This is a genomic window from uncultured Campylobacter sp., assembly GCF_937980635.1.
Taxonomy (GTDB): Bacteria; Campylobacterota; Campylobacteria; order Campylobacterales; family Campylobacteraceae; genus Campylobacter_B.
On record NZ_CALJPG010000034.1, the window covers coordinates 1 to 57,671 of the forward strand.

The following is a 57,671-nucleotide window of genomic DNA, read 5'->3' on the forward strand; positions in this document are numbered from 1 at the left end:
CAGATTTTTGAGTGCGGTGATCTGCAGGAGCTTACCCTGCACTTGCCTAGCAAGGAGCAGATCGCCGCGCTACGGAGACTTAGGCAGCTTAAGCGTCTGCGCATTACGAGAGTTCAAGTAAAAAATACCGACTTTCTTGCCGAGCTGCCGCTTTTGCAGGAGCTCGTTTTGGAATACGTCTCGGGATTTTGCGATCTTTCGCCTCTGCGCGAGCTGAGAAGCTTAAGATCGACGCATTTTGAAAATTTACGCAGAGTGATCGATTTTTCGGGACTTAGCGGCATAGCCTCGCTGCGATATCTGTGCATTAGCGGCACGCTGGATTGGGATCAGCCGATTGCAGATTTCGAGTTTCTCAAAGGCATAACGGGCCTTGAAGTGCTAAAACTAACCTGGGTGAAGTGCAAGGCCCCATATCCGGCGCTTTTGCCGCTCGCCGCTCTTAAAAATCTAAAAAAGATAAGTCTGTATCCGCACGCCTTTGCGCTGGAGGAGTACGCGCTTGCGCAGCTTATTTGCGAGGGGGTAGAGGGCGCGCAAATGCCGCTTGCGGTGGAGTTTAAAGATACCGGCTATGTATATTTTCTGGGGCGAGGTTCGGGATACACCAAAATGGGGGCGAAAAACGAGCTGCAAAGACGCGCGGAGTTTGAACAAAAATTTGAGGCGTGCAAACAAAAGGCGCGGGAAATTTTAAATTTATAGGTATCGCTAAAATTTCACTCTTTGCGGCGAGCTAAATTTGAAACCATAGATTTCTGCAAAAAACAAAAATATATCAAAATAGTAAAATTTAAGTCGTAAAATTTTACGCATTTTTATACTCTTTTTCAAATATGCGCTCACGCCGCGTACGTATCGCAACGAAAATCAGCTAAATTTTAAAAGCCCGATTTGCGCTTGCAGCGACGGGGCGTGTAAAATGCCGCAAATATCAGATAAAATATCCGTAAATTTAGCCAAAACGGAGTAAAATTTGAAGGACAAATTTAGCAAAAGGAGCGATCGTGGAAAATTTATTACTAGCGCAGCTGCGCGAGGCATTACCGCAGGGTATGCGCGTGCCAAGCGAGCTTGAGGCGCTTTATGCGTGGATCGAGGCAAACGGCTTTTATGACGACGCGGGCGGGCGCAGACGCGGCTATCTCTACCCGCAAGATCGGCTGCAGCAGAGCTGGAGCGACGATGAGCGCGAGGGCGGCACGGACATCGTATTTTTCACGGATGAGCCGAAAAATCGCGACAAGGAGCTAAGGTATTGGTTTTACGGCGAGGATCGAGAGCTTGCCGCGGAAATCAAGCAGCGGCTTTGCGTGTTCGCAGGCAGCGGCTCGGAGGGCTCGATGTGTGCGCTGTGGCTGGACGATGCGGGCGAGACTAGACCCCGCACATGGGCTCCGGCTCGAGTTCGACCATGACCTGCGTTTTGGCTCATAGCGGGCTAGATTTTTTGCGATTGCTCGCGATCGGATACGATGAAATCTGCTGGGATGAGGATTTTAGCGCGCCGCCAAACAGCGACGACTTTATCGTGCATTCAAACGTAAAATTTCAGCAGTGGCTCAAGGACGCGTTTAAAACGACGATCCCGCAAACCGCGCTTGAGCTCGTCACGCCCGCGCACTTGGACGACGAGAACCCGAGCGATGAGTTTTTGATCTGGGTAAATCGCGTCGCAGAGTGAAATTAAAAGCGGCTTTTGCGCCGTTTAATGAAGTATTGCGGGGTTTGCTTTTGCTGGAAACCTTGAAATTTAAGCTTTTGCTGGTTAATTTAAAGAGTACAAATTTAAGGGTGTCTTTTGGTTAAAATTTAATGGCAGCGGTATCCATTTGGAAAAGCATTAACCATCTATTACTATTTCCGCTGCTCTTAAAATTTTTTAATAAATCCGCTCGATAGAATTTAACTCTTTACAGTGTGGCGATAGAATTTTGCTGCTATTCGAAATAAGACGCGATAGAAAAGTTGGCACGTTTTTAAGAATCCAAATAAATTTAGCTAAATTCCGTGTGGATGGATTATATCAAAGCATGGAAGTTCTGTCGGTTTATTAGCAAAGAACTGATTGAGACTAAATTCTAAATCAGAAAAAACAAGGCTAAAAGCTTTTCGGTAGTTTTGGCGATAGGTTGTCTTTAAGTGTCGTATCAGAGAAAATTGCGATGGCAGCGTGTGCAGGGCAGCGCGTGTAGAGCAAAAATGGTGCGCATCAGTATCGGCGTAGCGCTTTTAGACTTCGTATGAAAGATCACATCCAAACGATCCTGCTGTCAAATATCCGCATAAATTACGACGGATTTTTATCTAGAGGTCATGAGGGCGAGCTACAAGGCATATCCAGCAAATACGTCTTTGCAGCTAGCTGCATGCAGGCATTTAAAAGACGGAAAGTAAAAGTGAACAAGTTAAAATCTGAAAGCATTAATAGCCGCGCAATAGGCAAATTGCGCTCAGTGGCGAAGTGAGCGCAAACTTTTGACAGCTTTGAACTATTTACACGCGCGCAGGGTGGCAGGCACTACTTTACTTTAAATCTCTTTTTGGATCTTGGGTTTGCACGCGCGGAGTAGCAAGCACTAAGCAGCTAGGCGCGGAGGTATCGTATTTTGCACCACTTTCGCAGTAGTTCTCTTTTATACCTGCCAGCTGACACGCTTTCTAGCAATATGATTAATGCTGTTTAGCATTGATGAGGATGAACTTGACGGGCTCATGACAGCATATACAGCTCAGTAGCGGTAAACGCGTAGTTCGCAGCGTTTTATGAATTTAGTAGAGGGTTTGAGTCGGGTGGGCATGCATAGATTTTTAGCGCTTTGTGGAAATTTAAGACGAGTGTTATTGCGAGCTGATGCAAATTTTTAGGTAAAATTTTATGCTCATCGATTTTTATATGGTTGTACTAAAGCATACTTCATACAGAAAAATTTCGTATAAATTTTTAACGTAAACTTTGCCCATTTAGGGGGAGAGGAGAAGGGAGTAAAATTTTACGATCAAAAGGACAGGGATTGTGCTCACGGGATCGCGTGTGTGACGCAAAAATAGCGATGTAGAAAACTCACCGAGCAGTACGGATGAAACGAGACTATTTTCATCTGTCACTTTTAAAATAAAATTTCACGACTAAAAAAGCGATTTTGCCTTTGTAAATTTTAAAATTTTGCTAAAAATTTTTCGTATTTTTCTGCACTTTTTGCGATATATTCGCTATCTGGATGAAATGAAAATCCATAGCCAAAGTGGCACGGCAGCAGCTTGGCGCCTGTAAAATTCATCGCGCATTTAAAAGGCGTGATAACTTCTTCTATGTCAAATCCGATCGTGCCGTCTTTTTTATAGTTGTTTCGCTCGTCGCCGATAGTGATCGCTAGGGCGAATTCTTTACCTTTTAGCTTGTCGCCGGTGCTGCCGTAAGCCCAGCCGTAGGCAAATACATCGTCGAACCATCGCTTTAAAAGCGGCGGATAGCTGTACCAATAAAGTGGAAACTGAATGATAATTTTATCGTGGCTTAAAAGTAACCCCTGCTCGCGCGCTACGTTTATTTTGCCGTTCGGATAAGCGGCGTAAATTTCGTGAATATCAAATTTATCCGCTTGCTTTTTGGCTACCTCGCGCCACGCCTTGTTTGCATGCGAGCTTGCCATATCGGGATGAGCGATGATGATTAGGTTTTTCATATTTTATCCTTGTTTTTAAATTTCTTACATTATATGCTTTTTGGCTGAAATTTAAATTTACTATTCAGATACTTATATTATAAAGGATCTAAAATTTATATACGAAATGCGATAAGTTTTGTAATAGTAAAATTTTATCAGAATTAAATTTTTTACATAAATTTTATCTGTGAGATTTCATTTAAATTTATAAGTAGATATTTTGACCTTAGCCATATTGGAGTGACAAGAGGGATAAAATTTGGTCTATGCGAGACTTTACTTATCAACAAAATTTAAGTTTAAGTAGATACTCTGGATGGGATATTTGCGTCATTGCTTTTAGGTAAATTTCAATATTAGTGTTTAAGTCTTAAGCGAATTAATAAAGCCGAGAGCGAGTCTCGGCTAAATTTTACAATAAGATCGGTGCTATTAGAAAGCCGAGCGCTACTGAAAACGCTATAGCTAAAACACCTGGTAGGAAAAAAGAGTGGTTGAATATATATTTACCTATCCTAGTAGTTCCGGTATCATCCATCTGAACAGCTCCAAGTAAGGTCGGATACGTAGGAAGCACGAATAGTGCGGAAACTGCAGCGAACGATGCGACTAAGATATATGCGTCTCCGTTATTTGTAGCAGTTAGTCCAAGTGCAGCAATAACCGTAGGTATAAGCGCTTTTGCAGTAGCGGCTTGAGAGTAAAGAAGCATACTCGCAAAAAATAACGCTATAGCTAGCATAAATGGATAGTCTTTGACAAAATCACCAGCAAAATTTTTGATAGCATCGGTATGATTTACTACAAAAGTATCACCTAGCCACGCTACGCCGAGTACGCATACGCACGCCGTCATACCACTTTTAAACGTGGCGGTATTAAATAGCTTATCGACTTTGACACCACAACTTACCGTTATTATAGTAGCGATGACTAACATGAAACTCATAATGGCGTTATCTCTAGTTAGCACTAATACTTTAGTAGGTTTATCGGTATTTTCTACGTATTTTACATTGGTAGTTGAGTCGGTTTTGACTTTTATATTTTTTGCGACTAGTTCGTTAAATTTATCAGGATCTTTGCTTTCATAGATTTTTTCGTAGCCTGTCACGTAACTTGGTTTTATCCAGCCTACATTTTTGCTAATAGCCGTAGCGTATAAAACGACGGCGATAACACCGATCAAAAATATCAATACCGATCTTTTGGCTCCTGCAGGAAGTTCTTTATTTTCTTCCGTTTTAACCTCTTTTATCAAGCCCTCTTTAAGCCTTCTTTGATATTCTGGGTCGCTACTTAGATCGAGATTATAAAATAAATTTATAACAAGAGCCGTAAGCATACAACCGATAAAGGTCGTAGGTATCCAAATAGCAAGCAATAATGGATAGCTAATGCCTAATCCGCCTAAAGCATGCTCGCCTGCCATAAATACAACCGCCGCTGAAACGGGGCTAGCAGTAATGGCTATCTGGCTAGCGACGACGGCTATACTAAGAGGTGCACTAGGCTTAATATTTTGAGTCTTTGCTACCTCTGCAATGACAGGTATCATAGAAAACGCCGTATGTCCCGTCCCTGCAAATACCGTAAGCAAATATGTAACTATCGGAGCTAAGAAATTTATATATTTTGGGTGTTTTCTTAGTATTCCTTCGGCTATTTGTACCAAATAATCGAGTCCTCCTGCTACTTGCATAGCCGTAATAGCGGCGATAACAGACATAATGATTAAAATGACGTCCCATGGTATACTGCCTGCTTTTAGACCAAGCCCCAACGTAAGAATGACGACGCCAAGACCGCCTGCATAGCCTATAGCCATACCACCTAGTCTAACACCCAAAAATATCGCACCGAAGAGTACGATCAATTGCAATATCAATGAAATGTCCATTGCAAAACTCCTTATAAAATAATTTTTTTAACGGCGCGCAGAATTCTAAAGATTTCAGCAGGTAAAATCCGAATTATCTTTATAATTCAGTGGTCGGAATTCTATGCGGAATTTTATCCTAAAATTTCGCAAGTGGAATTTTACTCCACGGAAGCTAAATCTAACTTGATGAAATTCTGCATCTACGGAATTCTGCACGATCAATCTTATCTATTTTGAATTCTACTTTGCGGAATTTCGCCTATTAAATTAACCGACGAAATTCCGCGCCGCACCTAGTTTGGAACTATTTTTTGCTCATATGTGGGTTGAGCATAGATTTAGGCTCTAGGATCTTATCGATCTCCTCTTTTTTCAAATATCCGCGCTCTAAGCAGATATCGCCGACGGCTTTGCCGGTTTGAAGTGCCTCTTTGGCGATACTTGCGGATTTTTCGTAGCCGATGTATGGATTGAATGCAGTAACGATACCAACGGAATTTAGCACCGATTTTAGGCAAGCTTCAGGGTTTGCTTTTAGATGTTTGATAGCTTTTTCAGCTAGTGTATTCATCGCATTTTCCAAAAGCACGATCGAGTTAAATAGCGCATATGCGATGCCCGGCTCAAACGCATTTAGCTCGAATTCTCCGCGCTCGGAGCAAAGCATAATCGTAACATCGTTGCCGATAACTTCATAGCATGCCTCGCCTACGACTTCCGGGATTACCGGATTTACCTTACCCGGCATGATGGAGCTGCCCGGTTGTAGCTTAGGAAGTTCGATTTCGCCTAGTCCGCATCTAGGACCGGAGTTCATAAGACGTAGGTCGTTTGCGATTTTACTTAGGCGGACGGCGGCAGTTTTTAGTGCTCCACTAACGTGAACGAAATCGGCAGTATCTTGTGTAGCGGCGATGAAGTCCTCTGCAGCTTTAAATTTAACGCCGGTGATCTCGCCTAGCTTTTTCTCGACTACGTTTTTGTAATCAGGGTGGCAGTTGATACCCGTGCCGATCGCCGTAGCGCCCATATTTAGGTAAGTCATCGACTCTCTAGCAGCTTTGATAAGCGCGATATCGGTTTTGATGTAGGTAGCAAAAGCATTGAAGGTGTTTCCAAGAGTAGTAGGAACGGCGTCCTCAAGCTCTGTCCTTCCCATTTTGATGACATCTTTGTATTCTTTGGCTTTAATTTCAAGCTCTTTTTTCAAATTTTCCATAGCTTTTAGTAGATCAGTTAGCTTGGCGTAGGCGGCTACTTTGATCGAGCTAGGATAGGTATCGTTGGTGCTTTGACCCAAATTTGTGTGGTCGTTTGGATGGAGGTATTGGTATTCACCCTTTTTATGTCCCATGCTCTCCAAAGCTATATTAGTAATGACCTCGTTGGTATTCATATTCGTCGAAGTTCCGGCGCCGCCTTGGATCATATCAACTACGAATTGATCTCTGAACTCTCCCGCGATGAGCCTGTCGCAAGCTTTTGCAATCGCATCGGCTTTTTGAGCGTCTAGGACGCCGACCTCTTTATTGGCTAGTGCAGCTGCTTTTTTGATTTGTGCAAATGCTTTGATAAAAAACGGATAGTCTTTGAGCGCTCGTCCGCTTAGATGGAAGTTCTCTAGTGCCCTAAATGTTTGCACACCGTAGTAAAAATCGTCGGAAATTTCTAATTCACCGATGAAATCGTGTTCTTTTCTGGTCTTTGCCATAATAAGTCCTTTCGTTGAAATTGTTAATGGAATTTTAAAGCTTTTAGTATTAAAAGCAGCTTAAAACGTAACGAAAAATTAAAATTTAGAAATTAGTATGATTGTTTAAGGCTTTAAATAGAATTTTACTTAAAAAATATTTTAGAATTCGCTACTAAGGCATAATTACACTTTAATATAAATATCGTATCGCACGTAGATTATGAAAGTGAAATTATAAAAATTCTTGTTTAGCTTAAATTATAATTTGAAAAATTTGAACTTAAAGGCGATAAAGGCGGAATTTTTTATTGCATTTATATTTACTAGAGCGGAGCTATTTTTTGCGTTTTATAAAATAAACATATAGGAGCGAGATTATAATGACGACGGTGAACAGAGCGATCGTAATTAGATGCAGATCTTGCTTGATTAGCTCCTCGTTTTCGCCGATGAAATATCCTAAGCTCATCAGTATTAATGTCCAAATCGCAGCTCCAAGCCCAGTAAATAGCACGAAGCGCGCGATATTCATCTTTGCAAGCCCCGCAGGAAGGCTGATGTATTGACGAATGCCGGGGATTAAGCGGCAGTTGAAGGTAGAAATTTCGCCATGGCGGTTAAAAAAAGCTTCGAATTTTGCAAATTTCTCCTCGGTAATGCCTACGTATTTGCCATATTTAGCGATAATCTTACGTCCAAAAAAGTAGCATAGATAGTAATTAAACAGCGCGCCGGTGATGCTGCCGCCAAGCCCACAAACAAATGCTAGAACAAAGCTCATCTGCGATTTTGAGGCCAGATAGCCCGCAGGGATCATCACGACTTCACTTGGGAAGGGAAAGAAGCTGCTTTCTAAAAACATCATCATAAAAATGCCAAGGTATCCCCAGCCCGCGACAAATTCTACGATAAAATTTACGATATTAGAAAGCATTTGAATTCCTTGATTTAATGTGTAAAAACCAGCTGAACTTAAAATTTCGCGAAATTTAGCATCGGCAAAGCGAATAAGTTTAGAATTTAACAATCCGGCGATACAAGAGCGAGCTTAATTTTACAAAATTTAGCTCATATAAAACAAAGGCGCGGGCCAAAATTTATCCCTGTAAGTTGCTACTGCAGCGAACTTGCATATAAATTTAACAGCCTCGCGCCTTAAAATTAAAACTATTTTGCGTATTCGATGTTTAGTTTGCCGAATAGCTCGTTAGCCTTATCATCGATTTTTTTGTTTACTTTGCTTGGAAGTAATTGGTTTTTAATGAGATCTTTTACCTTTTCAAACGGCATAGTCTCGGCCTTTTTGCTGCTTTCTTTGTAGATTATATGATATCCGAATTGCGTCTTTACCGGCGTTTTGCTCATCTCACCATCTTTTAGCGCAAACGCCGCTTTTTCAAACTCCGGCACCATCATCCCTTTGCCGAAAGAGCCCAAATCGCCACCGTTTTCTTTAGCACTTGGATCGATTGAAATTTCTTTGGCTAGCTTATTAAATTCCTCTTTTAAATTCTCTTTTTTGACTTTTGATAGCTTCGCAATCGCGTTTTTAGCAGCCTTTTCGTCTGCTACTAAGATATGACTTGCGGTAACGGAATCTGGTTGCATGAAATTCTGTTTATTTTCATCATAAATTTTTTTAGCTTCCTCGTCGCTGATGCTTACGTCTTTAGCCTGTTCGCGTTGCCATAGATTAAATGCGATGCCATCTTTAGCAAGCTCTAGCTGATGCTTATATTCGTCGCTGTTTTCAATGCCTGATTTTTTCGCCTCTGCGATTAGGAGTTTGTATTTGATTAGATCATCGATTAGTTTCTTCTTCTCATCGGCGGTCGGTTCCTGTCCGCCGTGCTGCATACCTTGAGCCAAAAACGGTGCAACATCCTCATCCGTAATAGTGATATTCGCGTCTTTTGCAGTAGCCAAAACGCCTGCATTAAGCGAAGATATAGCCATAGCGGCAACAAAGCTGAAAGATAAAATTCTTTTCATTATTTTTCCTTTACTCGGTAAATTTTGCGCAATTATAAAAAAAGATAGTAAATAAAATAGCGAATGCCAGCAAATTCGGCGCGAATCCTGCGCCGAATTTTAAAAAGAGAGGAGTTAAAACGACGGGATGATTGCGCCTTTATATTGCGTCTCGATAAATTTTTTCACTTTCTCGCTTTGAATCGCTTTATCTAGCGCCTTGATTTTAGGGCTGTTTTCGTTGCCTTCTTTAACACTGATGACATTTGTGTAAGGGTTGCCCTCAGCCTTTTCTAAAAATAGCGAATCCTTGATTGGGTTTAAATTTGCGTTAAAGGCAAAATTTGAGTTGATGACTGCAATATCGACATCACCCAGGGTTCGCGGAAGCGCGGCGCCTTCAAGCTCTAAAATTTCTAAATTTTTAGGGTTTTTCGTGACATCTAACGGCGTGCGAAGCTTGGTGTTTTGATCAACTTCGATGAGCCCCGCGGCTACGAGCAGATCGAGAGCGCGGCTTTCGTTAGTCGGATCGTTCGGCACGGCAACTTTGGCGCCGTTTTTAAGATCTTTTAAATTTTTAATCTTATGGCTGTAGATACCCATCGGCTCTAGGTGCACGCCCACGGTCGCTTTTAATTTCGTACCCTTGTTGGCGTTAAATTCCACCATATACGGCACATGTTGGAAAAATCCGGCATCTACGTCGCCGCTATCAGTAGCGAGATTCGGGGTTACGTAGTCGTTGAAAACCTTGACCTCAAGATCGTAGCCTTGGGCTTTTAGATCAGGCTTGATCTGCTCTAAAATTTCGGCATGCGGTATCGGAGTAGCGGCGACTACGATTTTTTCGGCAAGAGCGAAGCTGACGACGCTGGCGCTAAGAAGCGAAGCGAGAAGAAATTTCTTCATATTTAATCCTTTTGGTTAAAATTTAGCGGTATTATAGCAGGTAGAATTTTTAATGTCAAGTGTTTTTATATGATTTTTTAAAATTTTATCTAAAATATTCTAAAATTCGATATTTTTATATATATTTAAATACTACATTTTATTGTATAATGCAGAATTGGCACGCTTTAATGAGCGCTTTACATAAATTCCGCTAAAATCGCAAAATTTAAAATTTTAAAAAAGGGCTGAAAATGGCAGATTTTTACGATGCGAAAGCCGTAGAGGAGAGCTTTTATAAAATTTGGGAGCAGCGCGGTTATTTCGAGATCGACGGCAATAAAGATATCCAGCAAAAAGGCAAAAACTTTTGCATTATGATGCCCCCTCCCAACGTTACCGGAGTACTTCATATCGGGCACTCGCTCACTTTTACGTTGCAAGACATAATGACGCGATACAAGCGAATGGACGGCTACCGCACGCTATGGCAGCCGGGGCTTGATCATGCAGGCATTGCGACGCAAAACGTCGTCGAGCGCGAACTTTTGGCGCAAGGGATCAAAAAGGAAGCGATTGGGCGCGAAGAGTTTTTAAAGCACGTTTGGCACTGGAAGGAGCAAAGCGGCGGGCAGATCGTAAAACAGATGAAGCGCCTTGGCGTCACGCCTGCGTGGAGCAGACAGCGCTTTACGATGGATGAGGGGCTTAAAAACGCCGTGCGTAAAGCCTTCGTAAGCCTATACGACGCGGGGCTCATCGTGCGCGGAAACTACATGGTGAACTGGTGTACGCACGACGGCGCCCTAAGCGACGTGGAAGTCGAACACAAGGAGAACAAGGGCAAGCTTTATTATTTGCGTTACTACTTTGCGGACGGACAAAGTTCAAACTTTTGTAAAGATTCGAGCGAGACGAGCTGCAACTACATTGTTGTCGCGACTACGCGCCCAGAGACCTACTTCGGCGACACCGCCGTAATGGTAAATCCCGCGGACGAACGTTATAAAAATTTGATTGGCAAAAAAGTCGTGCTGCCGCTAATCGGCCGCGAGATAGAGATCATCGCCGACGAATACGTCGATATGAGCTTCGGAACGGGTGCCGTGAAGGTCACGCCAGCGCACGATACCAACGACTACGAGGTCGGCAAGCGCCACCAGCTAGAGTTTATCACGGTATTTGACGAAAAAGGAATTTTAAACGAGCAGTGCGGCAAATTTCAAGGCTTAGAGCGGCTTGTCGCGCGCGATCAGATCGTAGCGGAGCTCGAGCGGCTGGGCTTTATCGAAAAAATCGAGGATTACGAAAATCAAGTCGGCTACTGTTACCGCTGCAAAAACGTCGTCGAGCCGTACATCTCACAGCAGTGGTTCGTGCGCGCAGATATCGCAAAAGAAGCAATTGCCAAAGTAAATTCCGGCGAGGCGGAATTTTTCCCGAAGCACTGGATCAATAGCTTCAATGCCTGGATGCGCGAGCTAAAGGACTGGTGTATCAGCCGCCAGCTGTGGTGGGGGCATAGAATTCCCGTGTTTTACTGCGACTGCGGCCATCAGTGGGCGGATGAGCGCGAGAGCCCCGATGCCTGCCCGAAATGCGGCGGTAAAAATTTTACTCAAGACCCCGACGTGCTCGATACATGGTTTTCAAGCGGTCTTTGGCCGATCAGCACGCTTGGCTGGGGCAACGGCGAGGCGCTGAAAAACGAGAAGTGGTTTGAGGAGGATTTGAGCGAATTTTATCCGAATACTATGCTGATTACGGGCTTTGACATTTTGTTTTTCTGGGTCGCGCGCATGATGTTTCAGTGTCAAAACGCCATGGGCGAGCTGCCGTTTCGCGACATCTACCTGCACGCCTTAGTTAAGGACAAAGACGGCAAAAAGATGAGCAAATCGAGCAAAAATGTAGTCGATCCGCTGCTAAAAATCGATGAATTTAGCGCAGACATTTTGCGCTTTACGCTTACGATTTTGTGCGTGCAGGGGCGCGATCTGCGCCTTAGCGACGATAAGCTTTTGATATATCGAAATTTTACGAATAAGCTCTATAACGCAAGCAAATTTTTGCTTTTAAACGCTTCTAAATTCGATGATTTGGACGCGGCGCGGATCAAAACGAGCCTTGGCAAATATATGCTTTCGCGCTTTAACTGCTGCGTGAGCGCGGTGCGGGAAAATTTAGACGAATACCGCTTCAACGACGCTGCGACCGAGCTTTATAAGTTTTTTTGGGACGAGTTTTGCGACTGGGGCATCGAGCTTAGCAAAGCGGACAAGGCCGCGATCGGCGAGCTAGGGATGATTTTTAAAGAAGCGATGAAGCTACTAAGCCCATTTATGCCGTTTCTAAGCGAGTATCTGTATCAGGAGCTAAGCGGCACGAAGCTGCAAGACGCGCGCTCCATCATGGTGATGCGATACCCACAGCCTGGCGAGCGCGACGAGCGGATCGAGGAGCTATTTTCGCTCGTTATCGAAGCGATCGTTAGTATTCGCCGCGCAAAGGCGACGATCGAGCTCGGCAATGCGCGCGTAGCCAAGGCCTACGTCAAATCCGCAGTCGATCTAAGCGCCGCTGCGGACTACATCAAAACGCTAGCAAAGGTAGATGAAGTGGAATTTACGCAGCAAAATATCACAAATTCCGCCCGCGACGTAAGCGAGAGGCTAGAAACTTTCGTACCGCTTGAGGGGGTCGATCTTAGCGGCGTGATTTCTCGCCTTAACGCGCAAAAAGCGAAGCTGCAAAAAGAGATCGAAAAGCTCTCTGCAATGCTTGGCAATGAAAAATTTATCTCCTCCGCGCCCGCTGACGTCGTCGCCGCAAACCGCGAAGGGCTGCAAAGCGCGCAGGAAAAATTCGCCAAAGTATGCGACGAGCTAAAGGCGTTTGGCGAGTAGCCCGCTAGTTTGAGCTTAAATTTTAAATTAAGGAGAAAAATATGTCAAAAGGTAGTATCGGTGGATTTACGTTAGGCACGGTCATAGCCGTCGCACTATCATGGGGAGTCAATAAAAGCATAATGTGGGCGATAATCCACGGATTTTTAAGTTGGTTATACGTGATTTATTATTTCCTACTGAGGTAAAATTTCATCGGCGGCGCGCCGTTTTACGCGCTAAATTTTAAAATTTATCAAGGATAAAAAATGAGCGAAAAAATAAAAATAGCGGTTTTGGGATACGGAAATTTAGGTCGCGGCGTGGAGCTTGCCGCGCGAAATAGCAAGGATTTAGAGCTTTCGGCTGTTTTTAGCCGCAGAAATCCGAGCGAAGTAAAGACATGCGGCGCTCCGGTATTCAGCGCAGATGAGATTTTATCGCACAAGGGCAAATTTGACGTTTTGGTGCTTTGCGGCGGTAGCGCGACGGATCTGCCGACGCAGACGCCAGAATTTGCGCGGAGCTTTAACGTCGTAGATAGCTTCGATACGCACGCAAAAATCCCCGAGCACTTCGCCGCCGTGGACACCGCAGCCAAAGCGGGCGGAAACGTAGGCATCATAGCGGTGGGCTGGGATCCAGGTCTGTTTTCGCTAAATAGACTATTTGGCGAGAGCGTGCTAGAAAACGGCAGTAGCTACACATTTTGGGGTAAAGGCGTGAGCCAAGGCCACTCCGACGCTATCCGCAGGATTGATGGCGTCGTGGATGCGCGCCAATATACCGTGCCGATAGAAAGCGCCTTAAAGCGAGTCCGCGCGGGCGAAAATCCGAAACTTAGCACGCGCGAAAAACACCTGCGCGAGTGCTACGTCGTAGCCGAGGACGGCGCCGATAAAGCGCGCATAGAAAAAGAGATAAAAACGATGCCCAATTACTTCGCCGACTATGACACGAGCGTGCATTTCGTGGGTCTTGCGACGCTTAAAAAAGAGCACGGCGGCATCCCTCACGGAGGATTCGTCCTGCGAAGCGGAGTAACGGGCGAGCGCGGAGAAAATAAGCATCTGATCGAGTTTTCGCTAAAGCTTGACTCAAATCCCGAATTTACAGCTAGCGTGCTCGTAGCCTACGCCCGCGCGGCGTATCGTCTGGCGGAAAGAGGCGAGCGCGGCGCCTTTAGCGTGTTTGACATCGCTCCGGCGCTTCTTTCGCCAAAGAGCGCAGATGAGCTAAGGCGCGAAATTTTATAAATTTTTGGGGGACGTTTCAGCGGAATTATGAACGAGGAAATCTGAGTGATAAAGATAGAAAATTTAAAGAAATTTTACGGCAAAACCTGTGTGATCGACGATGTGAGCCTGGAGGTGAAACAGGGCGAAATTTTTGCTATCGTCGGTCGCAGCGGCGCGGGTAAAAGCACGCTGCTGCGCTGCATAAACGGCCTTGAGGATTATCAAGAAGGAAGCCTCAAAGTAGAGGGCAGGGAGGTGCGAGATCTAAGTGCCGCGCAGATCCGTGAGCTGCGCAAAAATATCGGTATGATTTTTCAGCACTTCGCGCTGATGAGCCGCCGCAGCGTCGCGCAAAACGTTGCCACGCCGTTAGCATTTTGGGGCCATCCCGAGGACCACACGAAGCGCCGCGTCGCCGAGCTTTTGGAGCTCGTAGGGCTTGCAGATAAAGCAAACGCCTATCCTAGCGAGCTTAGCGGCGGACAGAAGCAGCGCGTGGCGATTGCGCGTGCGCTTGCATTAAGCCCTAAAATTTTGCTTTCCGACGAGGCGACCTCGGCGCTTGATCCCAACACCACCGCTCAAATTTTATCACTTCTGCGCCGTATCAATCGCGAGCTAGGCATCACGATCGTGCTCGTTACGCACGAGATGGAGGTCGTAAAGGGCATCGCGCAACGAGCGATCCTGCTTAAGGGCGGGCGCGTGAGCAACTCGGGCGATATCGTATCGCTGTTTTTGCACCCGGATGAGAATATGAAGGAATTTTTGGGCGAGGAGGAGGTGCTGCCCGCAAGCGGCGTGAATATCAGGCTCTTTTTCCCGCCCGCGGTCGCGTTTGACAGCGTGATTACGCATATGGCGCGCACTTTGGAGATAAATTTTAACATCGTCTGGGGCAAGCTCGAGCGGCTTGATAAAAACGTCGTCGGAAGCCTCGTGATCAACGTAGAGCCCGCACACGTCGCGCGCGTGGAGGAGTTTATCAAAAACGCGGGCGTAATCTACGAGATCGTAAGCGAGGATGAGATCAAAAGCTGCGCCACGATCTAGGTGCGATTTCGCGTCCTGTGCGCTTGCGCCGGATAAAATTTATGACGGCGCCGAAGAGCGCGAGAGATGCGAGAATATGCGGGCGTCAAAATCCGCCGCGCTTGCATTAAATTTTACCGTGCGGACAGCGGCGGGAGTACAGATAGCGCGAAGCGGCGAGAGAAATTTTATCTAAGACGCCGGCGCGGCCGCCGTATCTTGGGGCGTGAAATTTTTTGGCTCAGAATTTTAAAGCGCGAAATTTTAAGATCTGAAATTCTGCAGCGTGCCGCTTAGAGGAAGATTGTGCGCGCAGTGGCCCGGATTATCTAACCTAAATTCTGTGGCATGCCGTTTTGGGGCGTAAAATTTATAGCGCAGGATTTTGCGGTACAGGTTTGCGGCGCAGAAATTCGAAGCGTGAAATTTCAAAGGCCACCTCGGGTTTGCGCTGAATGAAAACGACGACGTATAGAAGTCTGAAGCATAAAATCTCAAAGTGCTTTGATTTGTGGCGTGAAGCAGGAATGCGCGTAGGTAAATTCCAAGCATCAAATTTCAAAATGCGGCGCGAAATTTATTTTTTGACTCGGCGTAAGCGTAGCGCGAAATCTACTTTTGATTTAGCGCGAGTGCGGTGCTTCGGCGCGTAGAATTTTACTGTCTTGCGGGGCTTTAAAGCGTATAATTTTACCGCCGTACAGTCTTAAGGCGTGGAATTTTACTATCGCGTGAGGCTTTAAGGCGTGAAATTTTAATTTTATATCTCTGTGCGGCACGTTGAAGCATGAAATTTTAATTGCTTCGCCGTGCGCGGAATTTCAAAGCGCGAGATTTTGCTTTGGTGCGGTCGCGACTTTAAAATTTACGCTTTAAATTTCATCGACAGTAATGCCTGCGGCGAAGGGCGATTTAGAATTACTAACTGCCATGGTTAGTGGATTTAAAAATTTCACGCGCCGCACTAAATTTAAGGGCTTACGCGGCATGGCGAATTTAAAAGCTCGGGCGAGGTCGCGAACTCAAAGGCTGGCTAGGCGTTTTAAATTTAACGATCAAGCCGTGGCATTATAAAATTTAATCAGTTTCGCCGGCGGTTTAAATTTTTATCTCGCCGCGGTAAAATAAGCTCGGCGATGCGCTGTTGGTGCGCGCTCTGGCTAGCTTTGATTCGCGTTTAGAATTCGACTAGCCGTAGCGAGGCGATTTAAATTTCAGAGATCGCGACCGACCGAGCGCATTTAAGCCGCGCCGCGTTTGAAATTATAGGCGTTTAAATTTAAATTTGAATTTTTTTGGAATTTCACACATACTTCACTTTTACGGAAGTATAATTCCGCTAATTTTTTTAAGGAGTACGTAATGAAAAAACTTACTTTGTTTGCGCTTAGTGCGCTATTTGCTGGCACTTTTGCCGTAGCTGCCGATATGGGCATGAAAGATGAGATGAAGGACGCCAATACATCAATGCATAATGGTGCGAAAGAGGTGAAAGCTGAGATGAAACATATGAAGCACGAGACGCATGGTATGAAAAAAGATGCCGTCAAAAAGGGCTCTCATGCAAAAAAAGAGATGAAAAAAGAGATTAAAAAAGAGATGTAGTGAGTAAAATTTTACTCGTAGAGGACGATGAGACGCTTTGCGATCTCATCGGTGAATATCTAAAAGACGCGGGCTTTGACGTATGCGTTTGCAGCGACGCTCAAAGCGCCGCGGATCTTGCTTATGAGCAAAAATTCGATCTTTTTATCTTTGACGTAAAAATCCCCAAAGGTGACGGATTTTCACTTTTAAAAGAGCTGCGCAAGAGCGGAGATCGCACCCCCGCGATATTTGCTACGTCGCTAAATACACTTGATGATCTTGAGGTTGGTTTTAAAAGTGGCTGCGATGATTATCTCAAAAAACCTTATGAATTAAAAGAGCTGCTGCTGCGCGTTAATTCGCTCATAAAGCGAAACTTCAGCCACAATTTCGATGAATTCGTAACGATTGGCGACGAGTTTAAATTTTATTTTGCAAGCAAAGAGCTACGCAGATCGGGCGTGCCCGTCGCGCTTTCAAACAAAGAGCGCGAGCTGCTGGCGCTTTTTTTACAAAATAAAAACAGGCTTTTAAGCAAGGATGAAATTTTCTCTGCGATCTATGTTTTTAACGAAACGCCAAGCGAAGAGGCGCTACGAACTTATATCAAAAATCTACGTCGCGTCCTAGGCGAAGAGCATATCATAAACCGCCGCAACGCAGGGTATCTGTATGTCTGAAAAGACCGCTTTAACGCTTAAAATTTTATCTTTGTATCTCATTTCAAGCGCGTTGTTTTTAGGATATTTTTTCAAGATAAATTACAGGATGAACGAAGCCGCGCTGCTTTCACACAGGATAAAAGAGCTAAAAGAGATCAAAATGATGATCTATATGAAAGCGAGCATGGATGGGCTGGAATCGCTAGCGGACTTCGAGCGCGAAAAGGGCGTAAATGCGTGTATATTTAAGCCAAACTCTGATGAAATTTACGGCTGCGGCGGTGAGCTCGGAGCACTTGATAAAGCGAAGCTAAAGGCGGAATTTATAAGTGGCGGAAGGCTAGGAATTTATGAGAATCTGCAAAATATGGAGGAGCGAAACGCCTTTTCCAAGGCTAAAATCATCCTGCTTGGAAGTAGCGTGCAGGGCGAAATTTTAACGCTTCGTATCAAAACAGCAGCGATGATGATAGCGCTTTTGGGCGTGATATTAGCCGTGGCATTTTATCTGGTGCGGCTAGGCACAAAGCCGCTTTACGATAAGATCGACACGCTAAATCGCTTCATCAAGGATAGCACCCACGAGATCAACACTCCGCTTAGCATTATCTCCATGAGCGTTGAGACGATGCGGCACGCAGAGCTTGGAGAATACAACGCTAAGCGCGTCGCTAATATCGATCTTGCTGCCAAGACGCTTTCGCGCATCTACGAGGATCTCGTGTTTTTAACCTTCGGTATGAATAAGGAGGGCGAGATTAGCTCGATCGATCTAAAAAGCCTCGTCGCTTCGCGCTGCGAATACTTCGCGCCGTTTATTCAAAAGCGCAGACTAAGCCTTAAAACCGATCTTTCGGATGCGAGCATGAGCGCGAACGTCTATGAAATTTCGCGCCTGATCGACAATCTGCTAAGCAACGCCGTAAAATACGCCGATGCAGGCGGCTACGTGGATGTGCGGCTAAGGCGCGGCGAGCTGGCGATCTCAAACAGCGGCGAGGGGATCGACAGGAAAAAAGGCGACGAAATTTTCAGGCGCTTTGCGCGCTTTAACTCAAGCGAGGGCGGCTTTGGAATCGGGCTTAGCATCGTAAGCGAGGTCTGCAAAAAATACTCCTTTTCTATCTCCTACGACAGCGTGCCGGGCGAGATAACGACCTTTCGCCTTACATGGCGCGAATAAAATTTTAAAATTTAGTAAAATTTTAAAATTTGAAAACGGCCGCCTGCGGTTTAAATTTAATCGTCGTTTGGTCGCTTAAATTCCGCGCAAAAAAGTTCTAATTGCCGGAGCGTTTAATTCAATCGTCGCTTGTTTTTGTTCTAAAACGGAGCGCGGAATTTTATCGGTCGTCCGCTTTGCGCTCGTAAAATGACCCTGAAAGTTATTGGTGCGGAATTTTATTCGTCCGCGATTTTATAAAATTTAGCTTTTATTTCTCGATAGATATATCCAGTGGACTATATTACTGAATAAAATCGGAACAGACATACCAAAAAACATTGAGCCGCCTCCAAAAAACGATAGCCAACCAAACAGGCTCTCTCTGCTCGCAAAAGTCGGAAACGTCCGCCCGTTGCCTACTCTGTGTGGGATGCCGTTTATGGCAAAATCGGCGTAGAAATAATTATTTAGAAGCCAATAGATAAAAGGTATGCCGATAAGCATAATTAGCTGCGTCTTGACGGCGGGAAGCTCTTTTTCGTATAAGAATACGGCGATTGGATAATACACGCAGCTTAGCGCAAAAGCCGTTAAAATAGGTACCCACAATGCCGCGACGTAAAATTCCGCAAGCTGCGTGTGCGGGCTTATTTTGCCGATTGCGGCGATGTTTGGAAAAAACCGCTTCATAAATCCAACGAAGTCCGCGCATGCCGCACTTACGTCTAAAATATTTTCGGGTAGCACGAATACGCTAAGCGCCGTGATCGCAAACAGCACAAAAACCGCCGCGTAAAGTCGCCCGAAAAATTTAGTAAATTTCGTATCGGGATACGGCGCCTCTTGCTCTTGCGTGACTTGTGAATTCGGCAAATCGCTCATCGTTCGCTCCTTTAATAAAATTTGCACGTCAAAACCCGGCTTGCGCTAAATTTTAAAATTTTATGCCTTATTATCCGGTAAATTTCACAATAAGGACCTGTTTTGGAATTTTACGGTCTAATTTGAAGCCAAATTTATTAAATTTAACCGAGCAATGCTTTTTTGCAAACAAAGCGTCACTACCTCTAACGCGCAGTGATCTAGGCGGGGTTTGGGCGGCAGACCTGCTTGCGGTTGCTAGCCGAAGCAAATTAAAAGGGCGCTTCGCAAGTATAGCCCCTTCCGCGCTCCGCTCACTCCGAGAAAGAATTTAAGCTTTATCGGAAGCGACAAATAAAATTTAAACCTGCGCGTAGCGTAGCGACTTCTTGTATCGTCTTATCCAGAAAGCCTAAAATAAAGAAAGCCCTTTCATTTCACGCAAGCTCGCAGCCAAAACCTAAAATTTAATTGCTTAACGAAAAAGGCAAGTTGGCGTCGCTGCTCGCAAAATAACCGCGGAATCCCACTAGATTTAATTTAAAATTCCGAGTATTTCTGATAGTCGATCTGCGCGGAGTTTTTGTTGATCGTATCGACCGTGGCTTCGGCGATCGCAAGTTCCTCGTTGGTAGGGATTACGAGCGTTTTGATTTTGCTATCTACCGCGCTTAAATTTCTAATCGAGCCGGTATTTTTGGCGTTTTTTGTCGCATCGATTTCGATGCCGATATGAGCGAGCTTCTCGCAGACATTTTGTCTAAAATGCGGCGCATTTTCGCCGATACCGCCGGTAAAGATCAAAGCGTCCACTCGCCCGAGCACGGCATAATACGCCCCGATCATCTTAACGACGCTGTACACAAGCATCTCAAACGCGAGTTTCGCGCGCGGCTCGCCGCCTTCCATCTTTTCATATACCTTTCGCAGATCGCTTGCGCCGCAGATGCCCAAAAGTCCGCTTTTTTTGTTCATTATGACGTCCATATCCTGCGCGTTGTAGCCCGCGACGCGCTCGATGTATGGGATGATCGCAGGATCGATCGAGCCGCATCTGGTGCCCATGATGATCCCCTCAAGCGGCGTTAGCCCCATCGAGGTGTCGATACACTTGCCGTTTTCTATGGCGCTTACGCTTGAGCCGTTGCCAAGATGTAGCGTAATGGCATTGAAGTTTTCGTATTTTTTACGCAAAAATTTAGCCCCCATCGTCGAGACGAACCAATGCGATGTGCCGTGCGCGCCGTAGCGACGAACCTTATATTTTTCGTAGAATTCATACGGCAGCGCGTACATATACGCATAAGGCGGGATACTTTGATGAAAGATCGTATCGAAAACCGCCACGTTTGGAATTTTAGGGGCTATTTTGAGGCAGGATTTGATGCCCGCTAAATTTGCGGGATTGTGTAGCGGTGCAAGCGGCGCAAGCTCGGCGATTTTAGCCATTACGTCCTCATCTATGAGTGCAGGAGCGTCGAAATAATCCGCACCTTGGACTATTCTATGCCCGATGCCGCCTACTTGAGTTAGATCGTTGATTACTCCGCTTTGTTTTAAAAGATCAATCGCAATCGCAATCGCGGTTTCGTGATTTGGAATTTGCTCGTTTTCAACCTTTATGCCTCGTCCATTGGCGCAATTGATACTTCCGCTTGCGTGCGTCGAGCCGATCTCCTCGATGAGCCCACTTGCGATGCAGGCGTGATTTAGCATATCGTGGAATTTAAATTTAACCGAGCTCGAGCCGGAATTTATGACTAGGATATCCATTTAATTATCTCCTGCTTGAACGGCGCTGATAAGTATCGTATTTACGACGTCGTTTACGCTGCAGCCGCGACTTAGATCGTTTACCGGCTTTTTTAAGCCCTGTAAAATGGGCCCGATCGCCACGGCGCCTGCGGTGCGCTGAACGGCCTTATAACAGATATTTCCGCAGTTAAGATCAGGGAAGATAAATACGTTCGCACGCCCTGCGACCGAAGAGCCCGGCATTTTTTTCTTAGCAACCGCCGCATCGACTGCGGCGTCGAATTGCAGCGGTCCGTCTATTAAAAGCTCCGGCGCCTTTTCGCGCGCTTTTTGCGTTGCGGTTTTTATGAATTCTACGCTGTCGCCGCTGCCGCTATCGCCGCTGGAGTAGCTTAGCATCGCCACGCGCGGTTCAAGCCCAAACGCCTTTGCGGTCGCGGCGCTTGAGATCGCGATACCCGCCAGATACTCCGCGCTCGGGCTCGGCGCTACGGCGCAGTCGGCAAAAAGCAGAGCCTGCGTATCCAGGCACATTATAAATGCGCCGCTAACGCTCGCAATACCCGGCTTTGTCTTGATGATCTGAAGCGCGGGGCGGATCGTCTCCGCAGTAGTCGTGCTCGCGCCGCTTACCATCGCATCGGCTAGCCCTTCATACACGAGCATCGTGCCGAAGTAGGTGCGATCGCACACTAAATCGCGCGCCTGAGCCTCGCTCATACCCTTTGCCTTGCGAAGCTCATATAGATCGCGCGCAAATTTTTCTAAGCTCGCATCCGTCTGCGGATCTAAAATTTTAACGCCGCTTAGATCGAGACCTAGCTTGTTTGCGCTTTTTTGCACTTCATCCTCGCGCCCCAGAAGGATCAAATTTGCAGCGCCGCTTTGTTTTATAATCGCAGCTGCGCGCAGAATTCTCTCGTCATCACTTTCTGGAAGCACGACGGTTTTAACGTTCGCGCGAGCCTTTGCGTAGAGCTTGCTTTCAAATTTCAACGGAGTTAGAATTTCACAGCGCGTGGAGTTTGCAGCGTCCGTGAAGTAGCTTTTGTCGGCAACGACTTTATCAAGCTCTATCGCGCCGCTTTGGCAAGCGGAATTTTCGTCGTCAAATTTTGCGCCCTTTTCGCAGGCGGAATTTTTGCCGCAAAGCTCCGATTTTTTAGAATTTGCACCCTCTTGTGCAGGTCTTAGCGCGGAAAATGAAATTTTATCCTCATATATGCTGGCAAAGCTTATCGCTTTTGCTGCGGTGATCAAGCGCGTGCCGATGCGTGCGGCAATTTCGTTAGGATAAAATCCGCAAACAGGGATATTTAGATCCTTTGCGATTTGTAAATTTAGCTCGCGCAGATCGGCTCCCGCTACGCCGTGAACCAGCACAAAATTACACTGCTCTAAAATCTGTGCAAATCGCTCTATCGCCGCCTTTCGCACGCGCTCATCCTGCCCGTCCGCGAGCGCTCCTTCAAGCTCACTCCTGCTAAAAAGGGCATTGTCGCCAGCGATGCAAAGTTGCAAAACGTTGTGAAAGCTCATGGATAAAATTTTATCTAGTTTTTTTAGCTCGGATTGGTAGGCGGCGGGTTCGTCGCATAGGAGCAAAATTCCGTTCATCGGTTGATCCTTTTGAAATAAGATAGGCAATTGTAGCAAAATTTTGCTTGCGTGTTAATCAAAGATTTATCGTGAGGGTTTAGAATTTGGTAACTTTCAACAAAGGAGCGCACATGAAAAATTTAGTGATTTTGGCTCTTTTAGTGAGCCTCGCCGCGGCGAAAATCAACATAAACGAAGCTAGTCGCTACGAGCTGATGACGATCGGCGGACTTGATGCGGGTAGGGCGGATATGCTTATGCAATACCGTCAAAAGCGCGAAATTTCAAGTGCAGATGAGCTAAAGGGTATCAACGGCTTTGCAAGTTACGATACCGCCAAACTGCAGAAGAGCTTTGAAATATCGCCTCGAGCTAACGTGCAGCAGCCGGTGCAGCCTGAGCGCGATATAGTCGTGGTCGAAAAGACCCGCACCCGCACGGTTTACGGAGGCTCTACTTACAAACGCGTTGAAAATTACGGCAATGGCATCACGATCACAGAGACCGGCACTTTACCGCCACCTCCTCCGCGAGGATATGGTAGGCACGGCGACATGATGCCGCCTCCTCCTCCGCCTCCTGGCGGTATGCCACCACCTCCGCACGGAGGTATAAAACCGCCACCTCCACCGCCACCTCCGCGCGATGATTATTCTCGCAGGAGAAGTTCTGGCAGTATGAGCGATAGCGAAATCGGCGGAAGCTCGCGCCGTAACATGCCGGTGCCTATGCATATGGGAACAATCCGCTCAAAAAGATCCAGTAGCGTCACAAGCTTCGGCGACTGCGATCCGCAAAGCGGCAACTGCGCTAGTGTGGGCGTAGGCGTGCAGGTAGATAGAGGGTTTTAAAATTTAATTTTACGTGGGCGGAATTTTAGAATTTTATAATCGAGATTCCGCCCGTCCTAAATTTACGGCTAAATTTTAAAATTTTATAGCGTAGAATTTAAAATTTATGCAGGTATCGCTCCGCGCTACAATAAAATTTCAAAGAATTTTATAAATTTAATCCAAGCCTCGCGTGGTAAAATTTCAAGCCAAAATTTTACGTTAAAACTGCCGTGCCGCGTTTGGTCGAAACAAATCTGCATTTTAAAATTTTAAATCCGAACATCCCGTCCGTTTTAAATTTATGGCTAAATTTTAAATTTGCCTTTTCTACTCTTTCTAAATTCCGAAATTTTGCCCCAGTCTGCGCCGCTATTAAATTTGAAATTCGACCCGATTTAGCGCCTAAAATTCGTGAAATTTAATTTACAAAATAATATAATCACAAAATTATTCCAACGAAACAGGATGGGCGTATGAAAGAAATTAGCGGATCGCAGATGATCGTGGAGGCGTTGCGGCAGGAGGGGGTCGAGGTAGTTTTCGGCTACCCGGGCGGCGCGGCGCTGAATATTTATGATGAAATTTACAAACAAAAATACTTCAGACATATTTTGGTGCGCCACGAGCAGGCCGCGGCGATGGCTGCGGACGGATACGCGCGCGCTAGCGGCAAGGTTGGCGTGGCCGTCGTCACGAGTGGACCTGGTTTTACGAACGCGCTTACGGGGCTTGCTACGGCGTATAGCGATAGCATCCCGATCGTGCTTATTAGCGGGCAGGTGGCGACCTCGCTTATCGGTACCGACGCCTTTCAAGAGATTGATGCGATCGGAATTTCACGCCCCTGCGTCAAGCACAACTATCTGGTTAAAACGATCGAAGAGCTGCCTAGAATTTTAAAAGAAGCCTTTTATATCGCCCGCAGCGGGAGACCGGGGCCCGTGCATGTCGATGTGCCGAAGGACGTAACGGCGAAGCTGGGCGTTTTTGAATATCCTAGCGAAATCAAGATGCAGACTTACAAGCCGAATTATAAGGGAAATTCTAAACAGATCAAAAAAGCCGTCGAGTTAATCGCAAGCTGCAAAAAGCCTATCCTCTACATCGGAGGCGGCGTCATCAGCGCGGGCGCAAGCGAGCTGGTACGCGAGCTTAGCGAGTTTGCGCAGATCCCGGTCGTTGAAACCCTTATGGCGCTAGGAGCCGTTCGAAGCGACGATAAGTTAAATCTAGGCATGGTTGGAATGCACGGCAGCTACGCTGCAAATATGGCACTTAGCGAGTCTGATCTGATAATCTGCTTGGGCGCGAGATTTGACGATCGCGTCACCGGCAAACTTAGCGAATTTGGTAAAAACGCAAAAATCATCCACGTCGATATCGATCCTAGCTCGATCTCAAAGATCATAAACGCGGATTATCCGATCGTTGGCGACGTGAAATCGGTGCTAGAGGAGATGCTGCCGCGCATCAAAAGCGAGGTTAGCCCTGCAAATTTCGAGCAGTGGCGCGAGCTCATCCGCAAATACGATGAAATTCACCCGCTTAAATTTAACGACAGCGATGAAATTTTAAAGCCGCAGTGGGTTATACAAAGTACCGCAAAAATCGCGGGCGAGGACGCTATCATCGCTACGGACGTGGGGCAGCATCAGATGTGGGTCGCGCAGTTTTATCCGTTTTGCAAGCCGCGCACTCTGCTAAGTAGCGGCGGGCAGGGCACGATGGGATACGGCCTGCCCGCGGCATTGGGCGCGAAGGCCTATGCGGGAGATAGACCGGTTATAAATTTTAGCGGCGACGGCTCGATATTGATGAATATCCAAGAGCTGATGACTGCGAGCGCGAGCGGCCTAAACGTCGTAAATATCGTCTTAAACAACAATTTCTTAGGCATGGTGCGGCAGTGGCAGAGCCTATTTTACGGGCAGCGTTTCTCATCGACCGATCTTAGCTCGCAGCCCGATTTCGTAAAAATTGTCGAGGGCTTCGGCGGCGTGGGCTTTAGCGTTAGCACAAAAGCGGAATTTGAAGACGCGCTGAAGCAGGCTCTTGCGAGCAAAAAGGCAAGCGTCATCGAGGCCAAGATCGATCGCTTCGAAAACGTCTGGCCTATGGTGCCCGCAGGCGGCGCGCTTTATAATATGATTTTTGAGCAGGAGTCGTAGGATGAATAGCATAAGAAGAGTAATTTCGGTTGTCGTTACCGATGAGCACGGCGTTTTGTCGCGGATCTCGGGGCTTTTTGCAGGGCGCGGCTATAATATCGACAGCCTCACCGTTGCGCCGATCCCAAATACCGGTCTATCGCGCCTTAGCATCGTCACTTCGGGCGATGAGCGCGTCATAGAGCAGATCACTAAGCAGCTTCATAAACTGATCCCCGTCTACAAGGTTATCGAGGATGCAAAATTCGTCGAAAAGGAGATGGTTTTGGTAAAGATCGCGCTGGGTGAAAATTTAGCGGGGCTTGATGCCGTTTTAAAAGCCTACAACGGCAGCATCGCAAACAGCGACGACAGCAAGATCGTCATCATGGCGTGCGACGACGCAGACCGCATCGACGGCTTTTTAAAGACGATAAAAAAATACAATCCGATCGACATCGTCCGCAGCGGCAGCGTCGCGCTGGATATGTAAGCGGCGATAAAATTTAATCAAAGGAGCGCAAATGAAATTATCAAAAATTGCCGAAATTTTAAACATAGAGCTTGGCGGAGCGGACGTGGAGATCACCGCGATAAATTCGCTTCAAAACGCAAGGCAAAGCGAGCTAAGCTACTGCGATAGCGACAAAAACGAGAAATTTTTATCCGCCACCAAAGCAGCCGCCGTATTGGTAAAGTGCGGCACCGCGGTTCCAAACGGCGTGCGAGCGCTGGAGTGCGAAAATCCGCATCTAGCCTTTGCGATCTTAAGTGCGCATTTTGCTAAGCCGCTCATTCGCAGCGGCGCGCCCGCAAAGATCGCCGCCAGCGCGCAGATCGGGCAGGGCGTGCATATCGGCGTAAATTCCACGATCGGCGAGAACTGCGTCATTTTAAGCGGCGCGTATATCGGCGATGACGTGCATATTGGAAGCGGCTGCGTGATCCACGCAAACGCCGTCATCTACAACGACACGATCATTGGCGAGCGCTGCGTGATCCACGCAAACGCCGTCATCGGAAGCGACGGCTTCGGCTACGCGCACACCAAAACGGGCGAGCACGTTAAAATTTATCACAACGGCAACGTCGTGCTGCAAGACGAGGTCGAGATCGGCGCGTGCACGACGATCGATCGCGCGGTATTCGGCTCGACGATCGTTAAGCGGGGCAGCAAGATCGACAATCTCGTTCAGATCGGGCACAACTGCGAGCTCGGGCAAAACTGCCTCATCGTCTCTCAAGTTGGGCTTGCGGGCTCGACGACGCTTGGACGCAACGTCGTGATGGGCGGACAGAGCGGCAGCGGCGGGCACGTAAGCGTGGGCGATTTCGCTCAGATCGCGGCGCGCGGCGGCATAAGCAAGGATCTAGCGGGCGGCAAAAACTACGCAGGGCATCCGATAATGGAGCTTAGCGAGTGGTTCAAGCTACAGGCTAAGATCGTTAGATTTTTTAAAGATAAAAAGCACTAGCCGTTTTGCCTTGGCTAACTTGCCTTGATCGGTTCGGTCGATCGGCTTGATTTGATCGTTTTGATCGTTCGCTCTGATCGACTCCTCTAGCCAGCTCGATTTAATCGGTTCGCGTCGTTTTAGTGAAGTTCGAAACCGTCAGGCAGTTGGTGATTGTGGAGTGGTTTGCGTTGCCGTTTTGGCTTTGGTGTATTTTGTAATCGCTGCGGCGATAAATTTTGCCCTTTTATCGGCGAAATTCCGCTCACGCTATTTTTTATCGTGCGCTTGCTTTGTGGGCGCGGTAGAATTTACTCTGCTAGTTTGGGTCGCATTGCTCGCAGTCATTGCGGCCAAGCTTTACGAGCGCTTTTAAATCAGTGAAAATTTTTAATTAAAGGAAAAACGATGATAGAGATGTTTTTATGCTCCTATTTTGCGGGCGCAGCGACGCTTTTTGAGGATTTCGCCGAGCAAAATATCCGCGCTAAGGAGGTGCTTTTCATCCCGACCGCCGCAAACGTAGAGGAGTACCGAGACTACGTGGACGAGGCGAAAGAGGCGTTTGCCAAAATGGGCTTTGAGATTCAAATTTTAGACGTTTCCAAAGCTAGCGAGGCCGAAGCGAAGGCAAAGATCGGCGCGGCGCAGGTGCTTTACGTAAGCGGCGGTAACACATTTTATCTTTTGCGCGAGCTTAAAAAGAAAGATCTAGTAGCCCTTATCGCTAGTCGCGTCCGAAGCGGCGAGCTCGTGTACGTGGGCGAGTCAGCGGGCGCGATGATCGCAGCACCCAGCGTGGACTATGCGAGCGTGATGGACAATGCGAGTGGTAGTGAATCAGTAGCAGCGCAAACCGGGCTAGATCTTGTTAAATTCTATCCAGTAGTACACTACGGCGAGGAGCCCTTCGTGCAAAGCACGGCTGAAATTTTAAAAATCTACGGCGGCAAGCTAAATTTGGCGCCGATAAATAATGCCGAAGCGATCGCAGTGCACGGCGATAAATTTGAAATTTTAGGGCGGTAAACTCCATCGTAAAAGTAAAATTTAGTAATTAAACGCTTCGTAAAATTTACGCTTATATTTTCGCATAGGGCTGCGAGGTGAAATTTTAACTTAGGTGCAGCGAGTCGCTAACGAATAAATTTAATCAAAGGATCAAAATGAAAATATTACTTATCAACGGCGGAGCGCCGTTTAACGGCAAAGGTGGCAAGCTAAGCAAGACGCTGCACGAGCTAGCCAAAAAGACGCTACAAGCCCTAGGGCACGAAACGCGCGAAACTACGATACATGAGGGCTACGATATAGAGGGCGAGGTAGAAAAATTTCTATGGATGGACGCCGTGATCTGGCAGATGCCCGCGTGGTGGATGGGCGAGCCTTGGCTAGTCAAAAAGTACGTGGACGAGGTGTTTATGGGCGGCATAGGCAAGATAGTGGCAAACGACGGGCGGCACAGTGCAAGCCCAAACGATGGCTACGGCACAGGCGGGCTGATAAAGGGCAAATCGCACATGCTAAGCGTTACTTGGAATGCGCCGCTTCAGGCGTTTGAGAAGCCGGGCGATTTTTTCGAGGGCGTGGGCGTGGACGGCGTTTATCTGCATTTTCATAAGGCAAACGAGTTTTTAGGCACGAAAAGGCTGCCTACTTTTATGTGTAACGACGTCGTTAAAAATCCTGATGTAGAGCGTTTTATGAGAGATTACGAAGCGCATCTAAAAAGGGTTTTCGGCTAGCCTTGACGGACTCAAACGAGTTTATCTACTCGCAATACAGCGCTAGATGAGCTAAAGCGGATTTATAAGATCGCTTCTTAAGTTCGGATATTACGTCGTTTGTGAAATTTTAAAATAATGCCAAGCAGTACCTGTTCGAGCGCGGCTTGCGACGCGCGAGGTTTTCGCAAACGAGATTCGAGCTTTGCTCGGCTGACTGACACTGCGTGATGTGCGGGAGGTGTGAAATTTGAAGTCTTGCGGCGCGCGATTTATGCAGTCACTATATAAAATTTCATATGGCTGTCGCAGTTTCTAAGTCTGTGCGAAATAAAACTTGCGAAACGATGTGGCATTTTGCGATCGTTTTAAATTTTGCAAATGCGCTGTATTTTAGCTCGGCGCGAGATAAAATTTTACGCGGCGCACTTTTATGTGATGTACGCGTCTGGCTTGCCGTTGCTCGTTAGTGCCATGTCAGCGAATGCCTAAGCATGGATGAGCGCGATGGCTGGCTCGTGTAACTATTACCGTGTCGTTCAGTGCTGCTAGTGGCTTTAAGAGGCGCGATGTGTGTTTACAGGGGAAGAGATGTTAAAAATCGATATGCTTAAATTCTTTCGCTCGGGCGAGTTTGCGGGCGTAAGAAGAGGCTTGAGCTGCGCGCAGATCGTCGTGATGTTTGGCCCTGCGGACGCGAGCTTTAAGAGCGCGGGGGCTGAAATTTTAAGATACGGCGCCTTTGAGTTTCACTTTTTTCGAGACAAAATTTTTATGATTTTTTCGGATCATTTCAGAAGCGAGCCTTTAGATTTCGGCGGCGCAAGGGCGCGGCAAATCGAAATAGAGCCTTGGATATTATCGGGCTGTCCTGCTCCTATCGATCTTGCGACCGTAAAAAGCGCTTTAAATCGCGAGCGGATCGAGTATCGCGAGCTCGCAACGAATGAGGGGTTGGAGCTAAGCTTAAACAGCGGCGTTACGCTTGCGTTTGAAAGCCTGAGCGGGTTGGGCGAGCCCCGCAGCTACGAGTTTACCGCATTTTGGATAAAATTTTAGTGGAATTTAAAAAGAGAAATATTTCTTTCGCGCGCTTTTTAAATTTAGCTTTTAAATTTACTCTTCGTCGAATAAAAATGAATGAAAATCCAAGCTAAATTTTGGCAGAAGTAGCGCATTGTATCGTGCACGGCGACGGAAAAACCGAGCCGCATTAATTGCAAAGGTACGATTTTAAAGATCGCGAAAGTTTGGAGCGACGCAGCTCTACTTTTCTGCCACTACGGTGCGCCAGGATAAAGCGCCGAAATAAAATTTAAACAAAAGAGGTTTGATGTTTTTTGATACAAAATATGATGAAAAAAAAGATCGCTAGCTTTAATCAGATGAATACGCTTTTAAGATGCGTGCTGCTGTTTTTTATCCTTGGCGCGGGTGCGGCGCTGTATTGTCCTACACCGCGGTGCTACCGTCTAGCCCAGAGGATTTGCAGACCATAGAGGGCGCGTCATATATGTGCAAACGAATAAGAGCAGAGGGGCTAGTTACTATAGTTAAATTTAGTGGATAGCGCGCTTAAGCAGAGGCGTTTTTCTTTAGATGTTTACGGTACACAGATAGACGGATACAAGGCCGCGATATATGAGAAAGATGTAAAAATTTGGTACCAAAGGATCGGGGGTGATACCGACCTTGTACGGCAGATCGCCCTTAAAGACGGGCAAATGGTTTTAAAATACGATTATGCTTTTGCAGCCAGATTTTATTACAATACCATATCCGATTCCTATAGAATCACATATTTAAAATGGGGCGGCGGTGCGCTTGCGCTTTTGATCGTTCAGATCGTTTTTACTCGGATAGCGAGGAGAAAATACCGCGCCAAATGAGGCTACTATGAAAAACCTACGAATAAAATTTAAATCGGTCGTTGCCAAATAAATTTAGGCAAAATTTAACCCGGTAAAATTTCGGATCGGCTTGCGCGCTGATTAAATTTACGCGCTAATTGCGCCACAAAATTTAAATCTTAATTTATAGAGCGAAATCTGAAAAGTGAAATCGCGGTTTAAATTTTACTTTTTAAAATCGTTTTAAAAAAGGGCGGGTAGAGATCGGGGTTTTATCACGGAATTTTGTTTTTGGCAACTCTTGCGGGGAGCGACAGAAGCGCACGCTCTTTATTTTTTACTTGCGCGGTCAAGTCGGTGCTTTAAAATTTACTCGCCTTGGAATATCAATTTGACTGTCGATGTAAGCTTAGTCGCAAACTCATACTTTAAAATTTAGCTGTAGTGAAATGGCAGTGCAGCTTAAGCGTAAATTTTATCGTTGTGCCTAAGTTTTACTTCGACGTCATGCGCGATAAATTTATAAAATTTCACGCTGTGCAGCGCAAGAAAAATTGGTCTGTAAATTTCTCAAATAGGCGTAAAAATTTAGCCCAAAATTAGGGCCAAATTTCACGCGCTTTCTTAATTTTTCTCGATTAATTTTTTCTCTATAAATTTTAAAATTTCATCCGCGCTTACACTCTCGCGCTTTAAACCTGCGCGAGTGATGAACTCGACGCTTCCCTCCGCTAGGGCTTTGCCCGCAAGCACCGCGTACGGAAAGCCTATCAGCTCGAAGTCGTTCATTTTCACGCCGAAGCGCTCCGCGCGATCGTCCAGTAGTACGCGGATGCCGCGCTCGTGGCACTGCTCGTATAGTTTTTCGGCAAATTCTACCGCCGCCGCGTCTTTGTGATTTGAGATGATGATCTCAAGCTCGAAAGGCGCCAGCTCGCGCGGCCACACGCAGCCTCTCTCATCGTGGCTGCTTTCGATCGCCACGGCGATTAGGCGGCTTGCGCCGATGCCGTAGCAGCCCATGTAAAACGCACGAGCCTTGCCGTTTGCGTCCAAAAATCGCGCTCCCATCGGCTCCGAATATCGCGTGCCGAGCTGAAAGATATGGCCCACCTCGATGCCTTTTGTGATGCTAAGCTCGCTGCCGCAGCACGGACACGCATCGCCCGCGCCCACGGCGGCGAGATCCGCAAAGCGCGATTCGTTAAAATTTATCACGCTAGCGCCCACGTAGTGGTAATCCGGCTCGTTTGCGCCCGCGATCATCTCGCGCGCTCCTTTTAGCTCGGCATCGATATAAAATTTAGCTCCCTCGCCGAGCCCGAAAGGTCCGCAAAAGCCCGCCGTAAAGCCAGCTCGCGCGATCTCCTCCTCGCCGGCATCGACTAGCTCAAGCGCGCCGCAGGCGTTTTGCGCTTTAGTCTCTTGCAGCTCGTCGCAGCCGCGGATAAAAAACGCTACGATCTCGCTGCGATCCTCGTATAGCGCTTTTTTGATCACTGCCTTGATGGTGTAGAATTTATCCACTTTGAAAAATTCTGCCACCGCGTCGATCGTTTTCATCGCGGGGGTTTTAAATTTCATCATGCCGTCGGTCTCGGGCGCGGCGGCGTTCGTGGTTTTGGGCGCGCGGCGCGCAGCCTCGATATTTGCGGCATACTCGCAGCGCTTGCACACGACGATATCGTCCTCGCCGTTATCCGCTAGCACCATAAACTCTTTGCTGCCGCTGCCGCCGATCGCGCCGCTGTCCGCATCGACCGCGCGGAAATTTAACCCCAGTCGCGTAAAAATTCTCGAGTACGCCTGCCTCATCACCTCAAACTCGCGCTTCATATCCGCAGCGTCCGCGTGGAAGCTATAGGCGTCCTTCATCGTAAACTCGCGTCCGCGCAGAAGCCCAAATCGAGGGCGCGCCTCGTCGCGGAATTTCGTATTGATCTGATAGATATTTAGCGGCAGCTGCTTGTAGCTTGTGATCTTATCCGCTACCATCAAAACCGCTGCTTCCTCGTTGGTAGGGCTTAGCACGAAGTCGTTATCCTTGCGGTCTTTGAAGCGCAGCAGCTCCTTGCCGTATTTGGCGTAGCGGCCGCTTTTTTTCCACGCATCCGCGGACGTCACGACGCTAAAAGAAACCTCTTGCGCGCCCGCAGCGTCCATCTCCTGCCTGATGACGGCGCAGATCCGCTCTAGCACTATCTTTCCTAGCGGCAAAAAATTATAAAGCCCGCTGCCCAGCTGCTCGATAAATCCCGCGCGGATCAAAAGCGCGTGGCTAGGTAGTACCGCGTCTCTAGGGGCCTCTTTTAGGCTCGGAGCGAAAAGCTTGCTAAATTTCATTCTGTCTGTCCTTTTTCTCATTTTCTTGATTTAAAAATTTTTCGTAGTTTTCTTGCAGTTCAAAAATTTCGACCAGCGCATTTACCGTGCCGTCAGCATCGTCCGCTTCGCCAAGGTTTTTTAAATTTACCGTCGGAGCGTGCAAAAACGCTTTAAAAACCTGATGAATTAACTTGCGCGCCTCCTCTGCATCGCTGTGCTTTAGATAGCCCTTTTTAAGCGCCTTGGCTAGCTCTAGCTCGGCTACTTGTTTAGCGCTTTGGCGCAAAGCCTTGATGATCGGCGTGGATGCCGCCGCCCTCAGCCATTTGAAAAACTCGTTCGTGCATTTCGCCACGATCGAGTAAGCGATCTGCGCCTGCTCCTCGCGAAGCAGTAAATTTTTCTTTACGATCTCTTCCAGATCATCGACGCTATAAACCTCGACGTCCTCGCTTTGGCTAAGCTCCACGTCGCGTGGCACGGCTATATCGAAAAAATATCGCTTAAAGTTTTTGGGCTCAATCAAACTATCGGTAATGATCGGCTCCTGCGAGCCCGTAGCGCTGAAAAATAGGCTATTTACGTTAAGATATTTTTTGAGATTATCAAGACTATCGATTTTAATGCGGGATTGCGCCTGCGCGGAGGAATTCGCGAAGGCGGTGGAATTTTTATCGTCCTTGGGATTTTCGCCTGCTATGTGAGATTTATTGCCGTCTGCAAAAATCTCTTTATTAAAATTTACGCCGTCTTTGGAATTTTGTTTTTGCGCGATATTTTCGCCCGCGAAATTCGCGACATTTCCGGAATTTAAGCCGTCTGAATTATTTTCTGCGCCGGGATTTTCATCCGCGCAATCTTTCGCATCCAAGGAATTCTCCCCAAGCAACGAGGCGGCTAGCCTCTGCGCGCCGGCTAAATTTCGATTTAAGATCGTGATATTTGCGCCGTTTGCGAGCAGGTGTTTGCACGCTAGCTCGCTCATCTCCCCAGCGCCCACTACTACGGCGTTTACGCCTTGCAAGGAGCCCAGCCTGTCTTTTGCCATTGCCACGGCGACGCTTGAGACCGAGATTGGATTTTTTGAAATTTCGGTTTGGTTGCGGATGCGCGCCGCGCACTTTAGCGCTTCATCTATGGCTTTTGCGATTTGAGCGCCGGCGCGAGCGTTTTGCATCGCGAATTTATAGGCGTCTTTGAGCTGACCTACGATCTGTGTTTCGCCCACTACGAGGCTATCAAGAGATGCTGCGACGGCGAAAAGGTGGTGTATCGCGCCGCGATCCTCATATATGTCGGCTAGGTTTTGCAGCTCTTCAAAGCTCACGCCGCTAATGCGCGAAAGTGCCAAAAGCACGAATTTTTGCGCTTCGCCAAAGTCGTTTACGACGGTAAAAATTTCAACGCGGTTGCAGGTGCTAAGCACCAAACACTCCTCTATCGCGGAGTTTGAAGCTAAAAGGCGCAAAATTTCTTTCTTACGTACATCGTTTGAAAACGAAAGTTTCTCGCGCACCGTGATGTCCGTGTTTTTGTGGGTGAAGCTCACGCTCATATACGCCATCAAAACTCCCTATCTATCATATCTCGCACGATTTGCTCCAGCTTGTCGTTTTTAAATTCCGCCACGGCTTCAAGCGCCTTTTGCCCGTAGGCGCGAGCTTCGTTTATACAGCGCTCGATGATGCCGTGTTCGCTAAGCTTTGCCTTGATCCATGAAATTTCGCTCTGGCAAAGCTGCTTTTTAAAAAACGATTTTAGCTTTTGCCGCTGCGCATCATCTAAATTTTCGTATAAATAGATGTAGGGCAGGGTGGTTTTGCCCTCCGCAAAATCACTAAGGCTCGGCTTACCCAGCGCTTCTGAGCTTTGTGTCACGTCTAAAATATCGTCGATGATCTGAAACGCAAGCCCCAAATTTTTGCCGTATTCGCCGAATTTTGCGCTCGCGCTTGAAATTTTATCATGATCTTTCGCGGCGCTTGGAATTTCGACCTCGTTTTTTGCGCAGCTCATATATGAAATTTCGCCGCGATTTTCTGCGCCGCCGAATTTCAAAAAAGCCCCGCAGCGCGCGACTTCCTCTATGAGAGCCGAGGTTTTTAGATAGATCATCTGCAGATATTTGCTCGCATCGTCGTTGAAATCATTGCTTAAGCTCACGTCCATCAGCTCGCCCACTGCGAGCTTCGTGACGGCGCCCGAAAGCGCGGCAGCGATACGGCTTTCAAATTTAGAAAGCTCGAAGTATGCCTTGGAATAGAGTATGTCGCCCAGCATCACGGCGTTTTTGGAGCCGTAAGTGGCGTTGATCGAGGGTTTGCCGCGGCGCACAGAGCTTTCGTCGATGACGTCGTCGTGCAGCAGGCTTGCGGCTTGAATGAGCTCGATGATCGCGCACAGACGCAGCGATTTTTCATCCTTTTGCGCGATGTTTAGCAGCAGCTTGGAGCGCAGTTTTTTGCCTGGGCTTAGCTTATCAAACATCTCGCTAGCGGGCTCGTAGCCGCAGTCTGCGATGAAGTTTTTCATAATTAAATCGATTTGATCTTGCATTATTCGTTATTGCTTAGGATATTTCCGCTCATTTGCAAAAATTTGTCGTTTAGCTCGTCTTGTAGATCCTGCTGTGCGATGAAGCTTTCGATCTCGCGCTCGCTAATGCCGCGCGCTTCGCAGAGTCGCTCACAGGCGATTAGGCGGATTAGAGCTTCTTCGATTTCGTTTTGCACTAAAGTAGGGCTTGCAGCGGATAAAATTTCAAAAAATTTCTCTCTTGGGCTGCCTTCAAAAATATCCATTTACCTTCCTTAAAATTTCGCGATTATAGCAAATGTAAAATTTAATTTAGGTTAGGGCGCGGCAAACTATCGGGGCTTTTAAACAGGAGCGATTACGCAGATTTTGCGCTTGCGTGCGGTAAATTTTAAGCTTAAGCGCGGGATTTTGGGCTTTAGATTTCGCAATTTTAAAATTTTACTTGTTTGCGAGATAGGCAGAGCGAGCGGAATTTAAAAATTTAATCTTGGTCGCGTGGCGGATTAAACGCAAAGCTTTGCAGATAGGCGAAATTTTAAATTTTACAGATAAGCGGCTTGATTTTGCGGAAATTTTAAAATTTTGTGGCGCGAGTGAAATTTTAGATTTCGCGTGAGCGGATAGAATTCCGCTTTGTTTGAGCGATAAAATTCTTTAACTTCGCGCAGGATTTGAAATTTCATGGACGCGGTAGAATGCTAAAATCGCGTTTGCATTAAATTTTAAGTCTGGCTTTCGAGACAAATTTTAAATTAAGCCGCGAGAGGGCGTCTTTAAATTTTTAAAATTCCACCACCTTTTACAGATAGAATTTTATTTTTCGCGCAGATAAAATCGCGCACCACAAAAGCTACTTTTAAAATTTCAAATTCCACTCGCGCAGATGAAATCCCAGTTTCTCGTGCTAGCGGAATTTTCTGCGCAAGGATTATTTTTAAATTTAACCTCGCTTACGTTGTGCGCGAGGATGGAATTTGCTCCGTTTTAAGAGTTAAGCGTGATTTTCCTTGCTGCAATACTACTTTTAATTTAGCTATGCCTAAAAAGCCAGGCTGCTTTAAATTCCGCCGATGATTTCGCGCGCTTGCGCGATGCTTAGGGCATTGCGGCTTAGTTCGCTAGGCTCGCCAAATCCCCAGCATACCTGCAAATACTCAAGTTTTGCGCCTCTTAGATCTGCTAAGTTTGCCTGAAAGCATCGCGCCGCCGCAGCTTGTGCGCTTTCCGTCGCTTCTGCTTTTGCGGAAATTTTAGCGCCTTTAAAGCTTAGAGTTGCCGCCCCGCCAGCGTCCGAGTCGTTAGGGCGGAATTTTTCATCTGCGTTAAGATTTTCGCCGCAAGAGCTTAAGCTTCCGCTGCTGGCGCTGAAATTCTTTCTACTAGTGTCGCGGCTAGCATTTAAGCTCTCGCCGTTATTGCCGCCTTGAAATTCTAAATTTTGTAAAAATTCCGCGCCACGGAGTGCGGCTAGCTCATCCTTTTTGCTATCGCCTAAAAAAAATGCGTTTTTGTGCGGCGAGCGTGCGATTACGTGTAGCAACATCGCAGGGTTGGGCTTTGATGGCATCTGCTCGTCCGCGCCTACGACCAGATCAAATAGCCTGCGCACGCCCGTTTTTTCTAAGATCGCGCTTAGGGTGTAGGAAGGTGCATTGGAGGCGACTGCGAGAAAAAATCCTGCTTTTTTGCACGAGTGCAAAAGATCTTCGATACCCTCGTAAAGCACGGCAAAATCGCGGTAATTGCTTACGAATTCTTTCTCGAAAAAAGCAAGCTCTTCAGCGCTCGCTTCGGTTTTGCCGTAAAATTCCAAAAAGGCGTTTTTACTTGGATCGTTGATGGTGTGGACGATGAAATTCTTTTGCAGTGGCGCTAGGCCGTAGAGCTCGCGGCGAGTGTTATTGACGCTGATTTCGATCGCGCGCGAGGAGTCGAGTAGCGTGCCATCCATATCAAAAATCACGGTTTTCATCTAGTAATCCTTTAAAAAATCGATTTTATGCTTGTCTTTTTTGTAACTTTTATTGTTTTTGAGCTTTTGCAAGGCGTTTGCTTCATGCTGTAGCGCCGATCTAAACGCAGCATCGCTGATCTGCCCTGCCTCGCTAGCATCAAGGACGTTTTTGGCAAAGCTTTCAAGCGCCTTGGTGTAGGGGCTATCGAGATTCGTAGCGGCCGCTTTAGATAAAATTTCGTAGTTTTTAGCTATTCGCTTCGCAAAGAGCTCTGCGTCGAAATCCTCGCGCTTTAGCAGTGCTACGGCGGATTTTACGAAGCGTTCTAATGCGCGGATATATTTAACGCGCTCATCTTTTTCTTTGATTTGCATGATCTTTCCTTAATTAAAGCGCGCATTATAGCAAAATTCGAAATTTTGGCAAAATTACGCATATTGTAAAACTATATTTTAATAATATTTTTTTCTAGAAATCCCTTATTATAGTAATTTTAAAATCATATAAAAATACTTGACTTTATTTTAAAATTTCGCTATTATTCGCCAAATTTTTTACAAAGGACAAAAATGCAAAAAGAAACCCTCGCAACTCATTTTGGTTACGACTCCGTCGCCGGCTACGGCACGATGGCAGTTCCCATTTATCAAAGCACCGCGTTTAACTTCGGTTCTAGCAAAAAGGCCGCCGATCGCTTCGCGCTGCGTGATCTAGGGCCGATTTATGGGCGTTTGACAAATCCTACTACTGATGTTTTTGAGGCGCGACTTGCGGCGCTGGAAAACGGCAAAGCCGCAATCGCAGTCTCTAGCGGGCAGGCAGCGATATTTTTTGCGGTGGCAAATTTAGCCGCAGCGGGCGAAAATATCATTATCGCCGAGAAAATTTACGGCGGCGCGACCACGCTTTTGGCGCACACGATCAAGCGTTTCGGTATCGAAGCTAGGGTTTTTGACTCCGAAACGGCAGATAATCTGGAAGGTTTAATCGATGATAAAACTAGAGCGATCTTTTTTGAGACACTTTCAAATCCTCAAATTTCGGTTGCAAATACCGCTAAAATCGCTACAATCGCAAATAAGCACGGCGTAGTAACGATTGCGGATAACACGATCCCAAGCCCTGCGCTTTACAATCCGCTTGATGACGGCGCCGATGTCGTAATCCACAGCGCTAGCAAATACATAAGCGGGCAAGGTCTTAGCATCGCGGGTGCGATCGTTTCGGGCAAAGGATTAAATTCTAAACTCAAAGGCAATTCGCGTTACGCGCATTTTAACGAGCCTGATGAGAGCTACCACGGCTTAGTTTATGCGGATTTAGTAGATAATTTTGATATTTACACGCTTAGAATTCGCTTGTCCCTGCTTCGCGATATTGGTGCGACTCTATCGCCGTTTAACGCGTTTCAGCTCATACAGGGGCTTGAAACGCTGCCGCTTCGTATGCAAAAACACTCGCAAAACGCGCTAAAGATAGCAGAATTTTTACAAAATCATCCGAAGGTAAAGCAGGTCAATTATCCGGGGCTTGCAAGTTCGCCGTTTAATGCCGCGATCAAAGCGAAATTTAAAAACGGTTATGCAAGCAGTCTGATGAGCTTCATCGTAGATAGCGAAGAAACAGCGCTAAAAGCGGTTAGTAAGGTTAAAATTTTCTCCGTCGTAGCAAATATCGGCGATACGAAGTCGATCATCACTCATCCTGCGAGCACGACGCATTCGCAGCTAAATGAGGAGCAGCTAAACCGCGCTGGCGTGCCTGCGAGCTTAATCCGCCTAAGCGTGGGTATAGAGGACGCGAACGATTTGATTTCCGATCTTAGTGAGGCACTGAAATAATGGCACTTTTAAGCACAAAGGGCGTTTATGGGCTGGCTGCGATTTTGCAGATCGCCAAAGCTAGCGAAGTAGCGCCGATAAGTATCAAAGAGATCGCCGAGCGTACGGGAGTTTCTAAGAATTATTTGGAGCAAATTCTAAATACCCTTAGAAACGAAAAGCTAGTGTGTAGCATCAAAGGTAAAAACGGCGGTTATCACCTAGCCAGAGATGCTAGCGAGATTTCTTTCGGTGAAATTTTTACTGCTCTTGAAAAGGATCTGCGGATGACTAGCATTCAGATGAGCGATCCCGGACTGCGGGCGTTTTTTGAAAAATTCGACGTCAAGCTGGCAGAAATATTTAACGAGCCTCTAAGCAGCTACGAGGAGATGATGGCGCGAAGCGTCCAGTATTTAAATTTCAGCATTTAAAGGAAAAATATGAAAATAGCAAACGATGTTACGGAGCTCATCGGCAATACTCCGTTAGTTAGAATTAATACGTTTGGCAAAAATGCCCTCATCCTAGCCAAGGCGGAATTTTTAAACCCAAGCCACTCGGTCAAGGATCGCATCGCGTGGCAGATCGTAAAAGACGCGCTAAGCTCGGGCAAAATCGACAAAAATAGCGTTTTGATAGAGCCTACCAGCGGAAATACGGGCGTGGGGCTTGCGATGATCGCGGCAAAGCTCGGTATGAAGCTAATTTTAACGATGCCAAGCTCGATGAGTATCGAGCGCCAAAAGCTCATAGCCGCATTCGGGGCTAAAATCGAGCTGACTGATCCGAAATTTGGAATGAAAGGCGCGGTGGATAGGGCAAATGAGCTGGCTGCGAACACTCCAAATAGCTTCATCCCGAGCCAGTTTGATAACCCGAGCAATCCAAAGGCGCATTTTCAAAGCACTGGACCTGAAATTTGGGAGCAAAGCGGCGGTAAGGTAGATATTTTAGTCGCGGGATTTGGCACAGGTGGCACGCTTAGCGGCACGGCGAAATTTTTAAAATCTAAAAATCCAAACCTAAAAGCCTACGGCGTGGAGCCCGCTAGCTCGCCGCTTCTTACGTGCGGCACCGCGGGCGGGCATAAGATCCAAGGCATCGGCGCGAATTTCATCCCCGAAAATCTCGATAGAAGCGTCATCGACGGCTTTTTGACGGTCGAAAACGACGACGCGTTCGCTGCTGCTAGACAGCTGGCGCAAAAAGAGGGCCTGCTCGTGGGCATTTCAAGCGGTGCGAACGTTTATGCTGCCGCGCAGATCGCCGCCAAGCCCGAGAACAAGGGCAAAGTGATCGTTACGATCCTCTGCGATACCGGCGAGAGGTATCTTTCTACCGAGCTTTTTAAATAGGCGGCGATTTTGCGTGGGTGCGGCGTTAGTACATAGATTGGCGCCGTGATTTTTACACGTTTACGTGGACACAGAACTCCACAATTGGTTTTACGCGGGCGCGCAGCTCGGCGCGATTAAATTTTACGCTGGCGCCGGAGTTGGCGCGATGAGTTTTGCGCGATCGCGCGACTATATTTTATATTTTTCGCGTTACGTAGGCGATAGAATTAATACGATAGTTTCTGCGCGAGCGAGGCGATAGTCGCGATGGTCGCGCGATGACTTTATGAGAGCGAGACGATTTTTAGCTTCGCCGATTTTGCGATTTATTGATTTGCTAATTTAGCGGCTCGCCGCGAGATAAAATTTAGTCCCAAAATAGGGCTAAATTTTAAAATTTCGCCTCGCTCACAGACAATAATTTTTGGGCGCACTATGTATAACGGCGCGACCGCGCAATACGCAAGGCATTAAATTTAAAGCGCCTAGTCCGCCAAATCTGCGAGATCCGTTCTTGCCGCAAAATTTTATATCGCCGTCCGCACGCACGCGGGATAAAATTTTAAAATCATAATCTGAAATTTTAAAGCTCGCTCGTGCGACGTAAATTCCAAGCTCTCACCGTACATAAATTTCAAACCCGCGCCGTATGTAAAATCTGGATCCCGCCTTTTAAATTTAGCCGAATTTCAAAATTTAATCATAAAAACGCTATCATCGGGGCAAAATTTTTAAGGTTGTAAAATGAGTTTGAGCTTGAAATTTCGCCCCAAAAGCTTAGAGCAGATCGTGGGGCAGGGCAAGATCGTAGCGGTTTTTAAAAAATTCGTCGCCGCAGGCAGCATCCCGCACAGTATATTTTTCGGCGCCGCAGGCAGCGGCAAAACGACGATGGCGCGCGTGATCGCAAGCGAGCTGAACTACGATTTTTACGAGCTTGACGCCACGAGCCTGAAAGTCGAGGATATCCGCAAAATTCTATCCTCGCACGCAGGCTCGCTCATCAAGCCACTCATTTTTATCGACGAGATCCACCGCCTCAGCAAGACGCAGCAGGAGGTGTTGCTAATCCCGATGGAGAACTACGCCGCGATCATCATCGGCGCGACGACGGAAAATCCGCAGTTCGTGCTAAGCAGCGGCATCCGCTCGCGCTCGATGATCTTTGAGTTTGAGCCGCTTAGCTACGAGGATTTGGAGGCGCTTTTGGCACGGGTGCAGGGCGAGATCGGCTTTGAGATGGACGAGGAGGCACGAAAATACCTGCTAAACTCCAGCAGTGGCGATGCGAGGAGTATGTTGAACCTGCTGGAATTTGCGCTTTTGGCAGACAGCGCCATTACGCTGGATACGCTTCGCACGCTGCGTGCAAATGCCGTCGCTGCGGGCGTTAGCAGCGATGACCTGCATTACGAGCTTGCTAGTGCGATGATCAAAAGCCTGCGCGGCAGCGACGCCGACGCCGCGCTGTATTATGTCGCGAGGCTGATAGATGCGGGCGAGAGCGCGGATTTTATCGCGCGCAGGATGGTGATCCTAGCTAGCGAGGATATCGGCAATGCCAATCCAAACGCCCTAAATATCGCCGCCAGCACGCTAACTGCCGTCAGCAAGATCGGCTACCCCGAAGCTCGCATTATTTTGGGGCAATGCGCGATCTATCTGGCGCACAGCCCCAAATCAAACGCCGCGTATTTGGGCATCAACGCCGCTTTGAAATTCGTCCGCTCTACCGCACCGCTGCCTACGCCGCGCTATCTCATCAACTCCGACAAGCAGATCGCAGACTACAAATACCCGCACGACTTCGGCGGCTGGGTCGAGCAGGCCTATATGAGCGAGGCGGCGAAATTTTACGAAAGCAAGGGGATCGGCTTTGAAAAGACGCTGGATGAGTGGCTGGCGCGATTGCGCAAAGAAAAGATCGTTATCAAGGAATGAGAATGAACTTCAGCAGCGTCCTAAAACTAATGAAGCAGCGCTATAGTGCGGACGGCGAGTATCTGTGGGATGAATATCCCAATTTTGCGGTTTTTCGTCACGCAGGAGGGAAGCGCAAGTGGTTTGCGCTTCTGATGCGCGGGCTTGCAAACGAAAAGCTCGGTCGCGCACTTCCTGGCTCAAGCGATGTGATAAATTTAAAGATAAAGCCCGATTTGGCGGCAATTTTGCGTGACGAAAAAGGAATTTTTGCAGCCTATCATATGAATAAAAAGCACTGGATCAGCGTCTGCCTTGATGCGGTGCCGCGCGAGCAGATCGAGGATCTAATCGAGCATAGCAGGGAGCTTACGAGGTAGAATTTTGCGCCTGAGCTCGGTTTAAATTTGCGTGCGAAAGAGGCTAAATTTGAACCGAGAGTGCAGATTTTAGCGGCTCGCGAGGCTTAAATTTAAAAATATCCGCAAGGAGCGCGGATGAATGAGCAAAATTTGAAATATATCACAAATTTAAAATGCAGGACGTGCCGTGGAGCAGACTCACGACCGCTTACGACAGGGCAAGCGGATTTGCTGAAATTTTTGAGAAACTCGCGCGGGCAATCGAAGCTTGTGATGCGGCGCGCAGTTCGGGCGACGAGCAAAATTTAGACAGAGTGTTAAATTTAACAACCGAGTCCAGCGCAGGGCAAAATTTAAAAAGTAAGCCCGGTTGCTGGCAAAATTCTACGGATGCGGCAAGATGCGGCGCGGCTCAAAATTCTGTAAATTTAGCGCAAAAGAGCGAGTCTAAATTTAAAAAGGCAGATAGCGAGGCGGAGAAATTTAAAAAGGGCGGAGAGACGGAGCTTAAAACGGATACGGCGAAGTGCGGAGAGGCGGAATTTAAGAGTGCCGATAGCGCGGCGATAAAATTTAAAGCGAGCCAGGCGAGTAAATTTAAAACGAGCACGGCGGATAAGAGCTCGAATGCGAGCGAGCGGGAGAAATTTGACGCCAAGGCCCTCCAGGACGTGCTTAGTAAGATTTTTAACGAGATAGAGCATCAAAGTACGCTTTGGCATGCAACCCCTTTTGCGCTGCTGTTTTTGGCGCGTATCTTTATGCAGGCGCGGGCGGCTACGGGCAAAAACGCGAATAAAAATAATCAAAACGCCGTTGCGGAGATAAACGAAAAAAACGAAAACGACGAAAACGAAGCGGCAGGCTTTATCGCGGCTCGGCTCGGCGGATTTTTTGCGTTTATGATTGAGATTTGCGATGATGCCGATAAGATCTCGCACGCAGCGCCGCTGTCGAACTTTTCGGATATGCTTGCGGAAAAATATCTGTGGCCGCAGAGCGATGAGAATGACGAGGAGCGCTGGGAGGAGTACTTTTACGACGATGAGCTATTTTACAGCCTTTATTTTTATTCGCGGGCGGTTTTGGATGCGACGGGAGTGGACTTTACGCAGTTTAAGCCTGGGCCAGGTGGCGTTTAAGGCTGCGCTATCTCGCCTTTTGATTCTAAATTTAGTGAGACGAGGTGCGCTTTGGCGACGCTTTGTTTAAATTTAGACTTCAAAAAATTTTAAAATTCTTTAAAAATTTACGGAATGCGGAATTTACAGATCGTCTTTTTAAATTTAAAATTCGCGCGATTTTTGATCGGCGGTGCGGTTAAGGCGCGGGTAGCGCTTTTAAATTTAGATCGCCACGAAGCTTCAAACCCGCTTACAGCGCAGCTTTTTATGTGGTTTTAAAAAGATACCAATTCGGCGCAATTTTTTCTATCATTATAAACTCGCTAGGACTCATTTGCGGCAGATCCGCCTCGTCTTGCACCCGCAAAAAGCCCACGGAGTTATCGGTGATCCCACCGATAAGCAGCATAAATTTTTTGCCCTCCGTCTCGGCGTGAGAGAGATGCAGGCTTTTGATCTCCGCCTTTGCGCGCTCGGGCTCGCCGCCGGCGTAAAGTTCATAAATTTTTTCAAATGCCGCTAGGTTTTGTTTCCCAAACTCCATAAGCTCTTTATCGGGCGCTAAGATTAGCTTTAAATTTACAATATCCGCATCGGTTCTTTGCTCAAACTCCCGTTTTTGCGCCTCGCTAAATTTTTCATATTCGCTTACGATGGCCTCAATAATAGCGGTTTGCGCTAAAACTCGCACGGCGTAGATCCCGTCATCCTTAGTATAGACGTAAAGATCGAAGTGCTTCTCTTTAGAGCCCAAAAATACGTGAAAAATCTCGCTAAATTCGCTGCTGCGTCCAAGCGGAGCAACCGTGATTTCGCTATAATTATCCGTCGCGTAGAATTTGCGCTTTAAATAGCTTCTCATCTCGCCTTTAAAATAAAGATTTTTATCGAAGTTTGCGTCGCTAAATAGCGAGCGGACGAGCTCTTCGTTAGAGCTCGCGTTTAGGCTTAGCGCGCAGCTTGCACAAAATATGAGCGAGGCAAAAATTTTTGAAAATCCTGCTGTTTTAAAAAATCTGAATAAGCTCAAAATTTAACCTTTGGAAATTTTATAAATTTAAAAAGTCCATAAATTCTGGAAATTTTAAAATTTTGCAAATTTTAAAACTCCGTAAATTTCGTTTTTATAGGCTCGCCATCTCTTCGGCGCGCGCGAGGAGCTGCTTTGCGCCCTTTTCGATAAAGCCGCGCGCAAGCTCTACGCCTACGCTTTGGTATTGCGATTTTTGCGCGACGATACTTTGGCGGATGCTTTCGCTGCCGTCGGGCAGGCCCACTATCGCGCTGATGTGGATGTTTTCGCCCTCAAGGCGCGCGTTGATGCCGATCGGCACCTGGCAGCCGCCCTCCAAAACCCTAACGAAATCCCGCTCCACGGTCGTTTCAATAATCGCGCGTTCATCTTTTAAAAATTCTATCGCGCGCAGGATTTGCGGCTCGTCCACTGCCTCGATGCCGAGCGCTCCTTGCCCCATCGCAGGGATCATCTGCGAGATTTCAAAGGGCGCTACGTGCTTTACCTCGGCGCGTAAATTTAATCGGTTGATACCCGCCATCGCTAAGATGATCGCGTCGAATTCCCCGTCTTTGAGCTTTCTCAAGCGAGTTTGGACGTTACCGCGCAAGGAGATTATCTCTAAATCAGGTCGCATGCTAAGCAGCTGCATCTTGCGGCGAAGGCTCGTGGTGCCGACTTTTGCGCCGCGGGGTAGCTCGTCAAATTTAGAGTATTTTTCGCTGATCATCGCATCGCGCGCGTCCTCGCGCGCGCAGATCGCTGCTAGCACGAGCCCCTGCGGAAACTCCACGGGCACGTCTTTTAGGCTATGCACGGCGATATGTGCTTCGCCGCGAAGCATGCTCTCTTCAAGCTCTTTCGTAAAAAGCCCCTTGCCGCCGATCTTTGCAAGCGGCGTGTCTAAAATTTTATCGCCTTTGGTTTTCATGCTTTTTAGCTGCGCTTGGATGCCGCTAGCTTCAAGCAGCGATGCGATATGTTTGCTCTGCCATAGCGCAAGCACGCTGCCGCGCGTAGCGATGATCAAATTTTTCATTTTTTCTCTCCTATGCTTTTTCGAATCTCGATTTCATTCTCTTCGATCACCTCAACGTCGATTACGTCGTCGCTTGCGCGGCTGCGTCGCCAGAATTTTTGCTCTCTTTTTTCAGAATTTTCGCTGCTAGCGTTAAATTTAGGCACGTCGCTGGTGACGCAGTAAAACGACGCAGTGATTATGCAAACGCCCAAAATATCGCCGAAAATGCCAGGTGCAATGAGAAAAACGCCGCCTACGACGAAGCCCACGCCGCTTAGAATTTCACGCGGCGAGATTTTCATTAGATTAAAAAAGCCCATCCACGAGCGGTTTGCTACGATGTAACCGCCTAAAATCGCGCTTATGACGATCTCTACCGCATACGCCGCAAATCCGTTTGCGCTTACGAAATAATAGGTCGTAAATGCCTCAATTATCAGATATGGAACGATCAAAAGCCTAAACATATTTTTCCTTGAATTATCGCTTTAAGCCGCGCCTCTTTAAAGACGCTAAAATTTAATCGCGGATTTTAGCAAATTCCGTCTGAATTTTTAATGTATCGCAGCAGCCCCTCGCAGCCACGCTTGATATCTGTGTAGCAGCGCTCAAAATCGCGCGTGTAGTAGGGATCGGCGATTTGTAGGTGTTCGGAGGCGGTTAAATTTGAACCGCCGCTCTTTAAATTTAAGCCGGTTTGTTTTGCTGAGCCTTTGGAATTTTGCGCAGCGCATATTTTCATCATCCACGCAAAGAATTAGATCGTAGCGCTCGTAGTCCGCGGGCGTGACCTGCACGGCGCGATGCGCTACGAGCGGCACCTTTTGCTCTTTTAGCACGCGCTGCGTTTCGTAGTAGGGCGGCGAGCCGATCTCGTCGGCATGCGTCGCCGCAGAATCCACGCTCACGCGCACACTTAGGCCGCTTTGATTAATAAAATTTTGCATCACGGATTGCGCTATCGGCGAGCGGCAGATGTTACCGTGACAGACAAAAAGTAGCCTCACGCGCGCCTACTGCGTGATGATGTCGTAGTTTTTGGGGATTGAAGGCTTAAAGATCGCCTCGTTTACCGGCGCGTTTTTGCGGACGTTACTTAGATTAATGACGACCTTATTGTCCATTTTGTCGGTATAGCTGATCTTGCTCGGCAGATCACCTTTTAGCTCGATTAGATATTTCACGTCGTCGAAGCTTGCCTCATAAACGCCGTTTTTATTGGGTTTTGCGTTCGCCAAGATCGCTGTTAAATTCGGCGTTTCTTTGATATTTGTGATGATAGCCTGCTCGAGTTCGGGCTCGATTACTACGACCTTTGTGAAGCTAAAAAATATATTTTTTATCGTAGGGGTCTTGTAATGCCATACGGCGTGCTCTTTCGTGGCGCTAAAATCGCCGCCGTAGCTGATTTTCGCATCGTCGCTCTGCACGGTTTGCGAAAAATTTGCACTTAGCGTGTTGAATTCTATCCCGCTTGCGAATGCAAAAATGCAGCTTGCCGCTAAAGAAATAAGAGTTTTTTTCATAAATTTTGCCTTTATTTTTGAAAATTTGCGCGTATTATAGCCGTTTTTCTAGGATTTAATTAAATAGAAACTAAAAATATGTTAATATGCGCGGTTAAAATTTAAAACTAAGGTTTGAGATGTTTAAAAAGGTCATCCATGGGATTTTCGGTACTAAAAACGATAGGATCGTCAAACAATACGCCAAGCGCGCAGCGCAGATCAGTGCGCTTGAAGAAAACTACGCGGCAATGGACGATGCGACGCTTAAGGCGGAATTCGAAGCGTTAAGAGCGCAAGTTCGCGCAGGCGAAAAGAGCACGGATGACGTGCTTAACGAAGTGTTTGCTATCGTGCGAGAGGCTGGCAAAAGGGTGCTAAATATGCGTCACTTCGACGTTCAGCTGATAGGCGGTTTGGTGCTAAACGACGGCGCGATTGCCGAGATGAAAACGGGCGAAGGAAAGACCCTCGTAGCGACTTTGGCGGTAGTGCTAAATGCGATGGAGGGCAAGGGCGTTCACGTCGTGACCGTAAACGACTACCTAGCTAAGCGCGATGCCGCGCAAATGGGCGAGCTATATGAATTTTTAGGGCTTAGCACCGGTGTGATCGTAGGCGGCGAATACGACGACGCCAAGCGCAAGGCTGCATACGCGTGCGACATCACCTACGGCACAAACAACGAGTTTGGCTTTGACTATCTGCGCGATAATATGAAATTTAGCGCGGATGAAAAGGTGCAGCGTGGGCATCATTTCGTAATCGTCGATGAAGTTGATAGTATTTTAATCGACGAAGCTAGGACGCCGCTAATCATCTCAGGTCCTACGAACCGCACTCTAGACGGCTACATCAAGGCAAATGAAGTAGCGCGCGCGATGATCCGCGGCGAGGCGCCAGCCGATCCGAAAGGCAAAGCTACGGGTGATTTTACCGTAGATGAGAAAAACCGCGCCGTTTTGATCACGGAGGCAGGAATTTCAAAAGCCGAGAAGCTTTTTGGCGTCGATAACCTCTATAGTCTCGAAAACGCCGTGCTTAGCCACTACCTTGATCAAGCGCTTAAGGCAAATTATCTATTTGAAAAGGACGTGCACTACGTCGTGCGCGACGGGCAGGTCATAATCGTGGATGAATTTACGGGTCGCCTTAGCGAGGGTCGCAGATTCAGCGAAGGCTTGCACCAGGCGCTTGAAGCCAAAGAGGGCGTGCAGATTCAAGAGGAGAGCCAAACTCTTGCCGACATTACCTTTCAAAACTACTTCCGCCTTTACGAGAAGCTCGCCGGTATGACGGGTACGGCACAGACGGAAGCAACGGAATTTTCTCAAATTTACAAACTCGAAGTAGTCTCTATCCCTACGAATGTGCCGGTAATCAGAAAGGATCAAAACGATCTTATCTACAAAACCGAGCGCGAGAAATTTGATGCCGTCATAAATGAGATCAAGCGGCTAAATTCCAAAGGCCAGCCCGTGCTAGTGGGTACGGCGTCGATCGAAAAGAGCGAGAAGCTGCACGGGCTTTTAGTCAAAGAAAACATCGCGCACTCCGTGCTAAACGCCAAAAATCACGAGCGTGAAGCGCAGATCATCAAAGACGCAGGCGTAAAGGGTGCCGTAACGATCGCTACGAATATGGCGGGACGCGGCGTGGATATCCGCATAGACGATGAAGTGCGCGCTTTGGGTGGGCTGTATATTCTAGGTACCGAGCGCCACGAAAGTCGCCGCATCGATAATCAGCTCCGCGGACGAAGCGGACGCCAAGGCGATCCGGGCGAGAGTAGATTTTTCTTAAGCTTGGAGGACAATCTGCTTAGAATTTTTGGCAGCGATAAGATTAAAAATATCATGGATCGCTTGGGTTTGAAAGACGGCGAGCATATCGAATCAGGCATGGTTTCGCGTGCAGTAGAGAACGCGCAGAAAAAGGTCGAGAGTTTGCATTTTGAAGCGCGTAAAAATATCCTAGAATACGACGACGTCGCAAACGAGCAGCGCAAGACGATCTATAAATATCGCAACGAGCTTTTGGACCCCGACTACGATCTGAAAGATAAAATCATTCAAAACCGCGAGGAGTATATCTCTAGCGTGCTCGAGGAGCTTGAAATTTTCGACGGCGCAAATATCAAAGAGGTCGATAAATTCCCGATCGTCGCCAAAATCGCTCAAGAAACGGGCGAGGTGCTCGAAAACAGCGAGCTTGAGAAGGTCGATGATTTTAAGGAGCTAAAGGAAAAAATCATCGGCGCGCTTGCCGTTTCGTATGAAAACAAGATGGCGCCGATCGATCCGCAGCAGCGTAAAAGTATCGAAAAGATGCTTTATCTGCAGATCGTCGATCGCGACTGGCGGGAGCATCTGTATCAGATGGATATCCTAAAAGCGGGCATCGGACTTCGCGGCTACAACCACAAAGACCCGCTTACGGAGTATAAAAAGGAGAGCTACAATCTCTTTATAGAGCTTGTAATGCGCCTCAAATCCGATAGCATCCGCTTGCTGCATTCGATCCAGTTTAAATCTAGGGAAGAGATCGAAGCCGAGCAGCGCGCGATGCAGGAGCGCATGGAGAGCTCAAACGCCAAAGAACTCGCCGCTGCAAGCACGAATGAGGCTCAGCTAAAGGGTCCCGATGAGTTCGGCGACAAAAAGCCTAAGCGAAACGATCCTTGCCCTTGCGGCAGCGGTAAAAAATACAAAGACTGCCACGGCAAGGGCGGTCCGAAAAAAGGCGGCTTTGCGAGGTAGGCGCGGCGCTCGGTCGTAAGTATCGCGCGATCGGCGCTTTTCGACCTTGCTTTGTTTTTGTATTTGGCGGATCGGTCGAGGACGAAAGGCGTCATAAAAATTTTAAAGGGGAGTTTGATCGCGAGGCGGCGCGGACAGAAATTTTAAAAGAGTTGATCGCGAGGCGGTGCGGACGGCGCGCAAAGCTTGCGCGATGAGGCGGAACTTTGGTTTTGAAATTTTAAAATTTCAAAGCGCATTCAATGTTTTGTCGTATATTTTTCATGGCGCTGTTTCGGTGCTCTGTGCGGCAAAAACGTAAGCCAATCAGTGCGTGATACTTAAATTTAGTGCATAGCTAGGATACTGCGCGACATTTGAAATTTTAAATTTATACGATTGCGGACGAGCTTACAAGCGAAATCAGCCTTAAATTTTAAGAATTTCAAAATTCTAAAGAGTTTTAAATTTCTAAAATTTTAAAGTTTCGAGGCATTTGAAATTTTAAAATTTAGAATTCGGGTTTAAAATTTCAAAGTTTTGGTAAAGAGGTCTGTTTGATTTGCCGTATCGGATATCTTGGGGCGAATTTCATTGCGTATAAATAGATTTCGGTGCGATTTTAAATTTTTAAAACTCGCTGCGGTTTGAAACCGGCTAGCAATCAAGCAAAGTGCAAGAAACAATAGAGTAGAATTCTATCCCGTTGGGAGTTAAAGCTCATTTTCCACTATCTTTAAATTTAACTTCAATTTTGTCCCGTTGGGATTTGAAACATTTCAAGAGTATTTAAAATTATAGTTCATACCTAGGTAAAATTCTATTTAGTTAAAACTTAGTATCCCAAGGCGTGGAACCTGTTTTTGGAATTTTAAAATTCCAAAATACTTAAAATTTCACATAGAATTTAACGCTAAATTTTATGTGAAATTTTACAAGGACGGCTTTTTGGTAAAGTATTTATTATTCAAATATCTCAGATTCGATCGCTCTCAGCCCTTCATTACGCTTTCGGCGCTGCTTGCGTTCTTAGGCGTCGGCGTGGGGCTTACGGTGCTCATCGTCGCAATGGCGATAATGAACGGCTTTGATAAAGAATTCGAGCGCAAGCTCTTTACGATGAACTACCCGATCACGATCCACAGCCACTTTCGCGGCGGCATTTCAAAAGACGACGTGGAGGGACTGCGGGCGGACTTCCCCGATCTGATCTTTAGCCCGTATATTAGCTCGCAAGTCATCGCCAAAAGCGGCGAAAAGCTCGAGGGCGGGCTGATTTTCGGCGTAAATTTAAACGACGAAAAGCGCATCAACTCCGTCGTCGTAGCAGGCGCCAGAGACGCCAATCTAACGGACTACGGCATTATGATAGGGCGCGGGATCAAGGACGAGTTTATGCTGGATGAGGGCAGCAAGATCACGATGATCTTTACGAAGAGCGATCCGGGCGGCTTTGCGCTAATCCCCAAGATGAAGCGTTTTGACGTACGCGCGGATTTCAGCTCGGGGTTGATCGCCTACGACAAGGCGTATTCCTACGCAGACGCAAGCGATCTAGCCAAAATTTTGGGCTACGACGAGGGAACATTCGACGGCGTGCATGTTTTTTCAAACGATCCGTTTAAAGATTTGGAGCGCATCAAAAAAAGCCTCCCCGGCGGTGCTAGCGCCGTGGGCTGGTGGCAGCAAAACGGCAATTTTTTCAGCGCCCTTGCGCTTGAAAAGCGCGCGCTTTTCATCGTGCTGATGCTAATAATCCTAGTCGCGAGCCTAAATATCGTAAGCTCGCTTCTGATGACCGTGATGAACCGCCGCCAAGAGATCGCGCTTTTACTTAGCCTGGGAGCTAGTAAAAAGGAGGTTAAAAGGACCTTTTTCGCGCTGGGAGCCACTATCGGCGGCGGCGGCATCATATTCGGGCTCATTTTGGGCTTATTCGGCGTGTGGCTGCTCGGAAGCTTCGACATCGTAAATCTACCGGCCGATGTTTACGGAAGCTCGAAGCTGCCGATGGAGCTCTCGCTAGGCGATTTGGCGATGATTTTAATTGGCGCGGTGCTTATCGTGGCGCTTTCGTCATGGTACCCGGCCAAAAAAGCCACACAGATCGACGTGCTGCAAACACTGCGCAACGAGTAAATTTAAACGCGGCGCTTTAAAATTCGGCGAAATTTTAAAATTCCAAAGCGGCGCGACTGTGTTTGGAGCGGTATTTTTCGGCGCGCAGGCGGAGACTGCGCGATCTTGCACGGCGCGCATCGCATAAAATTGCACTAAATACGATTTGCATCGCCAGAATTTTGATTTTTTCGCGAGATTATAAGCTGCGCGAAGTCTAAATTTTGACGTAATTTGTGTCTTTGGAATTCGCCAAAATTTTAAATTCCAAAGTGGAGCAAATTTTTAGAGCGCTTTTCTAAATTTTGTAAAATTTCAAAACCACTCAAAGATAAAATCATAAAGATTTTGAAAGGATCTATGGTGCAAAAGATCGTTTTATTTCTGTGTGCGGCGCTGTTTATATGCGGCTACTCTAGGAGCGGACCGCAAGATGTCCCAAAGCCAGAGCAAAATAAGGCACCGAGCCACCATTATACAGGCTACTATTACGCATAGCGTATATTGCGCAGCGGGCGGCGATACGGAGCGTTTAACGGCGAGAAAATGGAAACATTGTAGTTCTTGCTCAAACAAGGCTTCAATTCAGCAATACAGCCTTAGCAGCGTTTCAGCTTGAATGTAGCGGCGCCAAGGCGTGTCCATCCGTCTATAATGACGATAAAATTTAAGGCTTATTTGAGCAGGCATAAATTCAGGACGAAATTCTTTTTTAAATTCTTTCAAATTCCCATAAAATCCCGCTGAATAAATCTAAATTTTATAAATTTTAGGGTAACATTCCCTATTTCTCAAAAAGGCTTTAAATGACTTTAATCGACGGCAAAAGCATAAGCGCGAAGGTAAAAGAGGAGATCAAATCGGTCGCTTCAAACCTTGCCGCAAAGGGCGTAGAGCCCGCGCTCGCAGTGATTTTGGTAGGCGAGGACGCGGCTAGCAAGACCTATGTCGCGAGCAAGGAAAAAGCCTGCGCCGCCTGTGGGATCCGCTCTGTAGCGCACCGCTTGAGCTCCGACGTGAGCGAGGCGGCGCTTTTAGAACTGATAGAAAATTTAAACGAGGACGAAAGTATCGACGGCATCTTGGTGCAGTTGCCGCTTCCAAAGCACATTGATACGAATAAAATTTTAGAAAAAATAAGCCCGCAAAAGGACGTGGACGGATTTAGTGCGATAAACGTAGGCAAGCTTACTAGCGGGCTTTCGGACGGTTTTGTGCCTTGCACTCCGCTTGGCGTGATGCGCCTGCTTGAGGAATACGGCGTGCAGATCGCGGGCAAAAATGCCGTCGTGCTGGGTCGTAGCAACATCGTCGGAAAGCCGATGGCGAGCCTGCTGTTAAATGCCGACGCCACCGTCACTATCGCTCATAGCAAGACGAAAGGTTTAAAGCGGCTTTGCGCAGACGCCGACATTTTGATCGCGGCGGTCGGCAAGGCGCATTTTGTGAGCGCCGATATGGTAAAACAAGGCGCGGTGGTGATCGACGTGGGGATCAATCGCGGCGAGGACGGCAAACTAAGAGGCGACGTCGATTTTGACGCGGTAGCGCCAAAATGCTCGTTCACCACGCCCGTGCCCGGAGGCGTGGGACCGATGACGATTGCGATGCTTTTGAGCAATACGATAAAATCGGCGAAAAATCGCTTAAGACAAAGAGCCTAAATGAAAATACTAAGCAAAATTTACAAATTTTTATCAAGTTGGACGGGGACGGTCATCGTCGTTTTATTCGTCATTCTTTTTGTGGCGCAAGCCTTCGTGATCCCCAGCGGATCGATGCGCACTACGCTTTTAGAGGGCGATTTTTTATTCGTTAAAAAATTTAGCTACGGCATCCCGACCCCGCATATTCCATTTGTAGAGTGGCAGGTAGCTCCTGATAGCGACGGAGATGGACATATCATCCGCGGCGAGGGTCCGAAGCGCGGCGACATCGTGGTTTTCCGCTACCCGCTTAATGAAAAAATGCACTTTGTAAAGCGAAATTTTGCCGTAGGCGGCGACGAGGTGATATTTGATCTGAATAATTTTTACCTTCGTCCGCATGAAGGCGACGAGTTCATTGCCGCAAACTATGATGCTCGCGATATTGTGATTTTAGGTGGCGAAAAATATGTCAAAGAGCCGTATAAATTTAAGGGCATTCACTACGACCCTAATGCTAGAAACTCAATGCTAACAAATGTCAAAATCGCACTTGAGAAGGGTGAGCTTTCTATGAAGCCCATTAGTCTAAGCGAAATTCCTCACAGCTTCGAAGCTGCAGGGATAAGCTTCAATGCCTTTTACATCAAAGTGCCGCAGGATGAGTATTTTATGATAGGCGATAATCGAAATAATTCCGCCGATAGCCGCTTCTGGGGTCCGGTACCTTATCGTCTGATCGTCGGCAAGCCGTGGTTTACATATTTTAGTATCGATGCCGATCGCAAGATCCGCTGGGAGCGAATCGGGCGTTTCGTCGATACCTTGCAAAACGACGAGAGTCTAATCTATGAGCAAAAATAAGGAGCGGCAATGCAAATAAGTAAAATTTTCATAGCGAGCGATCATGCGGGCTTTCGCGCCAAAGAGCAAGCCAAAAAAGCGCTCGCCGCTTTAGGTTACGAAGCGGTCGACCTTGGCACGTATAGTGCCGAAGCGAGCGTGGACTATCCCGATTTTGCGGGCACGTTGGCGGATAAAATTTTAGCCGAATGTGAAGCCTGCGCGCGAAGTGGAAATTTTAAAGAAAGTAGCAGCAAAAATTCCGCTGCAGCCGCGGAAAATTCCGAAGCAGGCGGTAACGAAAATTTTGTCGCAAGTATAAACGGCTGTGGAAATTTTAACGACGCTGTGCAATGTAGCGGGAAAAATAAAAATTTTAACGCTGCCAAAAACACTAGTCGTCAAAATTTTAACGCTAGCGAAAGTATGACTATCAGCGTAAACGCAGCCGTAAGCTCTAATGTGAGCAAAGATAAAATTTTAAATTCCACCGACTACGGCATTTACGGTGTTTTGATTTGCGGTACGGGCATCGGTATCAGCATCGCTGCAAACCGCCACGCTCACATCCGCTGCGCGCTGTGTCATGACGCGACGAGCGCTAGACTAGCCAGAGAGCACAACGACGCCAACGTCCTAGCCTTCGGCGAGCGATTAATGGGCGCGCTGGTGATCGAAGATATGATTAGAGCGTTTTTTAGTACCGATTTCGCGGGCGGTAGGCACATTAAGCGCGTCGCAAAGCTAGGTGCTTGCGGCAGTGCGAATTGTGTGCATGGATTTGACGAAGCGAATTCCATGCAGAATTCCGCTCGAAATTTTGCGGAACAAAGCTGTGACGCTAATTTAAATGGGCGGAATTCTAAATCAAGCTTCGCCGGCAAAAGCCCTTCTAGCAAAAATCCTATCGACACGGATTCCGCATTAAATTGTGCACGGAGCTTTAACGATAAAAATTCCTTATTTACCGACAAGAATCCCTTGATAGGCTTTTGCGGTGCACGTCATATAAATTTAGATTCGACGCACTCAAAGATAATCTTTAATGAGAAAAATCCGCTAGATAAAAATTCCACTAGCACAAATTCTACGTTAAATTTTACGCGTGAAAATGTTTGTGAGAAAAATTTTGCTCAAAAAGCTAGCCGCAAAGATTTTGTCGGTTTGAACCCAGCAATTATAAATTTCAAGGCTACAAATTCCGTTTGCATGAGCGTTAAGCCAAAAAGCGTAAATTGCGCCAGTACGGGTTTAACAGATGCGAATTTTGCTATTACGAGCATAAATTTAAAGGGAGCAAATCTTTCTAGTCCGTATTTTAGGAGCATAAATTCTGTCTATTTTAGCGCAACCTCCGCTACTATGCGCTTTGTAAATCAAAATGAAGGAGGCGAGCAATGAGCGTAGTATTAGGCGTTTTAGCGCTATTTTTTGCAGCGCTACTTATCCTTTCGATCCGAAAAAATTCTAAAATTTACGCCTTACTTCGCAAGAGTGAAGAAAGAATTTCAAAGCTTAAAAGCGATAACGAAAAGCTCAAAACTGCCCTTCGCTTCGGCATCGAGGCTCTGCAAAACGAGGAGAGCGAAAACTGCAGCTTAAAAATCCAAAACGCAAGATTGAAAAGAGGTAAGCTATGAAAAGCCTAAGCAGCGAGCAAAAGAGCTATTTATTTCGCTCGATCCGCACCGTGCGTGACTTCCCAAAGCCCGGTATTTTGTTTTACGATATCACGACGCTCGTAGGCGATCGCGAGGCGTTTAATTTCCTGCTTGATCATCTAGCCGAGCGCTACGCCGATTACGGACTTGATTATATAGTAGGCATAGAAAGTCGCGGATTTATTTTTGCAGCGGCACTTGCTGCGAGGTTGAGGGTAGCTTTCGTGCCGATTAGAAAGCCAAAGAAGCTTCCTTATATCACGATTTCACAAAAATACAGCCTTGAATACGGCTTCGATCAGGTCGAAATGCATGTGGATGCATTCTCCGGCGTGCAGGATGCCAAGGTGCTGCTAATCGACGATCTTATCGCCACCGGAGGCACCGCACGGGCGGCATTAGATCTCATCGCGCAGACGCAGGCTAAGTGCGTCGAGGCGTGCTTTTTATTAAATTTGCGCGAGTTAAACGATCTAGGCGAGTTTTCGCGTCGCACAAACGTTTATTGCGTTTTAGAGGCGTGATTTTGGAAGAGCTACTTAAAAATTTATTACAAGAATACCGCCAATACGCCTATATCGTGCTTTTTGTTTGGTGCATTTTAGAAGGCGAAATTGCTCTGATTTTAGGCGGCATAATGGCGCACGAGGGGCACATAAATTTGCCGCTAGGTATCTTTGTCGCGGGGCTTGGGGCATTTTGCGGCGATCAGTTTTATTTTTATATCGGTCGCTACAACAAAAAATATATCAGTAAAAAGCTCGCGGCGCAGCGCCGAAAATTTGCGATTGCGCACCTGCTTTTGCAACGCTACGGCTGGCCGATAATTTTAATGCAGCGCTA

At 47.1% G+C, this 57,671-nt stretch carries 54 protein-coding genes and 2 pseudogenes (1 of these 56 running past the window's edge); 34 read left to right on the top strand and 22 right to left on the bottom strand.

The annotated features are described in order from the left end of the window. From Q0460_RS09250 to Q0460_RS09260, 3 genes are all read left to right on the top strand, one after another. Nucleotides 1-705: hypothetical protein (locus Q0460_RS09250; RefSeq protein WP_299086468.1), on the top strand; the 705-nt coding region annotated here is incomplete at its 5' end. Between the two features lie 302 nt (nucleotides 706-1,007). Beyond that, the gene (locus Q0460_RS09255; protein ID WP_299086469.1) at nucleotides 1,008-1,418 is read left to right on the top strand and encodes a hypothetical protein; all 411 of its coding nucleotides are present in this window, start codon (nucleotides 1,008-1,010) and stop codon (nucleotides 1,416-1,418) included. Next, nucleotides 1,415-1,684: a hypothetical protein gene (locus Q0460_RS09260; RefSeq protein WP_299086470.1), complete on the top strand. Its 270-nt coding sequence runs from the start codon at nucleotides 1,415-1,417 to the stop codon at nucleotides 1,682-1,684. Before Q0460_RS09255 ends, Q0460_RS09260 begins: the two co-directional genes overlap by 4 nt. Before the next feature lie 1,474 nt (nucleotides 1,685-3,158). Here Q0460_RS09260 and Q0460_RS09265 read toward each other — a convergent pair. From Q0460_RS09265 to Q0460_RS09290, 6 genes are all read right to left on the bottom strand, one after another. Then, nucleotides 3,159-3,686: an NAD(P)H-dependent oxidoreductase gene (locus Q0460_RS09265; protein WP_299086471.1), complete on the bottom strand. Its 528-nt coding sequence runs from the start codon at nucleotides 3,684-3,686 to the stop codon at nucleotides 3,159-3,161. A 394-nt stretch (nucleotides 3,687-4,080) separates the two neighbouring features. Beyond that, nucleotides 4,081-5,568, bottom strand: coding sequence for an anaerobic C4-dicarboxylate transporter (locus Q0460_RS09270; protein ID WP_299086472.1), 1,488 nt, complete (start codon nucleotides 5,566-5,568; stop codon nucleotides 4,081-4,083). A gap of 286 nt (nucleotides 5,569-5,854) precedes the next feature. After that, nucleotides 5,855-7,261, bottom strand: coding sequence for an aspartate ammonia-lyase (locus tag Q0460_RS09275; protein ID WP_299086473.1), 1,407 nt, complete (start codon nucleotides 7,259-7,261; stop codon nucleotides 5,855-5,857). 316 nt (nucleotides 7,262-7,577) lie between these two features. Beyond that, a complete protein-coding gene (locus tag Q0460_RS09280; protein ID WP_299086474.1) occupies nucleotides 7,578-8,177 on the bottom strand; it encodes a DedA family protein in 600 nt (199 codons plus the stop codon). 233 nt (nucleotides 8,178-8,410) lie between these two features. After that, nucleotides 8,411-9,235, bottom strand: coding sequence for a peptidylprolyl isomerase (locus Q0460_RS09285; RefSeq protein WP_291936931.1), 825 nt, complete (start codon nucleotides 9,233-9,235; stop codon nucleotides 8,411-8,413). A 114-nt stretch (nucleotides 9,236-9,349) separates the two neighbouring features. Beyond that, the gene (locus Q0460_RS09290) at nucleotides 9,350-10,126 is read right to left on the bottom strand and encodes a MetQ/NlpA family ABC transporter substrate-binding protein (RefSeq protein ID WP_299086475.1); all 777 of its coding nucleotides are present in this window, start codon (nucleotides 10,124-10,126) and stop codon (nucleotides 9,350-9,352) included. Between the two features lie 233 nt (nucleotides 10,127-10,359). Between Q0460_RS09290 and Q0460_RS09295 the strand changes: the two genes are divergently transcribed. The 4 genes from Q0460_RS09295 to Q0460_RS09310 are packed head-to-tail and all read left to right on the top strand — an operon-like array spanning nucleotide 10,360 to nucleotide 15,281. After that, nucleotides 10,360-13,011, top strand: coding sequence for a valine--tRNA ligase (locus Q0460_RS09295; RefSeq protein ID WP_299086476.1), 2,652 nt, complete (start codon nucleotides 10,360-10,362; stop codon nucleotides 13,009-13,011). A 41-nt stretch (nucleotides 13,012-13,052) separates the two neighbouring features. Continuing rightward, the gene (locus Q0460_RS09300; RefSeq protein ID WP_297880516.1) at nucleotides 13,053-13,199 is read left to right on the top strand and encodes a hypothetical protein; all 147 of its coding nucleotides are present in this window, start codon (nucleotides 13,053-13,055) and stop codon (nucleotides 13,197-13,199) included. Nucleotides 13,200-13,259: 60 nt separating this feature from the next. Next, nucleotides 13,260-14,246, top strand: coding sequence for a diaminopimelate dehydrogenase (locus Q0460_RS09305; RefSeq protein ID WP_299086477.1), 987 nt, complete (start codon nucleotides 13,260-13,262; stop codon nucleotides 14,244-14,246). A 45-nt stretch (nucleotides 14,247-14,291) separates the two neighbouring features. Further along, nucleotides 14,292-15,281, top strand: coding sequence for a methionine ABC transporter ATP-binding protein (locus Q0460_RS09310; RefSeq protein ID WP_299086478.1), 990 nt, complete (start codon nucleotides 14,292-14,294; stop codon nucleotides 15,279-15,281). Nucleotides 15,282-15,630: 349 nt separating this feature from the next. Here Q0460_RS09310 and Q0460_RS09315 read toward each other — a convergent pair whose 3' ends face one another. Next, nucleotides 15,631-15,822, bottom strand: a complete 192-nt coding sequence (locus Q0460_RS09315) for a hypothetical protein (RefSeq protein WP_299086479.1) — start codon at nucleotides 15,820-15,822, stop codon at nucleotides 15,631-15,633. Nucleotides 15,823-16,622: 800 nt separating this feature from the next. On the opposite strand from Q0460_RS09315, the gene Q0460_RS09320 reads away from it, so the two are divergent. From Q0460_RS09320 to Q0460_RS09330, 3 genes are read left to right on the top strand one after another with little or no spacing between them, the layout of a single operon-like run. Continuing rightward, nucleotides 16,623-16,865, top strand: a complete 243-nt coding sequence (locus tag Q0460_RS09320; RefSeq protein ID WP_297902676.1) for a hypothetical protein — start codon at nucleotides 16,623-16,625, stop codon at nucleotides 16,863-16,865. Further along, nucleotides 16,865-17,527 carry a response regulator transcription factor gene (locus tag Q0460_RS09325; protein WP_299086480.1) on the top strand — a complete coding sequence of 221 codons (663 nt, stop codon included), beginning with the start codon at nucleotides 16,865-16,867 and terminating at the stop codon, nucleotides 17,525-17,527. Before Q0460_RS09320 ends, Q0460_RS09325 begins: the two co-directional genes overlap by 1 nt. Then, on the top strand, nucleotides 17,520-18,692 hold the full coding sequence (locus Q0460_RS09330) for a HAMP domain-containing sensor histidine kinase (RefSeq protein ID WP_299086481.1): 1,173 nt from the start codon (nucleotides 17,520-17,522) through the stop codon (nucleotides 18,690-18,692). Before Q0460_RS09325 ends, Q0460_RS09330 begins: the two co-directional genes overlap by 8 nt. Before the next feature lie 243 nt (nucleotides 18,693-18,935). Here Q0460_RS09330 and Q0460_RS09335 read toward each other — a convergent pair whose 3' ends face one another. From Q0460_RS09335 to pta, 3 genes are all read right to left on the bottom strand, one after another. Next, nucleotides 18,936-19,556 (bottom strand): hypothetical protein, encoded by a 621-nt coding sequence (locus tag Q0460_RS09335; RefSeq protein WP_299086482.1) that lies wholly within the window; start codon nucleotides 19,554-19,556, stop codon nucleotides 18,936-18,938. 519 nt (nucleotides 19,557-20,075) lie between these two features. After that, nucleotides 20,076-21,308, bottom strand: coding sequence for an acetate kinase (locus Q0460_RS09340; protein ID WP_005870640.1), 1,233 nt, complete (start codon nucleotides 21,306-21,308; stop codon nucleotides 20,076-20,078). Continuing rightward, nucleotides 21,309-22,907, bottom strand: a complete 1,599-nt coding sequence (pta, locus tag Q0460_RS09345) for a phosphate acetyltransferase (RefSeq protein ID WP_299086483.1) — start codon at nucleotides 22,905-22,907, stop codon at nucleotides 21,309-21,311. A 113-nt stretch (nucleotides 22,908-23,020) separates the two neighbouring features. On the opposite strand from pta, the gene Q0460_RS09350 reads away from it, so the two are divergent. From Q0460_RS09350 to Q0460_RS09385, 8 genes are all read left to right on the top strand, one after another. Further along, nucleotides 23,021-23,740: a helix-hairpin-helix domain-containing protein gene (locus Q0460_RS09350; RefSeq protein ID WP_299086484.1), complete on the top strand. Its 720-nt coding sequence runs from the start codon at nucleotides 23,021-23,023 to the stop codon at nucleotides 23,738-23,740. 455 nt (nucleotides 23,741-24,195) lie between these two features. Continuing rightward, on the top strand, nucleotides 24,196-25,890 hold the full coding sequence (locus tag Q0460_RS09355) for an acetolactate synthase large subunit (RefSeq protein ID WP_299086485.1): 1,695 nt from the start codon (nucleotides 24,196-24,198) through the stop codon (nucleotides 25,888-25,890). Nucleotide 25,891: 1 nt separating this feature from the next. After that, nucleotides 25,892-26,362: an acetolactate synthase small subunit gene (gene ilvN, locus Q0460_RS09360; RefSeq protein WP_299086486.1), complete on the top strand. Its 471-nt coding sequence runs from the start codon at nucleotides 25,892-25,894 to the stop codon at nucleotides 26,360-26,362. A gap of 31 nt (nucleotides 26,363-26,393) precedes the next feature. Beyond that, nucleotides 26,394-27,344 (top strand): UDP-3-O-(3-hydroxymyristoyl)glucosamine N-acyltransferase, encoded by a 951-nt coding sequence (lpxD, locus tag Q0460_RS09365; protein ID WP_299086487.1) that lies wholly within the window; start codon nucleotides 26,394-26,396, stop codon nucleotides 27,342-27,344. 387 nt (nucleotides 27,345-27,731) lie between these two features. Beyond that, a complete protein-coding gene (locus tag Q0460_RS09370; protein WP_299086488.1) occupies nucleotides 27,732-28,352 on the top strand; it encodes a Type 1 glutamine amidotransferase-like domain-containing protein in 621 nt (206 codons plus the stop codon). 137 nt (nucleotides 28,353-28,489) lie between these two features. Then, the gene (locus Q0460_RS09375; RefSeq protein ID WP_299086489.1) at nucleotides 28,490-29,068 is read left to right on the top strand and encodes an NAD(P)H-dependent oxidoreductase; all 579 of its coding nucleotides are present in this window, start codon (nucleotides 28,490-28,492) and stop codon (nucleotides 29,066-29,068) included. A 570-nt stretch (nucleotides 29,069-29,638) separates the two neighbouring features. Beyond that, nucleotides 29,639-30,106, top strand: coding sequence for a hypothetical protein (locus tag Q0460_RS09380; RefSeq protein WP_299086490.1), 468 nt, complete (start codon nucleotides 29,639-29,641; stop codon nucleotides 30,104-30,106). Nucleotides 30,107-30,609: 503 nt separating this feature from the next. After that, nucleotides 30,610-30,936 (top strand): hypothetical protein, encoded by a 327-nt coding sequence (locus Q0460_RS09385; protein ID WP_299086491.1) that lies wholly within the window; start codon nucleotides 30,610-30,612, stop codon nucleotides 30,934-30,936. A 585-nt stretch (nucleotides 30,937-31,521) separates the two neighbouring features. Here Q0460_RS09385 and Q0460_RS09390 read toward each other — a convergent pair. From Q0460_RS09390 to Q0460_RS09420, 7 genes are all read right to left on the bottom strand, one after another. Beyond that, nucleotides 31,522-33,240, bottom strand: coding sequence for a proline--tRNA ligase (locus Q0460_RS09390; RefSeq protein ID WP_299086492.1), 1,719 nt, complete (start codon nucleotides 33,238-33,240; stop codon nucleotides 31,522-31,524). Further along, a complete protein-coding gene (hemA, locus tag Q0460_RS09395; protein ID WP_299086493.1) occupies nucleotides 33,230-34,786 on the bottom strand; it encodes a glutamyl-tRNA reductase in 1,557 nt (518 codons plus the stop codon). Before hemA ends, Q0460_RS09390 begins: the two co-directional genes overlap by 11 nt. Continuing rightward, a complete protein-coding gene (locus Q0460_RS09400; protein WP_299086494.1) occupies nucleotides 34,786-35,778 on the bottom strand; it encodes a polyprenyl synthetase family protein in 993 nt (330 codons plus the stop codon). Before Q0460_RS09400 ends, hemA begins: the two co-directional genes overlap by 1 nt. Further along, on the bottom strand, nucleotides 35,778-36,023 hold the full coding sequence (locus Q0460_RS09405) for a DUF2018 family protein (protein WP_177387432.1): 246 nt from the start codon (nucleotides 36,021-36,023) through the stop codon (nucleotides 35,778-35,780). The genes Q0460_RS09400 and Q0460_RS09405 overlap by 1 nt, the downstream gene beginning before the upstream one ends. A gap of 279 nt (nucleotides 36,024-36,302) precedes the next feature. Continuing rightward, complete coding sequence (locus tag Q0460_RS09410) at nucleotides 36,303-36,443, bottom strand: hypothetical protein (protein ID WP_299086495.1); 141 nt, start codon at nucleotides 36,441-36,443, stop codon at nucleotides 36,303-36,305. A 374-nt stretch (nucleotides 36,444-36,817) separates the two neighbouring features. Beyond that, the gene (locus tag Q0460_RS09415; RefSeq protein ID WP_299086496.1) at nucleotides 36,818-37,732 is read right to left on the bottom strand and encodes an HAD family hydrolase; all 915 of its coding nucleotides are present in this window, start codon (nucleotides 37,730-37,732) and stop codon (nucleotides 36,818-36,820) included. Further along, nucleotides 37,733-38,092 carry a hypothetical protein gene (locus tag Q0460_RS09420; RefSeq protein ID WP_177387463.1) on the bottom strand — a complete coding sequence of 120 codons (360 nt, stop codon included), beginning with the start codon at nucleotides 38,090-38,092 and terminating at the stop codon, nucleotides 37,733-37,735. 192 nt (nucleotides 38,093-38,284) lie between these two features. On the opposite strand from Q0460_RS09420, the gene Q0460_RS09425 reads away from it, so the two are divergent. From Q0460_RS09425 to Q0460_RS09450, 6 genes are all read left to right on the top strand, one after another. After that, on the top strand, nucleotides 38,285-39,556 hold the full coding sequence (locus Q0460_RS09425) for an aminotransferase class I/II-fold pyridoxal phosphate-dependent enzyme (RefSeq protein WP_299086497.1): 1,272 nt from the start codon (nucleotides 38,285-38,287) through the stop codon (nucleotides 39,554-39,556). Beyond that, nucleotides 39,556-39,969 (top strand): Rrf2 family transcriptional regulator, encoded by a 414-nt coding sequence (locus tag Q0460_RS09430; RefSeq protein WP_005870604.1) that lies wholly within the window; start codon nucleotides 39,556-39,558, stop codon nucleotides 39,967-39,969. The genes Q0460_RS09425 and Q0460_RS09430 overlap by 1 nt, the downstream gene beginning before the upstream one ends. A 9-nt stretch (nucleotides 39,970-39,978) precedes the next feature. Beyond that, nucleotides 39,979-40,893 (top strand): cysteine synthase A, encoded by a 915-nt coding sequence (gene cysK / locus Q0460_RS09435; protein WP_299086498.1) that lies wholly within the window; start codon nucleotides 39,979-39,981, stop codon nucleotides 40,891-40,893. 726 nt (nucleotides 40,894-41,619) lie between these two features. Beyond that, entirely contained in the window at nucleotides 41,620-42,816 is a 1,197-nt protein-coding gene (locus Q0460_RS09440) for a replication-associated recombination protein A (RefSeq protein ID WP_299086499.1), read from the top strand. Between the two features lie 2 nt (nucleotides 42,817-42,818). Continuing rightward, entirely contained in the window at nucleotides 42,819-43,175 is a 357-nt protein-coding gene (locus tag Q0460_RS09445) for an MmcQ/YjbR family DNA-binding protein (RefSeq protein WP_299086500.1), read from the top strand. A 164-nt stretch (nucleotides 43,176-43,339) separates the two neighbouring features. Then, the gene (locus Q0460_RS09450) at nucleotides 43,340-44,299 is read left to right on the top strand and encodes a hypothetical protein (protein WP_299086501.1); all 960 of its coding nucleotides are present in this window, start codon (nucleotides 43,340-43,342) and stop codon (nucleotides 44,297-44,299) included. 247 nt (nucleotides 44,300-44,546) lie between these two features. Here Q0460_RS09450 and Q0460_RS09455 read toward each other — a convergent pair whose 3' ends face one another. The 5 genes from Q0460_RS09455 to lolA form a co-directional block, all read right to left on the bottom strand. Further along, nucleotides 44,547-45,311: a hypothetical protein gene (locus Q0460_RS09455; protein WP_299086502.1), complete on the bottom strand. Its 765-nt coding sequence runs from the start codon at nucleotides 45,309-45,311 to the stop codon at nucleotides 44,547-44,549. A gap of 94 nt (nucleotides 45,312-45,405) precedes the next feature. Further along, a complete protein-coding gene (gene hemC / locus Q0460_RS09460; RefSeq protein ID WP_299086503.1) occupies nucleotides 45,406-46,335 on the bottom strand; it encodes a hydroxymethylbilane synthase in 930 nt (309 codons plus the stop codon). Further along, nucleotides 46,332-46,784, bottom strand: coding sequence for an FxsA family protein (locus Q0460_RS09465; RefSeq protein ID WP_299086504.1), 453 nt, complete (start codon nucleotides 46,782-46,784; stop codon nucleotides 46,332-46,334). The genes hemC and Q0460_RS09465 overlap by 4 nt, the downstream gene beginning before the upstream one ends. A 141-nt stretch (nucleotides 46,785-46,925) precedes the next feature. Beyond that, nucleotides 46,926-47,324 (bottom strand): hypothetical protein, encoded by a 399-nt coding sequence (locus tag Q0460_RS09470; RefSeq protein WP_299086505.1) that lies wholly within the window; start codon nucleotides 47,322-47,324, stop codon nucleotides 46,926-46,928. A 6-nt stretch (nucleotides 47,325-47,330) separates the two neighbouring features. Next, nucleotides 47,331-47,843 (bottom strand): LolA-like outer membrane lipoprotein chaperone, encoded by a 513-nt coding sequence (lolA, locus tag Q0460_RS09475; protein ID WP_299086506.1) that lies wholly within the window; start codon nucleotides 47,841-47,843, stop codon nucleotides 47,331-47,333. Nucleotides 47,844-47,962: 119 nt separating this feature from the next. On the opposite strand from lolA, the gene secA reads away from it, so the two are divergent. The 10 genes and pseudogenes from secA to Q0460_RS09525 form a co-directional block, all read left to right on the top strand. Next, a complete protein-coding gene (gene secA, locus Q0460_RS09480; RefSeq protein ID WP_299086507.1) occupies nucleotides 47,963-50,581 on the top strand; it encodes a preprotein translocase subunit SecA in 2,619 nt (872 codons plus the stop codon). A 927-nt stretch (nucleotides 50,582-51,508) separates the two neighbouring features. Further along, nucleotides 51,509-52,699, top strand: coding sequence for an ABC transporter permease (locus tag Q0460_RS09485; protein ID WP_299086508.1), 1,191 nt, complete (start codon nucleotides 51,509-51,511; stop codon nucleotides 52,697-52,699). A 342-nt stretch (nucleotides 52,700-53,041) separates the two neighbouring features. Then, entirely contained in the window at nucleotides 53,042-53,176 is a 135-nt protein-coding gene (locus Q0460_RS09490) for a hypothetical protein (protein WP_299086509.1), read from the top strand. Nucleotides 53,177-53,484: 308 nt separating this feature from the next. Continuing rightward, nucleotides 53,485-54,342, top strand: coding sequence for a bifunctional methylenetetrahydrofolate dehydrogenase/methenyltetrahydrofolate cyclohydrolase FolD (gene folD, locus Q0460_RS09495; protein ID WP_299086510.1), 858 nt, complete (start codon nucleotides 53,485-53,487; stop codon nucleotides 54,340-54,342). After that, a complete protein-coding gene (gene lepB, locus Q0460_RS09500) occupies nucleotides 54,343-55,188 on the top strand; it encodes a signal peptidase I (protein ID WP_298959106.1) in 846 nt (281 codons plus the stop codon). A 9-nt stretch (nucleotides 55,189-55,197) separates the two neighbouring features. Beyond that, nucleotides 55,198-55,362: pseudogene (locus Q0460_RS09505) on the top strand (RpiB/LacA/LacB family sugar-phosphate isomerase); the annotation flags it as partial. Between the two features lie 309 nt (nucleotides 55,363-55,671). Next, a pseudogene (locus tag Q0460_RS09510) lies at nucleotides 55,672-55,917 on the top strand (RpiB/LacA/LacB family sugar-phosphate isomerase); the annotation flags it as partial. A gap of 647 nt (nucleotides 55,918-56,564) precedes the next feature. Next, nucleotides 56,565-56,807, top strand: coding sequence for a hypothetical protein (locus tag Q0460_RS09515; RefSeq protein ID WP_005870567.1), 243 nt, complete (start codon nucleotides 56,565-56,567; stop codon nucleotides 56,805-56,807). Next, nucleotides 56,804-57,352 carry an adenine phosphoribosyltransferase gene (locus Q0460_RS09520; RefSeq protein ID WP_291937052.1) on the top strand — a complete coding sequence of 183 codons (549 nt, stop codon included), beginning with the start codon at nucleotides 56,804-56,806 and terminating at the stop codon, nucleotides 57,350-57,352. Before Q0460_RS09515 ends, Q0460_RS09520 begins: the two co-directional genes overlap by 4 nt. Before the next feature lie 2 nt (nucleotides 57,353-57,354). Next, on the top strand, nucleotides 57,355-57,671 hold the 5' portion of the coding sequence (locus Q0460_RS09525; RefSeq protein ID WP_299086511.1) for a DedA family protein. The gene runs 301 nt beyond the window's last position; the window shows 317 of its 618 coding nt (coding positions 1-317); the start codon lies at nucleotides 57,355-57,357; its stop codon lies off the right edge, out of view.

Bases quoted from the DNA above. Each gene is read 5' to 3' on its own strand.
- cysK (WP_299086498.1), top strand. From the start codon at position 39,979: ATGAAAATAGCAAACGATGTTACGGAGCTCATCGGCAATACTCCGTTA.
- Q0460_RS09270 (WP_299086472.1), bottom strand. From the start codon at position 5,568: ATGGACATTTCATTGATATTGCAATTGATCGTACTCTTCGGTGCGATA.
- Q0460_RS09515 (WP_005870567.1), top strand. From the start codon at position 56,565: ATGAGCGTAGTATTAGGCGTTTTAGCGCTATTTTTTGCAGCGCTACTT.
- Q0460_RS09380 (WP_299086490.1), top strand. From the start codon at position 29,639: ATGTTAAAAATCGATATGCTTAAATTCTTTCGCTCGGGCGAGTTTGCG.
- Q0460_RS09350 (WP_299086484.1), top strand. From the start codon at position 23,021: ATGAAAAATTTAGTGATTTTGGCTCTTTTAGTGAGCCTCGCCGCGGCG.
- secA (WP_299086507.1), top strand. From the start codon at position 47,963: ATGTTTAAAAAGGTCATCCATGGGATTTTCGGTACTAAAAACGATAGG.
- hemC (WP_299086503.1), bottom strand. From the start codon at position 46,335: ATGAAAAATTTGATCATCGCTACGCGCGGCAGCGTGCTTGCGCTATGG.
- Q0460_RS09375 (WP_299086489.1), top strand. From the start codon at position 28,490: ATGAAAATATTACTTATCAACGGCGGAGCGCCGTTTAACGGCAAAGGT.
- Q0460_RS09355 (WP_299086485.1), top strand. From the start codon at position 24,196: ATGAAAGAAATTAGCGGATCGCAGATGATCGTGGAGGCGTTGCGGCAG.
- folD (WP_299086510.1), top strand. From the start codon at position 53,485: ATGACTTTAATCGACGGCAAAAGCATAAGCGCGAAGGTAAAAGAGGAG.
- Q0460_RS09280 (WP_299086474.1), bottom strand. From the start codon at position 8,177: ATGCTTTCTAATATCGTAAATTTTATCGTAGAATTTGTCGCGGGCTGG.
- Q0460_RS09390 (WP_299086492.1), bottom strand. From the start codon at position 33,240: ATGAAATTTAGCAAGCTTTTCGCTCCGAGCCTAAAAGAGGCCCCTAGA.
- Q0460_RS09440 (WP_299086499.1), top strand. From the start codon at position 41,620: ATGAGTTTGAGCTTGAAATTTCGCCCCAAAAGCTTAGAGCAGATCGTG.
- Q0460_RS09400 (WP_299086494.1), bottom strand. From the start codon at position 35,778: ATGCAAGATCAAATCGATTTAATTATGAAAAACTTCATCGCAGACTGC.
- Q0460_RS09305 (WP_299086477.1), top strand. From the start codon at position 13,260: ATGAGCGAAAAAATAAAAATAGCGGTTTTGGGATACGGAAATTTAGGT.
- Q0460_RS09330 (WP_299086481.1), top strand. From the start codon at position 17,520: ATGTCTGAAAAGACCGCTTTAACGCTTAAAATTTTATCTTTGTATCTC.
- Q0460_RS09285 (WP_291936931.1), bottom strand. From the start codon at position 9,235: ATGAAAAGAATTTTATCTTTCAGCTTTGTTGCCGCTATGGCTATATCT.
- Q0460_RS09520 (WP_291937052.1), top strand. From the start codon at position 56,804: ATGAAAAGCCTAAGCAGCGAGCAAAAGAGCTATTTATTTCGCTCGATC.
- Q0460_RS09260 (WP_299086470.1), top strand. From the start codon at position 1,415: ATGACCTGCGTTTTGGCTCATAGCGGGCTAGATTTTTTGCGATTGCTC.
- Q0460_RS09410 (WP_299086495.1), bottom strand. From the start codon at position 36,443: ATGAAATTTCAAATCCTGCGCGAAGTTAAAGAATTTTATCGCTCAAAC.
- Q0460_RS09415 (WP_299086496.1), bottom strand. From the start codon at position 37,732: ATGAAAACCGTGATTTTTGATATGGATGGCACGCTACTCGACTCCTCG.
- Q0460_RS09275 (WP_299086473.1), bottom strand. From the start codon at position 7,261: ATGGCAAAGACCAGAAAAGAACACGATTTCATCGGTGAATTAGAAATT.
- Q0460_RS09445 (WP_299086500.1), top strand. From the start codon at position 42,819: ATGAACTTCAGCAGCGTCCTAAAACTAATGAAGCAGCGCTATAGTGCG.
- lpxD (WP_299086487.1), top strand. From the start codon at position 26,394: ATGAAATTATCAAAAATTGCCGAAATTTTAAACATAGAGCTTGGCGGA.
- Q0460_RS09370 (WP_299086488.1), top strand. From the start codon at position 27,732: ATGATAGAGATGTTTTTATGCTCCTATTTTGCGGGCGCAGCGACGCTT.
- lolA (WP_299086506.1), bottom strand. From the start codon at position 47,843: ATGAAAAAAACTCTTATTTCTTTAGCGGCAAGCTGCATTTTTGCATTC.
- lepB (WP_298959106.1), top strand. From the start codon at position 54,343: ATGAAAATACTAAGCAAAATTTACAAATTTTTATCAAGTTGGACGGGG.
- Q0460_RS09340 (WP_005870640.1), bottom strand. From the start codon at position 21,308: ATGGATATCCTAGTCATAAATTCCGGCTCGAGCTCGGTTAAATTTAAA.
- Q0460_RS09465 (WP_299086504.1), bottom strand. From the start codon at position 46,784: ATGTTTAGGCTTTTGATCGTTCCATATCTGATAATTGAGGCATTTACG.
- Q0460_RS09335 (WP_299086482.1), bottom strand. From the start codon at position 19,556: ATGAGCGATTTGCCGAATTCACAAGTCACGCAAGAGCAAGAGGCGCCG.
- Q0460_RS09295 (WP_299086476.1), top strand. From the start codon at position 10,360: ATGGCAGATTTTTACGATGCGAAAGCCGTAGAGGAGAGCTTTTATAAA.
- Q0460_RS09430 (WP_005870604.1), top strand. From the start codon at position 39,556: ATGGCACTTTTAAGCACAAAGGGCGTTTATGGGCTGGCTGCGATTTTG.
- Q0460_RS09405 (WP_177387432.1), bottom strand. From the start codon at position 36,023: ATGGATATTTTTGAAGGCAGCCCAAGAGAGAAATTTTTTGAAATTTTA.
- Q0460_RS09265 (WP_299086471.1), bottom strand. From the start codon at position 3,686: ATGAAAAACCTAATCATCATCGCTCATCCCGATATGGCAAGCTCGCAT.
- Q0460_RS09320 (WP_297902676.1), top strand. From the start codon at position 16,623: ATGAAAAAACTTACTTTGTTTGCGCTTAGTGCGCTATTTGCTGGCACT.
- Q0460_RS09425 (WP_299086497.1), top strand. From the start codon at position 38,285: ATGCAAAAAGAAACCCTCGCAACTCATTTTGGTTACGACTCCGTCGCC.
- hemA (WP_299086493.1), bottom strand. From the start codon at position 34,786: ATGGCGTATATGAGCGTGAGCTTCACCCACAAAAACACGGACATCACG.
- ilvN (WP_299086486.1), top strand. From the start codon at position 25,892: ATGAATAGCATAAGAAGAGTAATTTCGGTTGTCGTTACCGATGAGCAC.
- pta (WP_299086483.1), bottom strand. From the start codon at position 22,907: ATGAACGGAATTTTGCTCCTATGCGACGAACCCGCCGCCTACCAATCC.
- Q0460_RS09300 (WP_297880516.1), top strand. From the start codon at position 13,053: ATGTCAAAAGGTAGTATCGGTGGATTTACGTTAGGCACGGTCATAGCC.
- Q0460_RS09290 (WP_299086475.1), bottom strand. From the start codon at position 10,126: ATGAAGAAATTTCTTCTCGCTTCGCTTCTTAGCGCCAGCGTCGTCAGC.